The organism is Rhodococcus sp. C-2 (genome assembly GCF_027854095.1).
Taxonomy (GTDB): domain Bacteria; phylum Actinomycetota; class Actinomycetes; order Mycobacteriales; family Mycobacteriaceae; genus Rhodococcus_F; species Rhodococcus_F qingshengii.
The window spans coordinates 1-45563 of the sequence record NZ_JAQGFI010000026.1 but is presented as its reverse complement, the minus strand read 5'-3'; the positions used below and the strand labels follow the sequence as shown (position 1 = coordinate 45563).

The window sequence follows — 45563 nt, the reverse complement described above, 5'->3', positions numbered from 1 at the left end:
CAGGAATCCTCCAGAATCGAGCGAACTGGTCAGGTCCGCTACCGAATTAGACTCCCCAATTATATAGGTTGACCTGCACAAATAGGCGCTAGAATCGTTTCTCACGTCCCCGGCGCACCCTGTGCCGGGGACGTGAGAAACGATCATCACGCCCGACTGCCGGCACCACCGCGTACGAGGTACGAAAGGCCGCCAACGACGTGGAGTGCCAACTCTTCGCACTCGGGCTGCGGTCCGGACTGGGAAACACTTCGTATCGTCTGAACCCCCAGCGAGCCAGACAGAACCAGTGATCCCGCACAACGCCCCGAGACAATCACGGCCGTCTCCGCAACCGTCTAGGTGGCCGGCACCGCGGTGATGGCGTCCACACAAGTGACGAGCACGTCGATCAAGATCGGAAGGACAGGAAGGAAAAAGGATCTTTTCGCTTCTACAGAGCGGAGCGCAGCGGAGCATCCTCTTGGGGGACACCGCAGGTGGCCGGGCAGGCGGATGCAGTAGGTGATCCGACCGACCGGGTTGAGTGCCAGGCATTTACTCATTTGGAGCTGAAAGCGGCAAGCGGATCGTTTCCGCCTCCGCACTTAAAGACGATCAGCCTTGTTTCACCTAGTCATAAAGTGTGAATGCCCAGATTGCGAGCCTTCGCGCTACAGCCGACGTGACCGACGTCATGTTCTCGCAAATGTTCGGTTATCACGTTTTGCGCTACCGTCAGTTACATCAAGTTGGTTGCGGTCGATGCAGCCTTCGCGTCACAGGAGGTTTTCATGTCCCGTCCACGTATGGCTGTAGCTGCACTGTTGGTCCCGGTCGCGGCCGGTGCTGTGGCCCTCCTCGGGGCGGGTGCCGCTTCTGCCGCGACCCCGTATTCCGGCAACGGATTTGTCGGAGTCAATTTCGATCAGAACGAGACCCGATTCATCGCCGACACCAATGCCGGCAACCTCCTCGGCCCCATCCCGGATCGGGGTTGGCGCGTGAACCTCGGCCCTGGTTCCGTCTATCAGCCCACCGGGAACGTCGTCTACGCCACCGTCGACCAGATCGTCGACGAGGCAGCTTCACACGGAGGTCGTGTCTCCATCACGCTCAGCGACCCGGCGCTCTGGAATGGCACGTACGTGACCGGTTTTCAGCGCTGGTGACATAGGTCGATCTCGCATTTCCAGCGCCGGTGAGCACCTCGCTCACCGGCGCTTTTGCGTGTCATCGGTCCATCCTTCAACTCGCACTGTTGGTTTCTATATGTAAAAAAGTATGTACGTATCTTTTTGGTAGCGTTGGGGTGTGGCCGCCGACAGCATACGGATAACACCTGCGGTTCAAGCGGTGCTTGCGCTCCTTCTCCGACATCCGAAGAAGGAGATCTACGGATATCGGGTCATGGACGCGCTGGGTTATTCGAGTGGAAAGACTTATCGCATTCTCGCCCGGTTGACGGGTGCGAATTGGTTGGTCCGCCACGATCCCGGATTGGATAGCGTTTCGGGGAAGCCACGCGTGACGTACTCGATCGCTCCAGCGGCGCGCAGCACCATCAAGGCAGCGTTGGCGGACGCCCGCGAGCGTGAACGGCGAGGTAGCCGGTTCCGAGCACACGGCCCTCGGCTGCCACCTTCGATCGAGTAGCGATGTTCAGGTGGCCGGCACTTCGGCGATGGCGTCGGCCGTCACGAGCATGTCGATTTCGACGAGGTTGGTTCCGCCGGCATCGGTGACCCGCAGGGTTACCCCGGCCAACCATTGCCCATCGTGCATCCTTGCCCAGAATTTGAGAACGCCGTCGAGGTATCCGGACATGTAGAGCGCGGACGTTTTCACCCGCATGCTCACATGATCGGCGCGTGACGCTCCCCCGCGCCCGAGCGGGAGCGCGCGGCCGATGTCGACTTTCACTGCCCTCGGCTCGGCGAATGTCCTGATCACAGGGTGATCGGGCCAGCGTTCGGTCCAGTGGTCGGTATTGATCACTGCGCTGCCCTCAATGGCGGTACCCCGGCGGCGAGGGTGTCGTCGACGGTGGCGGGGACCGTCACATTCGAGCACACGCACTGGCGTCAACCGCGCAATAAGCGGGCAGCGTCTCCCTGGATAGTCCCTGTAGGTGCGATCGAGGGCATTTCCTGGCGTGAGGCCACCGCATCCAAGTCCGCCGAGATGAGATTGCTCCTTCGCGGACGCAAAGGGCATAACCGCGACGGCCGTGCTGACTTCAACTACATCACTGGCAAGGACAAGATCGGCGCGCTGGTCGCCGCACTCAATGCAGCCGTTCAAACTGCCGAACCGATTCTTGGCTTCGGCGACGATTTGACTCCGCAGCGGGCGCCGGCGCCGGCTGCGGTGTCGGTCAATGTGCCGGTGGATCCCACTGTTGGCCCACCTCCTCCGGAGAAGGCCACCTTCGGCGGGTTCAAGCTCGACGGCAAAATCCTGACGTACAAGGGACAGCGCTACAGAGTCGCTGGGATCCGAGCGTCCGTCGAGATCGGGGGCACCCAACAACGTACGACCCTCACGCGCATGGCGCTAGGTACAGCGATCAACCCGGGCGCCGGAACCATGATCGGTGCGATGGCCAAGAAACAATCGCACAACCTCTACCTGACGATCGAGTTCCCGAGCGGCACAGAGATCATGGTCGAGGTTCCCGGCAATGCCGAATTGCTGGCCCGCAGTTTCGCATCCGCGCTCAACTCAGCCAGTCGAGCGGCAGAGAGCTAGCGCTCCACCGCTTGTCCCAGCATGGGACAACATCAGACGTACCTCGAAGTGCTCACTTGGACCTGACGGCCGGGTACACCTAGTGCGAGCTGCGCAAGCTATCGATTTTCAGGAATGACAGCGAGTCGGGCCGGCCGCAGCCTCAACCGACCTCACGTCTACTCATCTTCGGCGCTCTGCTCGATTTCGTCGCACCATTGCTGGTACGCAGGACTGACCAGATACACCCTGACCGATGAGACGCCGATCTGGGCCGTAACCACCAGGCCCGGAAGGTCCCAGCGCAGGCCGCGGGTCGGTTCGATCCACCAATCCGTGGGCCGCTGCCCGAGCAGTTCGAACATCCGGTCCACGAGTGCATTGAAAACTTCATCCAGCTCAGGCTCCAAGTCGCTCTGACCGAGAACCACATCACTGGCACGGAAGGAGATCTCATCGATTGCTCGCGACAAGTCGGTTGTCGATATGTCCGCGACGCCCACCGACACATCGGGGCGATTGACTTCGAGATTGGTCACGGCTGCTGGCACCTGCTCATCGAGGCCGCTGAACTGCCAACCGACCTGACCGCAGAACGGCGGCAGGTCATTGACGGTCCACGTCCAGTCGAACTCAGCGGCCACGCGCACCGCCTGGGCAGCGCGTTCGATATCTGCTCGCATCTTTTACAGCTCTCTCGTAGTCAGAGTTGGTGATTCGGCAGTGGCCGTCAAGGCGGTCGTAGCCTCCCACATCACGACGAGGCCAAGTCCAACCACGACCGTCATCGCACGCATGTCATCACCCACGCACCATAAGCCGAGCAGCCACGCATGCCGTTCATTGCGTCGAATGGCCCAGACCCTCCCAGACCTCATCCACCACCAATAACCCCCTCACCGGTCTCGCCTGGCCCGCGAACACCGACAAGAAGGTTGACCAGTCGATGGTCGTCAACATCAGCATGCCGCAACCGGCCGTCACGGACGTCGACCCACGCGAGGCTGGCAAGGTGCTGACCTACGGTGCCGGCATCCGATAACCGACAACCCGCCAACCCTCACCTCGACGCCCCCACGATTGAGCCGTCGTCAACAACGATCAAGAAGGACGTAGCATCCGCACATGCACGTCGACATCGAAGGCGCCACCCGGATCGCCCGCCTCGCCGCAGCATTCGACTGGACCTGGGCCGTCGACGACCTGGAACCCTTCTGCGCACAGGCTGGATGGGAACTCGTTGAATTGGATCGAACCGGCGCCTCGATTCGGACCGGACTCCGCGTCGGTCAGCCCGAATCGATAATGTTCGGGCGGCAACACAGAATGAATTTGGATCTCGATCTTCGTCACGGACGTGGCAGATGACGCTACGCCCATGACAGTGGTGCGCCCGCTGCTGGACGAAGGGTTCACGAACCTCGATGTGGCATTTACCGCACTCCTGAGGACAGCCACGAGCGCCGAACCCGAACCAAAGGCAGCTCTCCGGTGGGACCTGCCGAAAGCGGTCATTTCACTGCACCTGGGTGTCAATGCGATCGACTTGCGTCTGACGAGTCCGGGGTATCAGGCATGGGTGGATGAGCCCGAACCGGAGGACGAGGACGAGGACTAGCGATCGAGGCCATCTCCTGACCAGGTTCAGTCGAATTCTGCTGCCAGGCGTGCAATTTCGGCAGCACGGTCAAAGTCGGTACGCATGGTCGGATCGTACTGTGAAGGTGGCACGGGGCCGCTCCTTGATGTCAGGGGGTTGGCGCGGGATCTACACCGCGCAAAACGGCTTGGCCCAAACGCTATCGTCATCGGCTATGGGCAGTGCCAACAAATGGCTCAGCGACGCTGAGATCGAACGATCCAAGGAACGCACACGCAACAATTCACAGCGAACACGAATACATCACTTCGTCCCACAGATGTATCTGCGACGGTGGGCCTCCGGACCCGAAAGCCCGCTAGTGCGGTTCACCGAAATCGCGACAGGACGCAGCGATCTCGACCTGCCGGACGCGATCGCAAACGACGAGTTCTTCTATCAGATCGTCGGTGACGACATCGACCCCGACGTGGAGCCGGACCTGTGGTTCGAAACGCACATGTCCAGGATTGAAGACGCCGCTGCGCGGTGGCTTCGATCGCTCGACAATCGCGCGGCTGGGAAAATCACCGATCCCAATCTGAGCGGGAATCTAGCCGTGTTCGTCGGCCTTCAAAGCCAGCGCACGCCCCGAGCACGTGCAGGAAACCTGGACATCAGCAGTGCTCGCGATCGGTTCAACGTCCGTGAAGCACTCGACCACCGCGCACTACTGCCTATCCTCTGCGCAGCAACAGGTATCGACTACACACCAGCACGGCACCACCAGATTATCGACGAAATCATGCTCCAACCTGAGTACACGGGGCCTAAAGCAGCTGCGATCGACACCGCCATCAAGGTTTGGAAGAAACACATCGCCCCGCTTCTGGCTCAGCGCACCTGGTGGCTCGTGACCTCCGAGCAACCGCTACTGACCTGCGACGAACCCGTCGTGCTCATCGGCTGGCCGGGGCAGCAACGCTATCCCGCCCCCGCTCTTGCCACTGCGGCACTAGTGATGTTCCCGATTGGCCCGCACCGACTCTTGCTTGCAACACCTGAAAGTCATCGTCTACGGCCACCTTTCACGCTCAGCCCGGAGGAGACCCGGGCAGTAAACCTCGAAATCGCCTCCAATGCACTCGAATTCACTTACGAGGAAACCTCCAGCGACATTTCCGCACATATGACACTGCCTCCCTTACCTCCGTTCGATCGATCGACCGCAACAAACTTTTGGGAGGCATTGCGCCCACCACCTGGTCGATGGGCAGGGCTCAACGCGCCCGAATGGCCACTCCAACGCTGGACAGCTTCCACGCCATGACCTGCGCCAAGTACAGCAGCGCGGCACTGAAAACTGGACACACCGTCAGCACATGCACACCCCGCAGGGACCTGTCATCGCCCCAGGACAGATGGCGCAAGCACGCCGGCACCGCGCATTGATCAAGACTGTTGAATCGCGACGGATAATGCACTCATGCTGGAGACGAATGTTCGAATTCCTCAGTGCGCCGCCGACGCACTCGACCAGGTGGTAGAACACCGCGGGCTCTCGCGTGATGCGACGGTTCGACAACTTCTGGCTGAGTACATCGAGGATCAACGACGACGATCCGGCGGAGACTATGACGACAGCGACAATCGGCTGACTCACATTGCAACGGTGATGCGCTATCCCACTCCAGCAGGTCGAGGCAAGCCGAAGTCCGGTGTACAGCTGCGGTTGCGGCTGCCCGAGAATGCTGCTGAAGAGGCGAAACAGCTCGCCTTCAGCGTGCCGGGACAGTCACGTGCCCGCGGCCATCGCGACTACCAAGCTCGCAGGCTCACCGATGCCGTGATGACTGCAATCGCACGGGTTCAACCATTTTCCGATACCAACCTCGAGGGGATCAAACCGCTGATCCGTCAACGCACTGCACGCGGCCTGTGGCGCCTGGTCGTTGCCTCGACCTTGTCCGGTTCAGAGTTTGAAATCCTCGAGAACGCCTACGCGGAGAAGCAGAAGCGCGACCAAGACCTCCGGAAGAGACGAGCAGTCGGGCCAGTGGGCCCGGCGAGCAGACTCGCGCACGAATTACAGGAAGGCGATCAGGCATGGCACGGCGTACGTAGACGCCTCGCCGCGAATTCCATTGCCCGCGCACTTTTGTCCGGACCGAAGACCGAACAGATGGACCGAATTCTCTATAACCAAGATGACCGGGACACCGAATGGCCAGACCTACTGATCGAACACCAGCGACTCCTTCGGGCGGACGGTGCAATCGATTCCGAGGGCCGTGGTGCCGGGCTGGTATGGCGGGCACGCCGAAAGCTCTATCTTGCTGATCTTCACACCTGGCTCGTCCACACCGAGGTCGCGCCGCCGCCAAGGCATTTGCACGCTTTGGTCATGGAGCCGCCCGGATGGACCCTCATCCTGCCGCCAACATGGCGGCCCTACACCCTCGCGTCCACGGAAACTCTCGACAACGTCTGGGCGGATCACCTCAGTTCCGGCCGGGTCCTCGACGTCACGTCCGGCAGCAACAGACTCCTCTGGCCCACAATCTTGACGCCGAGAGGTCGCCGGCCGGTACCTGGATTCGAGCTCATCACCAAGCAAGCCGGTCCGCTCAAACCTGAACTGCTCGTCGAGATGATTCTTCGTCACTTCCCCAGCCCGCAGGACACCGACTTGCTGTACGTCACGAAACCAATCCACTATCCCGGCGATGACAGCGTCCCCATCAACTTCGACCGACCGATACCCGTGCCGGCGCGGATAGCCCACAAACTCGGTCTCATCGACAGTGAAGAACGCGACCGGCTCATCAACGAAGCGATCGCAACCAACCAGCACCAGATGGAGAGGGTCATCGCTGCGGTCCGCACGAGTTCAGACGAGAGCTACAAGGCGTCGGCATTGCGGACCGCAATGGACGCCAAGGATCTGACTGCATTTTCCAAAATCGCTGCTAAAACAAAGCAGAAATTCGGCATCTCCAAGCCCTGTCACTTTGTAGAGGGAATATCGCTGGCCCGGCAGCTCGATGCCGGAGCTGATCCGGCGATGCTCACTTGGCTTGCGGGCTACCTCGTCAGCAATTCGAAGTGGTGTCTCGAAATGTCGATGGAGGCAACCTCGAAGCGCGCGTTCGGAAGGTTCCACGCTCTCACCGCACCCACAGGACCTGTTTTCTGACGCACGCCGCTGACCAGGAGCGATAGAACCTTTGTGACACCGAGCGTTTAAAGCAGGCCGCCTTGTAGCTCGAGGATAGAGGGGACAACCGTCGGGCTTGAAAGTCCCGCCGGCCAACACACCAAGGAGCGAACAGCGCAATGGCAAACATCCCGAACGCGTCAGATACCCGCGAATCTGGCGATCCTCGCACGCCCCGGGACCAGCTGAGAAAGGCCGTCGAGATAGTCGGGGCACTCGCCACGAGGTGCGGCGTCCACGAGCTGGTGAGCCAGGCCCTCTCATGGCTCTTCTCTTGAATCGCCCTCACCAAAGCCTGATTACTAGGCCTCAGACGGCCTCTGGAGTCCAGAGGGGACGCGTTTCGGCGCGCCCCTCTCCGGGCAGGGTTGTTTCAACTCGTCTCCAGTCGAATCAGAGACAGTTTCGATGATCGAAAAGGGTCGTTCGCTGCGCGGAAACAAGCGGGGCACGAGCAGATGCGTGTGGCGAAAACCGCCCGCTCGGGGACCGTGTTCGACAACCAGGCGAGCGGCTCCGCGATCCACCGGAATGTAACACCACCAACTCCGACCACAGATCACCATAGGAGCATTCGTACGTGTCGCAGAACCGTGTAGGCATTCTCAGGGATCCTGTCCGTGTCCACGAGCCGTTACGGCTCCTGAACGGGAATGTAACGGGCGAACTCGAATCACTAGTTATTCCACCGAGTCTCAACCCGAATCGAACAGCATCGCATGTAGACGACCGCGCGATACCTAGGCCACGTCACCACCCCCTTCGTCCCACGTCAGCAACTTCTGGCAGGCGATCAGCTCGGCCAGAAGAAGCGACAACCAGAAATCGACGAAAACCTTTAGCGGAGACCCACATTCGCAAGCTCGATGATGGCCTGTCTCCAATGAGTCAATGGCGGCGTCGGTGCGTCGGGAATTTTTCCCTGGTCGTCCCATCGACGGAGATCGACGGCGAGTCGGTGGTACGGGCGACAAATGAAGCGGTCGACCTCGTCGGGTGTCATCGGTCCGCCTTGCACCTCAAGACTGCGCACAGACGCTTCAGAGAGGCCATCGACATAGCCGCTGTCCGTGGCGACGAGATACCGCTTCGCCGGAACGTGGAGTGCGACGGGTTGGCCAATCTCTGCTCCGAACCAGCGAGTCAGAAGACGAGCGCCAACGACTTCGTGGCCGAGATCGTCCTCAAGGAAGTCGTTGTGACCAGCGTGCTCGTCCAAGATGAGATGACCGATGTCGTGGAGCAACGCAGCAATTTGAGCAGCGGAGTCGAATCCGGCCTGCTCAGCGAGATGCGCGCACTGCAGACCATGCTCAAGTTGAGTGACTGATTCGTCGTAGCGGCTTTGCCCTGCCAAAGTGAGATACTCGAATAGACGATCACAAAATGCTGACGCACCTATCTCTTGGAGCGAGAGCTCTTGCAGTTCCTGCGCGGTGATCGTCACGCTTGGCCTTCCTTGTTCGATGAACTGGCGGGTTTAGCGGTACCTGAGAAATGCCCGATGAGGCTCAACTGATCCGGTTGATCGGCAAGATCGTGTATACGTTTTGCGTAGTACGACTCTCGAAGCTGACCGTCGGATTCACCGTTGTAGGTGAGGTATATTGCGCGGCGGGTGGAGTCCGAAGTGTTCGCTCCGCTCCGGTGGGGGACGTAGCAGTGAAAGAACACCAAACTACCAGCGGAGACGGGCAGTGGCTCCCACGAAAGGTTTTCGGCTACCTCAGGTTCGACGCACCCGCGAGCATCGGTGGGCAATTGCGCGGCGTGCATTTTGCGCGCAATCTCCAAGCAGCCGTTGGCCAAAGTGGAGTCATCGACAGCGACCATGCACGCTATCGTGTTCGACACGTAGGGGTAGGCGGGGGCATCCTGATGAGCTGCGAAGCCGCTTCCGCCCGGCGCCTTGTAGTTGATCTTCTCCTTGTACAGAACTGCGGTCTCCCCCAAGAGGGAGCTAGCGATATCGGGGATGCGACCAACTGTCAGCAATGTTCGTAGTCCGTCGTGATAGGGCACGAAGTTTTCGGTTCGGCATCTACGTGTGCCGCCGTCCGCGATCGTTTCGTCGTACTGCAGCAACTGATTCGGTGTTCCCGGGCGGTGTTCGATATCGAACACCCACTGCTGCAACTCTTGGAGCTCGCGGGCGCTCAAGGCGTCCTCGACCACCAGTAGTCCATCGCGGTTCCAGTTGTCGAGATCAATTGTGCTGGTGGCATTGTCGCGCAAGGTCGTTCTACTTTCTCTGGTGGTCCATCGTGTGCTGCTGTGGGCCGGCACGGGAGAGGCACCGACCCACAGCAGCGGTCTGGTGTGTCGTGAATTCAGCTGATGAGGGGCCGCCCCATCGGCAGGGGAGAGCCGCCGGTTTCTTCCCACATCGCCGCGACATAGAAGTAGATTGCTACCGCTACGAATAGGAAGACAAGCCACCCTCCGAGCTGGGTGGCCGCGCTAGACGCCGTCAGTGTCCCAACAAGGAGGCAAACAAGAGCCAAGTCGACGATGGCGAGGAGGAATGGGAATGACCAGGGCAGGCGAATTACGAGCAGGGTGAGGATGGTGATGGTCACCAACCAGCTTCCGATCCACATCGCGCTGGTGGTGGTGACTTGATCGGGGTCGATGCCGAACCAATCGTTCCCGAGGCCGAGTGAGAGGATGGCGTAGCTCCCGTAGAAGCCGAAGAACACCGAGTACAGGGCCGCATTGACGTTCTGCCGAAGGGCTGCGGCCCAGATGGTTGCGAGGAGCAATCCGATCGAGGTCGCTGACATCACGATCGGAATTGCGGCCGACGCGGAATCAACGATGCCGGTGTTGGTGAAACCGAGACCCAACGCGCCGACGATGGTGAGCGGTAGTCCAATCAGACCCGGGTTGCCCTCGGGCAGCTGAGCGGTCTGGGTGACGGGTCGGGAGTCGGTGTGGTTCATGTGAGCGTCGACGGGTGTGTCAACGGTTGCGGTCACAGCATGTCCTTCGTTCGGATCGAACTCATCGGATGGTGGTGTCGATAAGGTCACGGTGGTGCTGTTCGGCCACGTCGGGATGGGCGCGCAGACGAACTTTGAGAATGTTTTCACCGTAGGTGCTGAGGATGGGGTTGGCGGGATCGTCACTGGCTCCGCCGCGTGCGCTATCAGCGAGGTCTGTAGGCAGGACGACGGGATCGAGCGTGGCATCGAGGCGGGGGTTGAAGAAGTAGATGGTGGAGAAGCGTTCGACGCCGGCCGGCGGGCTGACGACACGGTGCACGGTAGCCTTGTAGTAGCCATGGGTCGCGACCTGCAGCATCTCGCCGAGATTGACGACGAAGGACCCCGGCAGGCAAGGCACGTCCATGTAATGTCCGTCGGCGTGTTCTACCTGAAGACCGCCGACAGCATCTTGTAGAACGAAGGTGAGCAGTCCGAAATCTCGGTGTGTACCGACGCCCTGTGGCTGCTGCCCCGCAACTGGCGCCGGATAACGGACCGCTTTGATCGTTGCTTCAGGGTCGGGGGTGACCCAGTTCCGGAAGTGTTCTGCGTCGATGCCCAGTCCCTCGGCGAGGGCATCGAGAAGTATGCGGCCCAACCGGTCCATTTCGTCGGCCCATCTGGTCATGGTGGGCTCGAATTCCGGCACCGACTCGGGCCACTGATTCGGTCCCTGCAAGCATCGCCACGGATGATCGGCATCGTCTGCCACTGGTCGTTCCGGCCCCAGATCGACTTCCTCACGCACATCCGCTCGGCCACCGGTCACCTCGCCGCCGACGGGTGTGTAACCACGGAAATGCGGACTTTTCACCATGGCGATCTCACGCTTGACGGACTCAGGTCGAGAGAAGAAATCCCGGGAAACATTGCTGACGCGAGTGTTGAGGTCGTCATCTACACCGTGTCCGGTCAGATAGAGGAATCCGACGTGATGGCAGGCGTTGCGCAATGATTCAACGAACCTGCCCTTCGTTGCAGGATTGAGATACTCCGAGATGTCGAGGATCGGTACGGCAGGGCTTTCGTTGACGTATACGGAGCGCTGCTCTGGAGTGAGGGTCACTTCCACAGCCTTTCGCTGGCCAATTGCGCTCCGGCGGTCAAGGTCCGAAGCTTCGCCCAGGCGATTTCGGGATCGACTGCGACGAACGTCGCGAACGAGGCGAAGCCACAATCGCTACCGGGGATGACCCGATCGCGTCCCACGATGTCGGCGAATGCGACGATGCGGTTGGCAATCAATTTCGGGTGCTCGACGTAGACGCTCGAAGTGTCCAGTACGCCGGGGTAAAGGACCTTGTCCTCCGGGATGTTCGTCTCACGCCAGACGTCGATCTCGTGGCTGTGGCGGTGGTTGGCGGACTCAAACACCAGACCATTCGGGCGAAGCCGAAGGATCCGGCTGACGATCTTGTCGAGTTCGATGTCGTGGTGATGAGGGCCCTGGTAGTTGCCCCAGCACAGGTGCACTCGAACTTTCGCAGGGTCGATGTTCTCGACAGCGTGGTTGATGGCGTCGATGTGTACATCGAGTCGGTGAAGGTACTCGGCCTCGCTGAGATGGGCGTACTGGATGTGTCGCCCCATAGCGAGGTCCGGAGCATCGATCTGCAAGGTCAGGCCCGCATCGACGATGGCTTCGTATTCAACACGCATGGCTTCTGCATTCGCGAACAGGTAATCGTCGAGGGTGGGGTAATGCTTGTTCGGCAAGTAGAGGGCGATCACACCCGGGGATGCGGCGTTCATGAAGCGCTGCGTGACTTGCTGTCCGTCGACCGCGCGGGTGAAGTTGTCGAGATCCTCAGCGAGCAAGTCGTGACCCTCGTAACGGATTTCACCGACGCAAACCGGAGTCGATGTTTCGAGACCGTCGAGCGAGCTTGCGGCGAGATCTGGGTAGTCGACGAGATCCGCGATGGATAGCCCGCCGCCCTCGGGGACCTCTGCATCAACGTCGAATCCGCTCAGCCGCTCCTTTGCATAGGTTGCGTAACCGATCTTCGACATTTCACCGTCACTGATGATGTCGACGCCGACATCGAGCTGGCGCCGGACAACGGTGGCGACGGCCTCACGAATAGTTTCGGGCATGGCTGACGCGGTTGATGCGGTCAGCTCGCCGTTCTCGCGCTGACGAACCAACGATGACAGGTTTCCCGGGCGCGGGAGGCTCCCGGTGTGGGTGGTGAGTATTCGGCCATGGGACATGAAATCTCCAAATGTAGGAGCGAACAGGATGTTGCACGAACGAGATTGAAGGTCGGAAACCAACTGTGGGCAAACCGCCAATGACTCGTGTATGAAATTTTCATTCATATGAACATTTTTGGAAGAAATTTCCATCCAGTCGATGATGGAATAGTTTCATGAACGACACAATCGAGGGGACTGTCCGAGGGACTGTCCGATGGGCCGACGGAACGCCAATAAGCGGTGTCGCCGTCAGCAACGGGATCGAGTGGAACCGCACCGATGACGATGGAAGGTTCCGGCTGCACTCGTTGTCACGACCAGTGTGGATCCGCCGACCCTCCGGCGTCTTTTGTTCGCAGTGGTGGCAGCTGCCGACATCGCGCGAGCTGGACTTCACCTGTATAAGTGCCAAACAGGAGGTCTCGGCTGTCGCGCACCTCTCGGACACACACCTATCAGCGTCGGACGGAGGCGTAGAGGACGCAGTCGAACTTGCCAATCGATTCGGGGACGGAACAGACTGTGCGCAGGGTCTCGCAGTAGCACTCGACGCGGCTTACCACGCCGGCGCCCGACTTGCTTTCATCACGGGCGATCTCACCGATCACGGGACCGCTGCGGAGTTTGACGCATTCAAGGAGATCGCGGCGGCATCCCCGATTCCCGTGGAAGTGATCCCTGGGAACCACGACCATTACGGCCACCGCCACGACCCTCAGCCCATCGACGCGCCAATCGGGGACGGCTTCCTCGGTACTGCAACTACATGGCGCTACGAGCAGTCGATGGGGCCGCGATGGTGGTCTGCCGACATCGGGCCATTTCATATTCTGGCGCTCGATTGGTTCAGCTATGCGGCCGATATCGACCGCGGTGAGCAGGAAGCATTCGTCGTCGATGACCTTGCCGGGAGCGACCCACATAGACCCCTGATCGTCCTGAGTCACGACGTTCCGTCCGCCCGCATTCTAGATCGCATCGTGCACGCGGTGGATCCCACGGCATCAATCTCGATCCTCTCCGGACACTGGCATGTCGTCGTCGACCGGCAGGTCGGGCCACTTCGGTTCCTGAGCGCACCCCCTACCAGCTTCGGAGGTTTCGCATGGTCACCGCCGTCCTGGCATCTTCTGGATGTCGAACCTTCCGGGTATCTCCAACGCAACACCGAGGCAACCTGGCCTAGGCACCAAACGATATCTGTTCCGGACGCCGTGTGGCAGGCGCCGCAAGGTCATACCCAGCATGGCGGCAACCTGGTGGCGAGCGCTCGCGATCACGTCATGGTTCCCACTAGCTATGCTGGTCAGGCACACCTTTCAGCCGTCGATACGACGAGCGGGCAAACAGTCTGGAGAGCGCGACTCGACGGAGACGAGGTCACGTCGTTAACCTCGCACGGCGCGGACTCCGTTGTCGCAGTGACGTTCTCAGGTATGCTGAGCTGCCTCGATTCGAATACTGGCGAACTGCGTTGGACAAGATCACTTCCGCGAACTCGACACGCTCGCGTCCTCAATGCCCCGGTCGTCACCGAGGACGGCACTCTCGTCGTAGGCACACTCGACCACCTCACTGGACTGTCCATCGTCACGGGCACCGAACTGTGGTCGAGTCAGGAACTTGCGCCCGTAGACACGTTGATGACCTACGGGCGTGGGCTCACCTACGGGAACACCGTCGTCCTCCCGTTCAGCGGGCCCTACCGCGGGTTGACGGCAGTGGACAGCCGCGATGGAACATTGCTATGGAGTCAAACTTCGAAGTCCGCACCAACGAGTAGCCTGACCGCCGTGCAGGGAACTCGCCACGCCCTCCTACTGCGGGCCGAATCCGAAACTGTCGAATGCATCGAACTCGAGTCCGGATCCAGCGTGTGGCGCACCGTAGTCGGCGGCAGATTCACTACAGTTTCAGCTGTGCCGACCCAGGCCGGGGTCATCGTGGTCACCGGCGATGGCACCGTTCACGCGCTCGATACGAGAACAGGCAGAGAACTGACAAAGACGACGCAGCTCAGAAGTGGCCCCATAGACGGCTGGGGACCATACCGATCTACCGGCATCGGAATAGCGACAGATCCCGTCGCAGTCGGAGGTCAGGTCATTGCAACCACTGTCTCCGGGGATATCTGGGCAATCGATCCAGCGGGTGACCACAGTCGAGTCTCCTCCCTCGGCCGCCACGTCACCACCAGACCGGTTGTACTGCGCGGTGACCGTATAGCTGTCCTCACGACAGACGCCCAATTGAGCATCGTCGCCCTCCCCTCGGGCTGCGTCTCGTCTAACTCTGAGACAGAGGCGACCAGGTGACGACAACAAGCGCATCAACGGACGCCGGTCCCACGGCGTCCGATTTCGATAGTGTTCTCCGCGCACGACTTCCCACGTTGACACGAACCGCGCAGGCGATTGCTAACACTATTCTTGCCGATCCGCCTGCGGTCATCCACATGACCGTCACCGACCTTGCCGAAGCGAGCGAAACATCTCTAGCGAGTGTCGTTCGGTTCTGCAAGGACATGGGGTACAAGGGCTTTGCCGATCTGAAGATCAACCTCGCACGGCATGCGCTGCCCGCGCAGCAGGCCATCCACGAAGACGTCAACCCGACAGACTCGTCCGACTCTGTACTGCGGAAAATAGTTCGCAGCACGGCTGACGCCGTGCATACAGCTCTTGCTACCGTCGATTCGGGCAGCTTCGACGAAGCCGTCGAAGTCCTCGCGTCGACCAGGAGGTTGCTGATCGCCGGTGTCGGAACATCATGGCCGATCGTGCAGGACGCAGCCTACCGATTTCGTACCGCAGGACTGCTCACAGAAGCACCCATAGACAGTCACGGGCAGCATGTCAGCGCCAGCTTGCTCACGAACGAGGACACCTGTCTTGCCATCAGTCACACCGGTCAGACGAGAGAAACGATAATGACGCTGACCGCCGCCAAAGAAGCTGGGGCACATACGATCGCACTCACCAGCTTTTACCGATCACCGATCACTGCCCTTGCCGACATCAATTTGATCGCAGGCAGCAAAGAGACCAACTACCGCATCGAGGCGATGAGCAGCCGGATTGTCCACACAACCGTACTCGACGCCTTGTTCGTCGCAGTAAGCCTCCGCAATCCCGATGTGTCGACCACCGCTCAAACGAAGACATTGAAAGCGGTAGCCAGTCACAGGCTTTGAGTTAGAAAGTATCCACCCTTCACAGCTGCAAACAGCGGTTAGCCCATGTCCGGCCTAGTTTGAGTTATCGGAGGCAACATGGAGCACTTGTGCCACGCAACTACTGCAATTCGACAGAACGGTTCGAGATGCTTCAGAAGCACGAAGCAACCCAATCTTGATCTACGTGAAACCGAGGATCGGGTCCCCCGCTATCCGGATATCACGTATCTCCGTAAGTCGCGCCACGTATTGAGCGAGGCGTAACACCGAACTCCACGAACAGGTCCCCCGCTCGACCGCCTCCGAAAAGAAGCCACAGGCGGGCACGTTCGACGGCAGGCTAGACCTTGAAGATCGGGTCGTCAATCATAATCAACCTCCCCGTTCGAGGATCCTCGAACGGGGAGGTTGATTATGATGAACCGAGAGTGCGTGAAAAGCCGCGCCCACCTCGCACTGACGACTAGTGCAAACACGACCTCGTCCGTGGTTACGCTGCATCCTCAGCTGCCACTTGCATCAGCAATGGCTCGCCCCCGAGAACACCCGCAGTCGAGGATCGCCGCTAGCGGCGATCCTCGGCGTTGTGAAGCCGAGATACCTTCCCAAACCGACGAAGGAGACAACGGAGTCGGAGTCCAGTGTTCTCGATCGAGTGAGGGGCGTTTCGCCGGCGAGAAAATCAACGGCGAAACACCCTCTTCAGTCCCGAAACTTTTTCAGCCCGTCCGCCTTTAGCGCGCCGCTCAGGTGAACTCGGCTGCTATGGCATCGAACGCTCGGATCGTGGGAAACAGTTTGCTCGCGTCCTGGGGTAGTGGCCATGCGGACAGTTTCGCGGCGACGATCCCAGCGGTGCGGTTGACGTAAATCATCTGTCCGTGAATCCCCAGGCACAAAAGAACTTCCGATCCTTCGTACGGAAACCAACATTGATTCCGATACATTCCGCCGGGCATCCTGTTGTCTCCAGGACTGAGAGCGAAAGCCGATCGCGAATCCAACCCTCCTGCAAACGTATCGGAGATCCACGCAGCCGGGACCACTTGCTTTCCCGTCACTGCAATTCCACCGTTGAGGTAGAGCGAACCGAAGCGGATGAGATCCCGCAAGCATGCGCTGATTCCACCATCGAACATTCCGGTTCCCGCGGAGTCGATTCCGATGATTGCGTCGCTCTCGGCTCCGATTCGGCTCCACAGCGTGTCCGAAATCAGCTCGGGCATCCGAGTGCCTGTCGCCGCCTCGCAAATCCATCCGAGCACATCGGTCTCGCACGAACGGTACTCGAAGGGGCCACCATGATCCGCTTTCCGCTGAAGGGTACTCAAGAAGTCGTACATGGTGCGAGGGACATCCGGACTGCTGCGGGGTGCCCAGTCGATGGCTTGTTCGATCAATCGAACTTCGGAAGCGGGATCGAGGTAGTCTTCGGAGAAGGCGATCCCTGAGCGCATGTCCAGCAGGTGCCGCACGGTGGCACCTGCGTATCCGGACGAGGCCAGCGCGGGCACATATGCGCACACAGGGGCGTCGATGTCGAGTAATCCTGCCCCATTCAGAATGCCCACCACTGCACCGACAATCGACTTGCTGACCGACATCAGCAGATGTGATGTCTCTGTGGTCATGCCACCGAAGTATTGTTCGGTCAGCAGTGTCCCGTTGTGGGCGACGGCCCAGCCGTCGGTGTCCGTGGAACCGATGACATCGCCTACCGTGAAGGGCTGTTCGTAGTCGATGGGCGGTATGGCTATTCCACTCAATGGTGTTGCTACCGCCGGAAAGAGAGACGGCGGTTCGTTACCCCTCGAAATTGTTGCAGTCGAGAGGACGTCTGCTGTGTTCTGAAAGGTCCAGCGAAGGAATTTCGCGGTCTGCCAGTTTTCCAGTGTGATTTCTGCCCTGACATTCTCTATGCCTTGCTCGATCATTCGGTAACCTCGATTGGAATGCCCTTGTATTCAGCACGAATGGAATCGATGAGGTGCTTGGCTCTGATGGTCAATGAGGTTCCTCCATCGAGCGTCTCTTTTTGCAAGCGTCCCTTGGTGACGAGAATACCCAGATCTGCTCCTGCCCAACGGTAGTCGCCGGGACTGTAGATTCGAAGGAAGAATGCTTCAGATTCGTTCTGGAGTTGGTGCCAATCGAGTGCCGCACGCCTGAACACAAGCGCGCCGTTGGTATCGAGATAGTACTGGCCGGTCCGTGGGGTGCTCTCCAGCAATTCGGCGACTGGTGAGGTTTCTTTGATCACCATCTGACTCCAGAGGTCCACTGAAGCCAGTGATTCCCAGCGTGTGTTGATCTCGTCGACGTCAATGTCGAAGTCGACGTCCATGTATTCGAGTAGATGAAAGACGAATAGAGGCACATCGGCGTAGGCGCCGGCGGTGACGTTAGTGATTGCGGAAGCGCCGCTGATTCGCGGGTTGATCTCACCAAGGTAGACATCCTCGGTATCGGTATCGACGAGAACATCGACCTCGAAGAACCCTCGATATCCTTCCTCGCGCAGTCGATCCCCCAATCGCTGAATGAGCAAATTTGCCTTGCCACGGAGTTCTGCACTCAGCACCTCTGGGTGCATCTCGTTGCCGCACCATCCCCCGCGATACGGGGTAAGTTCGGGAAATCCGGTCAGTTCTGTCAGGTAGGGGCCGACGACGGTTCCGCATCGGGTGAGGACCGCCTCGACCGCAACGGGCCGATTGTTGATTCGCCGCATGACCTTGACTTCCTGGTCGATTATGTCGCTTGCATGGCGATCCCAGTCTTCCTTTTTGGAAATGAAGAAAGTCGTTTTTCCCGAGTCTCCGTATGGAGTTTGAAGCACCAGATCAGGTCCGAGACCCGCCTCGTCTGCTTGCTGTGTGAGACTGTCCCAATCGTCGACTCGGGTGAGGATATTGGGAACGCTGTCGACGCCTGCGTCGTTCGCGAGTTGCGTCGTCACGATCTTCGAATCAAGCCGTTCCCGCAGGTGCGCCGGCGGCAAGATGAGGTCGTATCCCAGTTCAGAGCAGATCTGTTCGGTCTCCTCGTTGAAGAACACCATAGCCACCTTGGGCTTGACACCTGAGGTGAGTCCACGGCTCATGTAAGCGCGAACTTCGGGGTTTCGTAGGAGCCAATTGTTGATCTCCTCGCCGTCCTTGAATTCTTGGTACGGCTTGTGCATTGGCGAGAAGACCCGTGGGTGTGCCCCGTCCCAGGCATCGTAGTACGTGATGTAGGAGAATCCCCGAACCCATCGATCCAGGCCGAGGAGATTGAAAGGCGTTGCACCGATGAAATAGATGGGCACATCGTTCGTGCGGAAGAAATGCCGCACCTCGGAGATGTTTCGCAACACTGTGCGACTCGACATAGCTTGCGGCGGCGCGAAGGCGGCATCCGTTCCTACGCTCACCTCGGGTGCATGCGCAGATGTGATTTGCTTCGACCGACTCTTCCGTGTTTGGGGATTCTTTGATCGCGGATGGTTGATATGCCCCATGGAGATACCTTTCATAATGCTGGGTGCTGAAGAGGAGTGTCCGCTGCACTACTGAAAGAATTCGCCTGTGAGAGGCAAGAATTTGAGGTAGTACGCGAGTGTTGATCGCGAGAACCTGCCGACGAGACAGTGCCGGCGATAAACCGGTACCGGGTGATGGCGACGGGCAGTTGCACTGATCGGCGATCAGAATACGTACGAATTGGTACTTCTGATCCGTGAAATGCGAAGAACTGTAACTGAAGTCACGGACAGGTGAGTATGACCGTCCATGTGCAGGGCGAGTATGACGTGACGCCACTGCAGGGATGACCCACCACGGTCAGCGTTCCTTCTTCGTCGACAACCCCACTGGAGGTATCTCCGTAGTTGTCGATCCGGCCGCCTGCGGTCCGGACAGAGAAGCTCATTGTCTGCGGCGCAAGTGAAGCATCAACTGACACAGGAACAACCACTTTCATCGAAGGTGTGGGTCTCACTCATCGTGAAGGTTCTCGTTCGATTTCGACCGTGCCGGATTGTCCATCCCTAGTTGCCACGGTACGCCAGTTCGCGCATGCCATCCCTGCTTGATCGAGCAAGAAAGTTGATCGGACACGCGTTTTGTGCGATCGCCTATCTTGCGTGAGGATTCCTGCGGCAAATTGACACCGACACCGACATCGAATTCTGGTTGGATCGAACTATTCCGCTAGCGCAATAGCATCGACTCCCTCAGTCCCGCGCTGACACCTCATGTGGCCGACGTCGGCCCAGAACAGGAGACCTCAATGGCGAACTCTAAAGACGTCGACGATCAGCTCGTTCTGCAAGATTTTGCAACATTGTCACAGTTCGGTGCCACGGCCGGCGGCGGAGTCGATCGCCAGGCGGCCTCTGTTGCAGATGGCCAGCAGCGGCGATGGTTCTCCGACTGGTTGCAGGATAGGGGTTTTCGCGTCGAATTCGATCGCGTTGGCAATCAGTTCGGTTTGCTCGAATTGGTACCGGGTGCACCGTATGTTCTGACGGGCTCCCATCTGGATTCTCAACCGCTCGGCGGCAGATACGACGGCGCGTACGGCGTGCTTGCCTCCGCACATGCGGCACACCGTGTCGCGAAGCGATGGGCTGAGAGTGGCGAGACTCCCAAATACAATCTTGCGGTGGTGAATTGGTTCAACGAGGAAGGTTGCCGATTCAAGCCGAGCATGATGGGAAGCTCGGTATACACGGGAAAGATGGAGCTCGAAGCGGCCTTGTCCAGCTTCGACCGCGCGGGAATCACAGTCCGCGATGCTCTCAACGACATCGAATGTGTGGGAAGTTTCGACGGGCCCTCTGCCGCAGCCTATGCCGAGATCCACATCGAGCAGGGAAGATCGCTGGAGAACGACGGCATCACCATCGGTTTGGTCGACTCCACGTGGGCAGCGCACAAGTACCAACTCGTCGTCCATGGTGCGCAGTCGCACACTGGTTCGACGATCATGGCCGATCGGCATGATGCACTGTTGGGAGCCTCGATGCTGGTGTTGGCGGCGCGCGAGCTTGCAGACGATTTCGCCAGCGCTCCGCTGCACACCTCGGTCAGTCAGATGAATATCGAGCCGAATTCGCCTGTTGTCGTGGCGCGGGAAGTGGGGTTGCACCTCGACTTGCGGTCACCGAATCAGGAAACACTCGATCTTGCTGACCAGCGGCTTTCCGCCCGTTTCGAAGAGATAGAGAAGCGGGCGCAAGTGAAGATCGAAAAGGTCACTGCACATTCGTGGGGGGTCGCGAACTTCCATCCCGACGGGGTGAAGTTGTCGATGAATCTCGCAGATTCGTTGGGACTCTCGCATCGGGAGATCATGACCGTCGCCGGGCATGATTCGGTCAACATGAAAGATGTCGTCCCTACAGTGATGCTGTTCGTTCCGAGTGTCGATGGCATCTCCCACAACGAGGGTGAGTTCACCCAAGACAGCGATGTGTGCGCCGGCGTCGATCTTCTTACCGAGACCCTCGATCGACTCGCTCACGGTGCACTCACCGACATCGACTAGGCCCGATGACAGCATACTCAGGTCAGTTCGGCGAGCGCGACGGTGGCGAGAGCGGCATCGAGAGGCTTGGTCATATCCAGACCAGTGAGCTCCTCGATGCGCTTGAGCCGATTCAATATCGTGTTTCGGTGGCAATACAGGGCCGCGGCCGTTTCGATCAGACCACCTGTTCGCAGGTACACCATCATCGTTTCGATCAGGCGGTCGCGTTCCGATTCCTTGCAAGATCTAATAGGGACGAGAACGAATTGCTGTAGGTCGCAGCCAATTTCACTGAGTTTGCGCTTCGCGAGCTGAGGCCAAGCGTCTTTCAGGTCGACAATGGAGTCCCCTGAGATACCAAGTTGGTCAGCGATCTCGGTTGCAGCGAGTGCTGCGAGTGGAATGTCTGCGATCTCGCGGGCGATCGGGGCTACGGCGACCGGCAGGGATGCGAGGAGGCGTCGCTCCTGTGCGGTCAGAGCCTGCGTGGCACCGCGCTCGATCTGCCAGAAGCCGATCATGTGACGGCCGAGTTCGTGTAAGAACATCCGGCGACCGCCGGCAGCGGCCCGGTCAGCGTTACGCCGAAGGTCTGCTCCGGCCAAGCGGGGTACCGCGACGACGCGAAAGTAGGCATCACGCGGCACCCCGAGCGCTTGCGCGATCTGAACGAAGTTGACCTCGAATTGTCCGACCGCCTCGAAGAGCAAGCTGATGTACTGCCGCTGCAGGTCCTGTCGTTCGCGAGCGAGTTCTGCCTGTTCCGCGAGATAGCTGGTCTGCGCGAGCCTGGCAAAAGTGTCTACGACGTTCCACACTCGTTCGGCGTGCGCCGCAATGACTGCAAAGTCATCTTTATCAGCACGTTCGAGCAAAGTCGACCACAGCACAGGAAAGTCCAACCTGACCGCATCCACCAGGTTCTCGAGCGGAATTCCTTGTCTTGCCCTTCTCCGTCCGAGGTTGCCGGCGATTGATTCGATCTTGGTTATCGCCTCAACGTCGATCAGAGCGTCGAGCATGAACGCGAACGTCTGCCTGCTGGTCTCGCGAAGGTCCCCGACATCGACGATTCGAGCATAGAGCGGATCACGCAGAACCCGAACGACGAACCGGTCAGTCAGAATCTCAAGTTCGTCATAGCGTTCCGATACCAGCGTGCGCCACCGCTGGATCATCTCGTCGTCATTCATGCTCACTCCTCGGTGTGCGTTCGCACAGTATGGCACCGGATTCCGGTTGTGACGTGCTATTGGACCAGGTCCATCAAACGACGAGAATTTTGCACAGCAGCCTTTCGATCCTCTCAATGTCGCGAGGATCACCCGCACAGTCAAACCATCAACGCAGCAATACATTCCGAACACGACGTTCGGTTTCTGCGGTCGTTCCGTCGCCACCCGCTTGCGACAGTGAGGAGCAAGTCGTGAGGATATCGGTACTGCAGGCGACAGCACGAATCGGAGACATCGGCGGCAATCTGTCGCGGTTGGAAGCGGCGGCCTGGGAGGCCGAGGACAAGGACTCGCAAGTTCTCGTCACGCCCGAGTTGTTCACGTGTGGATACGATCCCGCAGCTGTTCACGATATCGACGGTGCAGCCGCGCTGTCCTCCGTTCGTTCTATCGCTCGTGACACCCAGATCGCAATTGTCGTCTCCACCGTCGAACACGAGGGCGCCCAGCGCTACATCGTGGCCCACCTGGTCTCCGCGGCGGGCGACGTCCTCACCTCGTACAGAAAAACTCACCTCTTCGGCAGTGAGGTCGACTACTTCACGCCGGGACAGTCTCTGCCACAGACGGTCTCGTTCGAAGGTGTCACCGTTGCCCTGGGAATCTGCTACGACGTCGAGTATCCGGAGTTCGTGCGAACCGTCACCGACAGCGGTGTGCAACTACTTCTGGTCCCGACTGCCGTTCCGGTCCGCTCCGCATCCTCGGCAGACACCTTCGACACCACCCTCATTCCGCGCAGAATCGTCCCCGCGCGTGCCTTGGAAAACACCATCACCATCGCATACGCAAATCACGCCGGAAGAGACTTCGCGGGCTACAGCTGCATTGCTTTGCCGGATGGTGAAGTCGTCGCAGCCGGTCCCGACCTGGCGGAAGTCATCGTCGCAGAAATCTCCGCGCCGCTATTCGACGGCGCACGTCGTTCCAACCCGTATCTGGTCTCGCGTCGGCGAGATCTGTACTGACGCCATAACTCAACAGATCTCGCACTACCGCCGGCTCTCGTTTCGGGGCCGGGGGGCGGTGCAGCCTACCCCACTTCCGGAAGACAAGGAACCCCTCGTGCACGAAGCGCCCACTCACACCATGCTCATCCCCGACTTCCCCTTTCCGTACGATGATTTCGTACGACACACCGACGGTATCGGCTCCGTTCCCGCCGATACGTTCGGCACCGAGGTCGCGATCGTGGGTGGCGGTATGGCCGGCCTGATCGCAGCCTACGAACTGATGAAGATGGGCCTGCGGCCCGTCATCTACGAATCTGCTGAACTCGGAGGCCGCATGCGCGGCAAAAGATTCGGCTCAGACGGACCCGTCGCCGACCTCGGAGGCATGCGCTTCCCGCTCTCGAGTCAGACGTTCTTTCACTACGTGGACATGCTCGGGTTGGACACAAGCCCATTCCCGAACCCGTTGACACCGGCGAGCTCGAGTACCGTCGTCGAACTGGCCGGCAAGGCCCACTACGCACAAACCACCGGAGATCTGCCGCAGTTCTTCCAGGACATGGCACAAGCTTGGAGCGATTGTCTGGAAGAACGCGCACATTTCGGAGAGATGCAGGCCGCGATCGCAGATCGTGATTTCGAGAAGATCAAGAAAATCTGGAACGATCTCGTGCCGCGGTTCGATGGGACTTCCTTCTACGGATATCTTGAGTCTTCGAAAGCGTTCTCGGAGTTGCCTTTCGAGTATCGCGAAGCGTTCGGCCAGGTAGGGTTCGGCACCGGAGGATGGGACACCAACTATCCCGACTCGATCCTCGAGCTCCTGCGCGTCGTCTACGTCGACGCCGACGACCATCAGCAGCGCATCCTCGGCGGCGCGGACCAGGTGCCGTACGGTCTGTGGCGCTACGTACCTGAGGGCATCGCCCACTGGCCGGAAGGAACCAGCCTCGCGTCACTGCACGGGGGCTCACCGCGCGGTGCGGTCGCCGCGATCGCCAGGAATGCGGACGGAAACCGAATCGACATCACTGACAAGTGGGGCAATACCTCGTCCTACGCCGCGGTGATATCGACCTGCCAGTCATGGCTCCTGTCAGCTCGAATTGACTGCCAAGAAGACCTTTTCAGCCACAAATTGTGGATGGCCATGGAACGCAGTCACTACATGCAAGCGTCGAAAACCTTCGTCATGGTGGACCGGCCTTTCTGGAAGGACGTCGATCCCACCACCGGACGCGACGTCATGAGCACCACGCTCACCGATCGCATCACCCGTGGCACGTACCTGATCGACGACGGACCGGACAAGCCCGCAGCGATCTGCCTGTCCTACACCTGGAACGACGACGCCCTCAAATGGATGCCGCTCGATCCGAACGAACGTGTCCGCATGATGCTGCACTCGCTCGGCCAGATTTATCCAGGAGTCGACATCGCAGCACACATTGTCGGGGAACCCATCACCGTCTCCTGGGAAGCCGACCCGAACTTCATGGGCGCCTTCAGCGACAACCTGCCCGGGCACTACCGCTACCAGGAGCGCTTGTACACGCACTTCATGCAATCGGAGTTCCCGCCGGAACACCGTGGCATATTCCTTGCCGGCGACGACATTTCATGGACTGGCGGGTGGGTCGAAGGCGCAGTCACCACAGGTCTCAACGCCGTCTGGGGTGTCATGCACCAGCTAGGCGGTAGATCCCCGGAAACCAACCCCGGCCCCGGGGATTTGTTCGACGAACTCAAACCCATCCGCCTGGCATAGAGGAAACAGCCATGAGTAGTAATCCCTCTTCACACGAACCCCATTCCGTCGTTCAAGACGACAACGCAGCCAGAGCCCTCCTCGAAGGTGACGGCGACTACAAGAAGGACCTCAAAACCCGCCAGATTCGGATGATCGCGATCGGAGGCGCAATCGGAACCGGGTTATTTCTCGGCGCAGGTGGACGACTCGCCACCGCCGGCCCGGCACTCGTCTTCATCTACGCCGTCACAGGCTTCTTCGCCTTCCTCATGCTCCGCGCTATGGGCGAATTGGTTCTCTACCGACCGACGTCCGGTTCTTTCGTTTCCTATGCCCGCGAGTTCTACGGCGAAAAGATGGCATTCGTCGCCGGCTGGATGTACTGGATGCTCTGGGCCATTACATCGATCGTCGATGTCACCGCCGCCGCAATCTATGTGCACTACTGGCATTTCTTCACCTCCGTACCCCAGTGGGTGCTAGCTCTGGCGGCCCTCGCGATCGTTCTCTTCGTGAATCTGTTGTCGGTCAAGGTCTTCGGTGAGCTCGAATTCTGGTTCGCGATCATCAAAGTCTTCGCACTCGTGTCCTTCCTCGTCGTTGGCGGAATCATTCTCGCGTTCCGATTCCCCGTCGACGGAGGGTCTACCGGATTCTCACTCATCACAGACAACGGAGGCTGGCTCCCCAACGGAGCACTTCCGCTGGTCGTCGTGATCGTTGGTGTCACCTTCGCGTACTCGGGCATCGAACTGGTCGGCATCGCCGCGGGCGAGACGAAAAACCCCGAGAAAGTCATGCCGCGAGCCATCAACAGCGTGATCGCGCGCATCGTCATCTTCTACGTCGGCGCCGTCCTGTTGCTAGTGCTCCTGCTTCCGTACACCGCCTACAGCGCGTCCGAGAGTCCTTTCGTCACCTTCTTCACCCGACTCGGCATACCAGGCGCCGGCAATGTCATGAACTTCGTCGTCCTGACCGCTGCACTGTCCAGCCTCAACGCCGGCCTCTACTCGACCGGGCGGGTCCTCCGGTCAATGGCGATGGGCGGCAAAGCGCCACGCTTCACCGCCAAAATAAGCAAATCGGGCGTCCCTACCGGTGGCATTCTCCTCACCGCATGCATCACCCTGATCGGAGTCGGACTGAACTACGTTGTCCCCGAGCACGCCTTCGAGATCGCAATCAACGTGTCCTCTCTGGGCACCCTGACAACGTGGGCAGTGATCGTGCTCTGTCAGCTTTCACTACACCGGCGAGCACTCCGAGGAGAGCTGACTCGCCCCTCCTTCCGGATGCCCGGATCTCCTTATACCTCTTGGGCAACACTGGGTTTCGTCTTCTGCGTACTTGTTCTCATGGGTCTCGACTATCCCGTGGGCACCTACACTGTCGCCAGTATCCCGTTGGTCGCCCTTCTGCTCGCACTTGGCTGGTTCGCGGTGCGTAAGAACATTGTTGTCCTCCACACACCTGAACCCGTGCCCGTCGACAAACACCCGTAATCCACCCCTTGCACCACTAGCCAGTAGAGGAATGCCACATGACCGCTTACCGCACAATCGTGGTAGGTACCGACGGCTCGGAGTCGTCTCTTCGCGCAGTGGAAAAAGCAGCCGCATTGGCTGCCGACGAATCAGCGGCGCTGAACATCGTCGTCGCATACCATCCCGAGTCAGCCCAGGCACTTCTCTCGCTGGACGACCAACCACGAAGTGATCATGACGCCGACGCGGCATCAAAAGTCCTACGATCCGCGAGCTCGCACGCGAATGCGCTCGGAATCGCCCAGGTCGAAACCCGGCTCGTTGCTGGTAACCCTGTCGAGGTCCTGTTAGCGCTCGTTCTGGAAGTTGACGCAGACATGCTCGTAGTGGGCAATCGCGGCCTCAACTCACTCAGCGGCCGACTGCTCGGGTCAGTCCCCGCAGACTTGGCGCGCCGCGCACCGTGCGATGTCCTGATCGTGCACACCGTGCACTAATTCTGTTCCTGGTTGCGCATTCGGTCGGATCCACGATGACAGTCCGAGCGCGTAGCCGGAGCATTTCTGCGCCGCGCACGGTGGTGGCGGCAACGCGCTGACATATATTCCGCCACCACCGTCCAAGCGAACCATGTTCCGAACAAACAGCCGAACCATGTTCCGAACAAACAGCCGAACCATGTTCCGAACAAACGGCATTGGCTAGAGCTACTCACTCATCGATGGAGATAGGGACGAGAAATTGGCTTCCGACCGCACTACAACACCCCGCAATCGAATACCACTCGAACACGCCAGGTCATGGCTACTTACTGCAGCCACATCAACAGAACAATTCACCATCGCACATCACTGCACGAGTGACGCGGTCATCTACGACCTCGAAGACGGGATCCTCCCAGACCTGCGGGGCGGTGCACGACACGCATTGCGCTCGTGGCTCTCCCCAACACATCGAGGATGGGTACGCATCAATCCTGCCGGAAGCCCAGACTGGCGGGACGACTTGGACGCGCTCAGAAACCAACCCGGAGTCGAGGGTGTCGTCCTCGCCAAATGCGAATCAGCACAACACATCGAAGAAACCGCAACCCGTCTACCTGCCTCAACACCGATCATCGCGTTGATCGAATCAGCCTTGGGTATCGAACGCGGATTCGATATCGCGTCAACTCCGCACACCCAGCGACTCGCGTTCGGAATAGGCGACTTTCGACTCGACACCGCAACATCCACCGAACCCGCAGCTCTTGCCTACGCACGAGGCCGCATGGTCGTAGCCAGTCGAGCAGCCGGGATCGCCGGACCAATCGATGGCCCAACGGTCTCGAAACATGACAACCAACTCGAAATCGACCTCGGCGTTACGCGGTCGATGGGATTTACCGGCAAGCTCTGCATGCGCCCTGAGGACACCGCCCGAGTGAATACGGCATTGAGTCCCACCAACGACGATGTCCAATGGGCGGGAGACACAATCGACAGGTTGGGAATCGACGGGCACAACATCCGACATGGGAGCGACCGCCCCGCTCTAGCCCGTGCACATCGGATACACCAGATCGCAACGGTCTTTTCGAACCTCTGAGCGGCCGTGAACTCTGAAACCCCCGACTGCTCTCCGTTGTCCAGTTCCGATCATGATCTAGTCGCACATCCCCTGTCGCCTCTGAACGATCTATGGGAATGGCAGTTGAGGGCCTCCTGCCGCCAAGCCGATCCCAATCTCTTCTTCTCACCGGAGGGCGAAAGTCAATCTGCTCGAGACGATCGGGAAGCAACCGCCAAACAACTCTGTGCCGACTGTCCTGTGATCTCCGAATGCCGCTTCCACGCAGACACAGCCACCGAACGATTCGGAATCTGGGGAGGCACCACCGAAACCGACCGCAAGCGCACCAACATCCGAACCAACACAGCGTCATCAACCTCACACGAGATCGAACTGCGACGTCCACGCAAACGACTCACCATTTCTAGCACTCACTTGCCTCCCGGAAAACGTCCAGCATTTCGAGCGACTGAGCGGGGAAGAAATGAGTCTCCAGCAGCGCAATACTGAATTCGGTCCTTCGTGTCTTCTTCGCTGGCGATGCGGGCAGTGCACACCTCAAGCGTTTCCGAAACCCTCAGGGTGCTGCGTAACTTGCTTTTCGAGGTAAGGCAACTCGGTGGTCGATGAGCCGTCGACGTCGAGGATGTCGAACACAAAAGCTGAGGTCACTGCCTCTTTGCGAAGCTGCGCGATGGTCCGCAGGACGTGCATCCGGCGCTGCAAAAAGAGAGAAGGACGGCACACCGCCTGGGCCGAGTGCGACGATCCCGCCGTCAAGGACGGTTTCGCGGTGATCAAGCACAGCACTGAGTGCGTCGACGATCTCGGGGAACGAAGCGACGATGACGTTTCCGTTTCGCGACCACAGCGCCGGAGCCTTGGAATCTGTTGTGGCTATGTCTCTTTGGCCATCCCATTTCGATTCGAAGGCCCAGCGCTCCCCTGTCGGGGGCTGCCCGAGCGTGGCGAGCATCGGCGGCACTGGCTTTCCGGCGGTGGCGCTCATACCGTCCACTGTGCGCTGGTTTGTACTGGTTTCGGCCGGTTTTCGGAGGTTGAGACAATAGTGAAATGAGCGAGAATGCAGAAACGGATGAGACTCAGGGGTGGAGCCCGGCCCCGGACGAGGGCCAGGCCGGCACGGTGATGACGAAGGACGGTCAGTGGGCGTACCGCTACAAGGACGGTGCGGAGCTGATCATGATGAAGATGCCGGAGCGTCCAGCCTCCACGTAGGCCTGTGGAGTGGGCCCGCACCGGACCCCTTTGCCTTGCACAGGCTGGGTAGCGGGCCGCCGTTGTCTTGGACCCGGCTCTGGTGACCACCTCGGTTTCGGCGAGGCGGCGAGCCTGCGGTAGATCAACACCATTTGTCTCAGCGGGTTAGCCAGTCGCTACCGCTCTCCCATAGCGGGACTTATGTCTCCACTCTGCGTGCGATCGTTCTGATTTCGCGCGGTTTGCGGGAGAGACCGCTCGACATTTACTGAGCCCTCCGATCATCAGCCGTACTTTCACGTAGCTCCATACGCAGGCACCGAGTCAGCCGATCTTCTCGTCCCGGCCGCTCAGGGTCTATCCCGTGATTGTTGTCAAGCAGATACGCGTTGGGCTCGACGACTCGGCAGGCCGGACACAGCCATCCGCTCAGTACTGCGCCCTTCTGTATCCCGCCTGCACAATCCCACGGTGCAGTCCACATCGCCGGGATCATGCGCTCTGTCCACTCGCGAACAGCAACAACATCGCCCAGTTCAATGTCGAAAAGCGTGAGCTGCGAGTCGTTCATCGCATTTCCTGGATCAACTCTGCTCCAGGCCCGAGCACTTCGTCTTCGTCAGTCGCATCCTTAGCCCCTCGAAGGGCAACCATGAGGCCGGCAACGCCCAACAGGCATGTCATCGAGGCTCCTGCCATGAACAGAAGATCACCCACGCGAGGGACCGATTTCGCTTGCTGGCCGGATCCACGAAATCCACGCCTCATGCTCGTCTGCGTGCAGCGGAACAGAACCCGGATCATCTGGGTGAGCGTCCGCCCACGCTGATTGTTCTGACACAAGATCCGCCACCGTCGCCCACGTTTCCGAGGTACAAGGCGGGTTCACAACAGCCGCTTTGGCGAGCGCTCGGCGGGTAGCTCCACTGAGCCGGAGGAGCTCTGTGCCGCAAATCCCTCGATCCCAGATGTACCGAGCGAGTTTGATGGAATCGGCATATTTCGCGGCCTCCGCGTACGAGGTATGGGTGAAGTCCACGTGGGTGGTCACGGCTGCACCCGCGGGTAGCGACGGCGCCGCTCCGAGGCGGTCAGCCCACCCCAGACACCGAAACGCTCGTCGTTCGCCAATGCGAATGCCAAGCAGTCGACACGAACCTCGCATCCTGCGCAGACCCGTTTCGCCGGCCGGACAGCTTCTCCGGGTTCCGGAAAGAATGCTTCGGGATCAGTACGTTGGCACACAGCTCGCTCCTGCCAATCGACATTCCCAGCGATATCGCCTGGGTGAATCTCGGTGATGGTCATCGAAACCACATCTCCTCTACACATCGGCCTCTCGGATTGATGGGCGAACGGTAGCGAGGGACCTGGACTGCGTGAACCGGAGCGGCCGGCCGGCCGCCCTTTTCGACTTTCACATCGTGGACGCGAAGCGGCGTCCTACCAGATCAGTACACTTCTGTGTACTGCAAAACGACCGGTAGATTTCTAAGAGTTCGCTCCCGGACATGCGATCCTCTGACGCCGGCAACCCTTGTCCGGCGGCCTACAACCGACCGATGGGATACACGTGCCGACTCCAACTTCTTCCGCGCCTGGCCCAGTCATGACACGGCTCGCAACAGCGTTGTTCAGGAATGCACAAAGCGCCGGCCGAAACTTCAGGGATGGAGAACGTCACAACATCCGCCAGGGTGAAGAAGGAACTACCGAGCGGATCTTGTTGAACCTCGCGAAGACCATTCCCGAACTCCATGTCGGAGCCTTCAACCGTAGAGAGGAATCCCGCTACGGGGCGGACTGGGAATGGTGGATCTCGGACGGGTCGAGTAAATGGTTTCACCTTGTCATCCAGGCCAAGAAGCTTCAAACGCCTCCGGCGCATCCGGCCGGGAAGTACAAGATCAAGCACGAAATTCGATCTTCCGGCATGCAGCAGATCGACCTACTCGACCTCTACGCCCGAAAGAGCGGAGCGCAGAGTCTTTATGCGCTCTACAACCCCGCAGCTCGCGGCGTCCGGTACAGCGATCACAGATGCTGCCTCGGTCCCTCCGGTGACCGAATCACTGCTGTCAGCGCAGATGTATTTCTCAACCGGTTCCCACGTACCAAGGGTCTAATCGATGATGTCCCCCTAGCCGCGATCCGTGAGTACACGCTCCCCTGGTCGTGCCTGGCAAACGACCGTGTCGCCACACACGCCGTGCCACCGCCACCAGGGCCTTCCCCGCTGAGGCCTTCCCCGCTGACGTTCATGCAATTTGCTCAGTGGACAGTTATGCAAGATGACAACAGCAACTCGCTTGGCACGTTCGATTCGACCAGCCCGGCATATTCATTGCTCGTCAACTCCGCGACAATGAAAGCCCTTGCACAAAGCCAGGACTGGTTCACGCGGAACTACCGCCACTACCTCGACGACTGGAAGCGGGTAGAGAGACCGGGGTTGCCCGAAGAATGGAAGGACGCGCAGAAGATTGCCATATCTCGGCGCGAATCTTCCGACGAGCTTTTCGCGCAACAGCGAATCAGGATCTTCGACCGCGCTGAACTCCCCGCCTACGTGTCTGCCATCCTCAGCAACGAACCGATCCCCGAGGACGTCCGGCACCCCTTCTCAGACCGCGGTGCTGCTCCCAAACAGGTCCTCACACTCGTCGCACCACCCCCACCAGACCAGCCGACCGAGCCCTCGCCCGTCGAGTGGCAAAATTCGACGCATACGACCTGGTACCCGCATCGAGTAACAGGCCCCCCAATCCCGCAGTCGAACCGTTACCGGGGAAGGTGAAGTTCGCGCATGCGCGTCCGGTGCATGTAGGGCGGACGAACACCTGCCAGCCCGAACCCCGATGTGACCGGCGCATCTCGCGAGGCCACACATGGGGCCGGTGTCGTGCGTCCCAGCGTGCCGTCGGCGTGCTCGTGCGAGTACTTCCAGGGATCCTCACCTGCACGGTTCTCGAACTCCCACCGCAGAACGCGACCCTCACCGTGTGCGCGCTTCTTCCCGATCACATCGAGACCGGACAATATTGCCGCGACGGCCGTCAGGTCACCCACGCCGCGCCAGGTGACAGTGCGAGAGTTGGTGATCATCAACGGCATGTACCTCGCCCGGTAGCGGCCCTGCCGATCCGAGATCACTGCCGGCACGCTCGACGCGAGTTCCTCGAGCCCTCGGTGATCAGTTCTGCTCGCCCAGTGCCGCACCACCGGATCTCCGGCCGGGTCTTCGGGGAACGAACACGTCGCGCACCAATGCCAGTCCGCACCCGCCAGAGTGCAACGCGCAAGAGGCAATTCGAGATCCGGCGGGGCCTTCTCCGGCGAGAGCGCCGGCACGTATTCGCCGCGGTCGAGGGCGCCTGCTTTGTGGTCGGCCCACAGCTCCGCAGCGAGGATGCCGTCCAACGCGATCCCCCAGGGGCTCGCATGTGCCAACCCGGACGAGAGATGGGCCCTGACCAGGAAGGGAGCGAAGGCAGTGCCTGCGTTCACGTCAGCCACCCCAGTGCCTCGATCACGTCTTCTCGTAGCGGTTCCAGTTCCGCTCGCCAGTCCGCCACCTGCGGTCCCGGGCCGGTCAACACGGTCAGCTCCGACTCGGCGCGGACTCGGCCGTGCCCGATCGCGCTACGCCCACCCAGGAAGCCGTCTCGTGCGAATCGTTCCCACACGTCATTGAAGAAGGCGATGTCGCGGTCGGTTGCCCGGTCCAGCCTCAGGAATGTTTCGAAATGTGTTCCTGCGGGCAGCGTCTCGACCTCGAAGCGCATCAACATCGACGTCTGATGCGCCGAAGTTCCCGAACCGGGCACGGTGTCGGCATCGAAGGGCGCAGGGAAGGACTTGGTGCCGGCGTCGTCGAAGCGGCTGTAACTTTCCAGGGACATGAGCTCGAATTGCGACATCAGCACTCCCGGGTAGGGCCTGCTCATGATCGATTCTGTTTCCTTCACTCGGGGAACGACTTTGCCGACTTTCAGGCATCCGTCGATCGGCGGCGCACCGCCTCCGTTGCCTCCGAACAGACTGATCGGCGGGACCAACTCGCGCAGGCGCTGACGCCGGCGGCCGGTCAGTGAGTCGCCGGCGACTTTGCTCAGGTTGCCGCCGTTGCGCAGTGCGTGCGCCGCGGAGAGAGGTATCTGTCCTTCGTAACCGATCACATCGCGGAACAACTCCTCGGCGGTGCGTCGCAATGCTCCCCGCAGCGAGTTCCCCGACACGACCGGTACCAGCACTTTCCTCCCGTCGGGCTGCAGGATCGGTTCGCGTCGAAACAGTGTCGTCGTCGTTTCTGACTCCTCGCCCTTCTGCGAGATCGACGACAGGGCAGTCAGTTCGACATCCCATCTCACGGTCGAACGCATCAGCTGACCTTCCTCGCGGCGCGGGCAGCGGCAACTGATTCGGCCACGATGCGGGTGCGCAGGACATACGCCGTGGGACGCTCCCGCAGCAGCGTCAAAACCGGCTCCGAGTCGGCCCGCAGAAGAGCTGCCAACTCCAGCCGCTCATCGGTAGTTCGCGGCTCGGATTCGAGCGAGCGTGAGACCACTGACCACCAACGATCGAGGTCGGCTCCTCCGACATACGTCGCGACGCGGACTCGGTTCGGCAAATGCTGCGTCCAGTACGTCGCCCGGCGTCGGCCCACCCACGAATCCCAGTCCACGCCGTAGTGCAACAGCAACAGCAGCCGCTCGGCCACACTCTCCACACCCTGCAGTTGTGGGAGGCCTGCGGGGGCGGCAGCGAGCCAGCGGTCTGTCGGCGTCGTCATGCGTGCGCCTTACTACGAGACGGTTTCGTGGCCAACAGCGCCAACGCCCACCATCGGTCGACGTGGCGGTACGGGGACAGGTGATCCCAGTCCTCGAAGATCGCCGGCCACCGACGCGCCGGCACTGTGCGAAGCACTGCATACGGGGCTGCACTCTCGCCGAGCATGCGTTCACCGAAGCCATGAGAGCGCAGCCGGCGCATCGCGGCAGCTGCTGCGACATCGCGATCCGACCACGGCAAGCAGGTGTCTTCGACGGCAACGGCACCCCACCGGGCGTGCGCCAGGATGTGTTTGCGGGCCGGGCGACGCAACGGCACCACCAGCGCGATCTCCGACGTCAACGGGGCCGACAAGGTCCGGGCGAGGCGCGGCTGCGTCAGTTCGGTCATCGCCGGCGCGTTGGTGATCAGATGCATTCGGGTTCGCAGCTCCGAGGTCTGATACGCCCACCGGCACGGTGCGCAGAGCCCCTTCTCGGTCGGAGCCTTCCACGAGTCGAATGCGGTGAAGGTTCGCGAGATCGCCGAACGCGCGGGCTCGATCGGTGTGTCGGCCTTCGCGCAGCGCGCACACCGCCCCAGCTGCACAGAACCCTTCTCAGATGAACGATTCGTCGATGCACTCGTCGATGCGAACGCCGCCTCTACGACCTCTACGCACGAGGTCACCTCCTGTAGTTTTTCGTTCATCACGCTCCTCCTCCTGTGCAGGTGCCCCGAATCGGATCGGCTTCGAGGCCTTACATACACAGGAAGATCCGCCCGAAGGGCCGCGTGTGACAACAACGCCAGAAATACCCATCGAACACCAGGAAGCGGCAGAGATATGAGTGGCACCCCTCGCGCGGACGGACTAGATCTGACCACACTGCGCGCACTGCGGCGCCCACGTCCCAACCTGACCGCGATCAAAGAACGCATCGAGGAACACCTCGACAATCACGACGGATATCTCGCCTTCTCCGGCGGCAAAGATTCACTCGTCGCCCTGCACTTGACCACAGCGGTCGAGCCGAACATTCCTGTCGTCTTCTTCGATTCAGGGCTCGAATACCCACAGACCTACGAGTACATCGCCGACCTCGCCGACGCATGGAACCTCAATCTCGAAGTGCACCGAGCCGACCCACCCCTGTTGACCGCCCTCGCGGACTCCGGCGAATGGGATCACCACCTGCCCACACGAGCAACAACGCGAGCGCTCCGCGACATTCTCATCGGAGCACCCTCACGCGCGGCACATCAGACTCACGGACCGGGAGAGATATGGGGTGTACGTGCTGACGAATCAGCGAAAGGAACCGGACGCTGGTCGATGTACTACAACGCTCTCAGCAGCCGAGTCACCGAAGAATGCACCGACTGCTGCACCACAGCAGCGCAGCAGCGCCAAACACATGGCGGTGCCCTCGACCGAGCCGACGGCACACACGTTTTCGGGCCGGTCTGGAACTGGAGCAGCGAAGACATCTGGACACACATCGCCGCGCACGACCTTCCCGTCAACCCCGTCTACGACAAGCTCCGCCGCCTCGGCACCCCCGAGCAACACCTACGGATCTCACACATCCTCGACGGAGCGTTCCTCGAACGCGGCCGCATCACCAGACTCAGACGCGGATGGCCGGCACTCTTCGAAGAACTCGCCCGAGTCCTCCCCCGCATCCGCGAATTCGTCTGACCTCGAAACCACATACGCTCGAAAAGAGCTACGCTTTCGGCGTTATTGAACTGCGCGCAAACAGTTTTCACCTTCGCGAGGGAAACTCCACGGTCCCTTCGGCGGGTACGTTGGAAGCGATCTGAATCCCAGTCGTCGCCAAGGTCGCGAAAACCAACGCCTGCGCCGCAAAAACATTCGCGCGATCCACGTCCTTGTCGACCTCGTTCGCGTGAACCGATTCTTCGACGTAGTACAAAGCCTTGTTAACCCACGTAGTCGCGTTCTGAACTTTTGCCATGAGATTGAGCTCCTAAAGGGTGGGTTCATGTTGACCCGCTCAACCTTTCACACATGTACAGCCGTCCGCGACCCCAGTTTGCAACTAGGCGTTGCCCTCTCACTACGGCGACAAAAACAGCAGCAGGTCGCCACTTCGACCAATCTCGTGGGGAATCTTCCCTCACAAGATCAGGACCGCCGATGGTGCTGCGGTCTAGGTCGGTGTGGCGACCTGTTGCTCGTCGCACATGCGAGATTAGCCGAGGGCTACGACACATCGATCAGAAAGGGGGGCGCCGGCAGACTGTTTCCACTGCTCTTGCGGCGCAGCGTCGAGTCCCGATGTAGACGGACCGGGGTGCACGTGGTCTGCGTTTTAGGCCGAGCTGTCGTGCGCGGAATTCTGTTCGGACGTCTGGGGTGCATTCGCGGCGGCCGTGTTTTCTGCCGGCGACGTCGAGGATCGCTTACTCGACGCTGCGGCCTTCTTCTTTTTCGGTGCGCTGTATCCCATAGCGGCGAGTTCCTTGACGGTCCACCCTCCCGCGATCGCGCGTTCATGGGCGAGGCGGATCGTGTCCTCTGCCTCAACCCGTGCCGCGTCGATGGCAGCAAGCTCAGCTTCCGCCTCGCCGATCGCACCGACGAGAGCGACTCTCGTTGCAATCGCCTCCTGCGCCAACGATTCTGCGGCCTTGCGTGCTGTCTCCAGCGCCTTCTTGTGGCTTGACGGCGTGGTCGCGGTCATGGCAGTGATATCTCCTTCACTCGAGGTTGTGCTCGCATCAATCTCAGCGATGCTCTGTTGAGGTTCTCCGCTGTCGTTACGCAAATCGTAGTGGCCTGCGGCTGTGCTGTCGGGTGCGCCGTCCGTCACTGTCATCCCCTCCCACTGTGAGTGAGCGCAGACGCCGCTGCAGGCCCCCACTGAATCAATAGCGTCGTCAGCGCCGCCGGGATCAGGGCGGCGGCCCCGACACCACTGAGCGTCGAAACACTGCGACCTGGCCGCTCGGCCCCGCAGTTACTCACAGTGGAAGATAGGTCCGTCATCAGAGGAACCTGGCCGGGATCATGTCCGAACGGACTGCGCTGATCTGCACCAATTGACCGGTCTGAGGTGCCTCGATCATCTTGCCCTCGCCGAGATAGATCGCGACATGATTGGCGCCGTCAGCCTGCCAATTCCCGAACAGCAGGTCACCCGGCTGTGCCTGGCTCATCGGAATCTGGTGTCCGGCGCGGAACTGCTCCTGCGACGTCCGAGGCAGCACCTTGGTTCCGCCGCTTCCGATGAAGTACGCGAAACGACTCAGTCCGGAGCAGTCGTACCCGGCGATCGGGCCGCCCGTTCCATCACCCATCGACGGACCGGTCAACAAACCGCCGCCCCACTGGTAGGGAAGTCCGAGTGCCCGCATCGCAGCTTCGATGACAGCGCGAGCGAACTCGACATTGCGAGGCAGGCTGGGATCGAACTTCAAATCCGGCACCGCCGACGGTGCGAACAGGCCTGTGAGCGAGGGTATCCCGGCAGCGTTAGATGGTTGTGCGCTGAACACGGAGGGCAGAAGCGCAGGCCCTCCGGCAGGTGTCGTGTCATTCGCCGATGCGTCTTCGACAGCGGATCCGTCCGGCGCCGAGCCGGCCGGCGGAACCGAGTCCGGTCCAGGAGCAGGAAGGGCGACGTCGGGGACCAGAGCCTGTGCCTGCGGCGGGAGGATCTCTTGTATCTGCGCCGCAGCGTCTTTCAGTTCCGGGGGTAACGCACTTTCCGCCTCGGCCTGCCACGCAGGAGGAATCTGCTCCTGCAGCTGCGTCAGGGCGGTTGTTGCCTGGTCCAGGTACGGCTGCGGATCTGGAATGAACTGGGATACAGCCGGTGCCTGTTCCTCGACTACCGAGGTGATGGTGTCGGTGATGACTGGCTCTACGCCAGCTCCCTGCGCTGCCGATGCGCCGGCTACTGCGACGCCGACGATGAGTGATGCGATGTCCATGATGTCTTCCTTTGCCGGATGTTGGTGCGGCCGAGGGGGAACAACTGTCTCGATGACCGCGGGGACTTTCAGTGCGATCCGGACAGTAGAGACGGACCTGGACAGCTCAGGTGCCTGCAAGCAATCGACGCACAAAAGGCCAGGTCAACGTCCCTCCCTGGCGAGCGCTCCGACGGCTCTTTTTCTTTCACCCGAGTAACTCGTACCCGAGCCGGAGGTCATCGTCGGAGACAACGATGAGGTCATCGTCGTGTGTGCGCACCAGCCATTGCCCACACGAGAGCGGTATCCAGCGCCCTTCGGAATAGACGGCAGCGAATGCGCCGGCGTCGACGAATCGCGCGTAAGTGAGGGGTCCGAGTTGCTCCCACACATCAGGGTCATCGGCGAGAGACACCAAACGGTATGCACCAATCGCCTTGTCGGGAGTCGAGAGATCCGTCCACGCGAATTCCGTGAGTTCGTCGAGCGTGGTGTTACCGGGAATCGCATGAATAGAGTGAGACACAGGAGCCTTCACCCCATCAACGGCACCTAGTGGCCGAATTTCAGTGATGCTCATGGAGTCCCTCCCTCGGATTCTCGAGGCCACGTCTGCGCCCTCACTGCAGCGCAATTCGAGCAGTAGTCCTCGTCGACGAAATGTGTCCACCCTGGCTCGATCGCGGATCTCACGACACTGCACGATGACAAGTAGTTCGCCGGAACTTCTCGAGTAGTTCCACACGCATCACAGTTCACGGTGATCGACATCGTCAATTGTCAACTCCCGGATTCACCAGAGCTCCGCCAGTTGCCCCCACTGTCATGGTCTCTGGCTCCGGAGCAATGATCGTGACAGGAACTGCGCCACGGATCCGCTCCTCAAATCTCAGGCAGAGCCGCGCGTACACCACCAACCCTGTTTCCGAGTTCGTCATAGTGCCACTGATCCACCGTTCGTCGATCCCGTCGATGATCTGTCTCAACGTCGGCCGACGTTCCCATTCTGCTTCGCGGGCGTACCGGTTAATCGCCGCGGCAATACGTTTAGGTTCGACGCCATGTCCGTAGATGCACACCGGTATCGCTGGATGAAAGTCGGGTGGAACGAGGAACCACTCTCTGAAAAGCCCGCGCAGCCTGCCCAGTGGGGTACTGGTGATTCGCACTCCGTAGTAGTGCTCACTGAAATTCTCGGGGCCGACTGGACTGAGGACATGCGTGCCCAGTTTCGCTCGACTCGTAGCGTGTCTTCCATGCTTAGCGATTTTCTCGACCACTTTCCCTCACTTCCGTTCTCTCACTTGCGTCGAAGCGGCCGGCGCAGTCTTCGAGATCTGCAATCGTCTGCCACGCGTGCTCCCAATCCCCACCTTCGTGAGGGTCCAGTACTTCCACGGCGTTTCGTAGGGCTAGTGCAGCGACACTGAACGCTGACACTGCGGTACGGGCAACCGGCGAGTTGACGAGATCCCTGTACGGGATGTCCTGCCGCAGACGGCACCGGCGGCACAGGCGTCCGTCGATATCCGAGTCCAGCCCATCGTGGTACCAGTCCGGCGTGACGCACCGGCAGTGCGTCTTCACTTCTTCTATAACGGCTGGCAGGGAGTTCGGGCAGGGTTTGTTGGTTCCGCCGCCGCCGGCCGGGTAGCGCTCGTGAATCGTGTTGTGAGACCCATTCAGTCCGAAGCAGATCGGGCACCGTGTTACCGCCTTCGCATTCGTCTCCTCTTCCGCAGGTTCGGCAGGGGCGGAACCATCTGAACCGCCGACATTTTCGGCGGTTGCCGTACCGATATCGGGACGCGCCTTGGCGGGTTCGGTTTCCAGGAACCGGGCGATCAGACTGTGGGCGGCTTCTCGGCTGGCGATGTTGCCGTACTGCAGCGCGCAATTCGACACCTGTCGTAACTCGTCCGCCTCTTCAGTGGTGATGCGCCGGTGACCGTTGAGCTGTAGCCAGTAGAAGACAGCTTTCCCTGCTGCCAGGAAGAACTCGTCGGGCTCTGAGCCGTAGGGGACACCTTCACTGGCTTCGATCGCGACTCTTCCGATGTCGATCGCGAGTTCGTCTGCGGCTGTGAGGTTATCGGCGTCGAAACCTGTTGCCGGTTCCGCTGCGGGGGTGAGGGATCCGTTGCCGTGCTGGTGCGCGGTGGCGGCGGGTCGGGTGGCAGTCATCTGTGGTGTCCCCTTTCGATGTGGGCCTTGTTCGTTCGCCTCACGTCAGCGGCAGCTGTCACCTTGTGGGTATGTCGATGCAGCGACGTCGAGGAGTTCGACACGGACGCGGTTGTGGTGCTGTGAAGGATCGCGAGCGCGGCACGGATATCGCGGGCTGCGGCGGCGAGGTGGGTAGTGATGTCCTGATTGTCGGCTTCGGCGGCGAGGAACAGTTCCAGCTCTTCGGGGTACGTTCTCGGGCCGGTGTAGAGCCCTCGGAGTTCTTCGCGTGCATCGGCTATCCCGGCGAGGGCATCGTCGAGGGCCGCGAGCATCGCTCGGAGCCGCCGTTCGGCCGGGTCGGGAAAAACTTCTGCGGGACGGTATGTCTGAGTCATGAGCGGGAAACTCCTGTCGTGTCATGTCCCGTTTCGAAGACGGGTTCGTATGTGTCAGGAGGCGGAATAGGCCCCGGGGTATGCCGATCGGTGGGTGGGAGGACCGCGACGACGCGGGTCTCTACGCATTTCGACGGCCGGCGGCTCACATGGATGTCTCCGGCGATCAGCTCGCGCATCCGATCTGCGATGTCGCCGTCGTCTTCGTAACCGCTGCAGAAGATTCTGTCGTCCGGGCCGCGCACACCGCGCTCGGTGTCGAGGATCGTGTAGTACGGGACCCTGCGGAGGTTGAAGGGGCTGGTAAGGATCGCGAACCTGCCATCGCCGGATGTGGCTCGCACTCTCCACCATCGCCGGGACTCCGCGAATTGGACGCGGTGCCCCATTTTGAGCGCGGTTGCAGCGACCGCGGGTGATGAGGGGGGCGCGATTCGGTCGCCAACACTCGATTCGTTGCTCACGACTGCGCCTCAGAAGGCTTGGTGGGTAGGACTTCAGGGGCAAGGGCGGCGAGTGTGGCGTGGATCTGTGCGGCGCGTTGGAGGGTGCCGCGTACGCCTGCGGGGTACGCAAATCCACGGGCGTCAAACGGGTCGGGTTGCAACGCAAGGATGGACACGCGCTCGGCGAGCGCGGCGTGCTCACTGCAGGTAAGGGATTTGAAGCGGCCCGGCGCCGGGATATCCCGTAGGGCGGATTCGAGGTGCAGCCAGGGTTCTTGGTTCGAAACCGCGCCGTCCTGTGTGTCTGTGCTGTCGATGTTTGTCATGGCTGAATTCCTTTTTTCCGAGAGGTTGGGATCGTTTCGTGACGGAGATTTCGAGATTGAAGCCGAACAACATCGAGAGTCCGTAAAGATCGAATGCAGGACACCCGTTTCACCTTTGGTTTCAGTCGATAGGACCGGGGACGAGGGTCAACATCTCGACCAAGCGGCCGGAGAACAGGAGGTAGCCCATGACCCCCAGTGAAACAAGGACGAGAAACGCACGGAGGAGGCGAATCGGTTCTCCTCTGTCGCTGGCGTCACTGATGCCGTTGACCATGACCGTGCCTACCGTGATTACTGCGAAGAACCCAAGAATGGGGAGCCAGGCTCCGGTCGCAACGCCTCCCCAGATTGCGGCTCCCGCGGTGAGACCTATTGTCGCGATTACCCCGATGAGGCGGGTTCGCCTCCTCCTTGCAAGAATTTCGTTCCACAACAGGTTTTCGTCCTCAGAATCTATGGAGCTCATCTTCTTCCCCTCATTTCTGTGCGCAGGCAGTGCGCGCCGCGTCTGCATCGGCGGCAGTGATCATCAGGTGATATTTCGCGGCCACGGTGAGATATCTGATGGCGTAGTCACATTGGAATGCAGTGTTGGGTGGAAGCCAGGTGTCGAGGCCTTGATCGGACTTCGATTGGTTTGCTTTGCCTTGGGAGGCAAGTAAGTTGACGTCCGTGTCGTTGGCGAAGTTCACCCTTTGCTGCGGAGTCCAATTCGCTGCCCCCGCGTCCCAGGCTCTCGAAAGTGCCACGACATGTAATCCGTAGCTAGTAGGTAGTGCCGTTGACATCATCCTGGGCTTCCTTCCACGGATTCGGGATATGTGGGCGACGGTGTTATCTGCAGGCAGCGAGGTACGCCGATGACACCGCCGACACGCGCCGTTCGGGTGCCTCGAATTAGGCAGCGCCGGGCGTAGCTTCGACTTCAGACGAACGGGAGCGGGCTGATGGCTACAGCGCAACGTGTCACTCTCAACGACGGTACAACGACCTGGACGGTGATCGACAGATCGTTCGGTCTCGTTGAGCCGGTCGAGGCCTACCTCGAGTACGGGCGGCAAATCGACTTCCGGCCGAACACCACCCGCGCCTACGCACAGAGCCTGGCCCAGTGGTGGTCGTTCCTGGAAGTGACCGGCACGTCGTGGGATGCGGTGAAGCTGCACGACTTCGGCGACTTCATCTCGGCCCTGCGCTACGGCGAGCAGGACTCGCCGATCCGCGAACTCCGCCCCCGACCGACGCTCAGCGACAGCACGGTGAATCTCCGCATGCGCGCAGTGATGAGTTTCTACCGCTACCAAGCCGACAGCGGAACAGACGCTGCGCCGTTCCTGTGGAAGCAAGCCCACGTCCGATCCGGCCGCTACCTCTCGTTCCTCGAGCACGTGGCCAGGCGAGCGCCACAGAAGCGCGCCGCCATCCGAATCCGCGCCGCCCGCAAGGCCATCCCGGTTCTGGCGCCGACCACGATCGACGCCCTCCAAGGCGCCGAGGCCACCTACGACCCAACACTCGAGGAGTGGAGAGGTGACCTGCGATATCGGTTCCTGTGGGCAGTCCTGGCGGAATCGGGCATGCGGATCGGCGAAGCCCTCTCGTTGGAGCACCGCGACTGGAACACCGGGATCGGCGGCAAGAGCGCCCGGGTCGCGATCGTGAGCAGGCCACACCCGTACGGCCTGTCCGCCAAGTCCGGGGAACGCGAGGTCCACATCGGGTCGCGGCTCGACCGGCTCTACGCCGACTACGTGTGGTGGCTGTGCGACCGAGGCGCCGATGTCGCCCTCGATGATTGGGACAGCAGCTACATCTTCTGCAACGTGATGCGGAACCCGCTGTTCGCGCCCCTGCGTACCGAGTCGGTCTATGCGCACCTGCGCTCGATGAAGCATCACGACACCGCCCTCCCGAACCTGATGACACCGCACTGGTTTCGGCACACCCACGCCACCGCGCTGTTGCTGGCGGGGAGTCCCGTCCACACCGTCAGCCGCCGCCTCGGACACGCGAGCGTGCAGACCACGATGAACATCTACGGCCACGTCACCGAGGACGCCGAGCTGGCCTCGGTAGCGAATTGGCGCGAATACGTCGCCGGATGGGAGTACCCGAATGTCTAGCCCAGCAACCGATCCCGCCATCACGTCATGGTCGCGCAGCCCCAAGAGACTGCACCAGATCGACCCGGGGTTGGCACTAGCGGACATGTTCGACCTCACCATCGCCCGCAGGCTCTGGGACTCTCTGCCCGAAGAATGCCGCAGCGATCACTTCGACAAGAAGACGATGCCGGCGCACTACCGACCGGCGATCCGCGAAGTCAACGTCGGCGGGAGCTGGACCTCCTGCTACCTGAACTTCCGCGGTTTGCCGGAGCCGATGACCTGGGAGATCGCCTGGATCATCCACCGGCGCATCGAGCTGGGTCACTTCGTCCGCGTCATCGAGACGAATGCCGCCTTCATCCTGCTGCGCGCCGCGATGAATCACGACGACGAGTGCCGGTCGGCGCAATCGCTGCTGCACCGTTCGCCTGACGAGTGGGTGCGATCCGCACGGAAAGCACAGATGCGCGGTGCGAAGATCGGCGAATCTGCGTTCAAAGGCGGCACCTACCGCCTCGGGCACATGGCCGCCGTGCTCGGGTACGCCTATCACCGCGGCCCGTGGTGGGAGCTGAACGTCTGGAATCCCAGCCTCGACCCGAGGGTGCCCCAACGCGACCACGAACCGCAAGGTCGCACGACAATGCACTTCACCAACCTGACCAGCCTGTGGTTGCGTGAAGGAGCGAAGTACTGGCTTTCGGCGGGCCTGACCACGGAGCGGTACTCGTGGAGCACGGTCAAATCGCGCCTGGACGCCCTGAAATGGCTGCAACGCTACATCGACACCACCGCCGATCAGGGCCCGTGCCTGACAACGGACCCACACCGCCTGCGGGACTTCATCCGCGGCTTCTGCGACCTGCTCCTCGCACACCGCATCGAGTCCGGGGTACGCGCGGGCAAGGCGCTGGCGACGAACCCACGCCGCCAGATCATGACCGCGATCGAGCAGTTCTACCAGTTCATGTATGACCACCGGGATGAAGCCGCCACCGAACTCGGCATCAGCGCCTGGGCCACTCTGCGACCCGAGCACTGCGTGCTGTTCCGCCCCGAGGACAAGCCCCGCTTGGCCAACGTCAAGGCACACGACATGGTCCTCGAAGAGGATGTCATGCAGCAGATCGCCGAGGGCAGCGGCCTGCTCGCACAGCCTGTGAAGGAGGGCGGGCTCGGCGACCTGCAAGCCTTCCACATCCTGATGCTTCTGCTGCGCACCGGACGTCGCGCCAACGAGGTGCTGATGATGGACTTCGACCCGCTCGAACCGATCCTGCACAATCGCACATACGGTGATCCTGACAGCGCGGGCTTCGTCGCCCGGATGCGGTATCAACAGACGAAGATCGAATCGAACGTCGCACCCACGATCCCCGTGGACGAGGAGATCGTCACGATCATCCGAGCCCAGCAAAAGCACGCCCGAGACATGATGGCGCACTTCGGAAACTCTGACGTAACGCCGAAATACCTGTTCCTCTGCGCGAGCCGAAACCGACTGGGCGACAAGCCTTACCCGCTTCCGACAATGCATCTGCGGTTCAGCAGGCTCACCAGACTGCTCAACATCAGAGACTCCGTCGGCCGTCAGGTCGCGGTCTCCAAGACACACCGCTTCCGGCACACCGCCGCGACCAACCTGATCAACGCTGGAGTGCCGCTTCACGTCGTGATGCGCTACTTCGGTCATGTCTCCCCGGACATGACCTTGCACTACGCCGTGACCTCTGCGCAGACTATGGAGGAGGAATTCCTCCGATACAAGAAAGTCACCCGCGACGGCCGCACCGCCTCGATCGACAGCTCCGACCTCTA

At 60.5% G+C, this 45563-nt stretch carries 47 protein-coding genes; 21 read left to right on the top strand and 26 right to left on the bottom strand.

The window, feature by feature from the left end:
- The first annotated feature begins 773 nt into the window (after positions 1-773).
- Both PCS43_RS32565 and PCS43_RS32560 read left to right on the top strand, forming a co-directional pair.
- Positions 774-1151, top strand: coding sequence for a hypothetical protein (locus PCS43_RS32565; protein ID WP_070160699.1), 378 nt, complete (start codon positions 774-776; stop codon positions 1149-1151).
- Positions 1152-1293: 142 nt separating this feature from the next.
- On the top strand, positions 1294-1635 hold the full coding sequence (locus PCS43_RS32560; RefSeq protein ID WP_270923238.1) for a helix-turn-helix transcriptional regulator: 342 nt from the start codon (positions 1294-1296) through the stop codon (positions 1633-1635).
- Positions 1636-1641: 6 nt separating this feature from the next.
- Here the strand turns inward: PCS43_RS32560 and PCS43_RS32555 are convergent, their stop codons facing one another.
- A complete protein-coding gene (locus tag PCS43_RS32555; RefSeq protein WP_270923237.1) occupies positions 1642-1977 on the bottom strand; it encodes a hypothetical protein in 336 nt (111 codons plus the stop codon).
- On the opposite strand from PCS43_RS32555, the gene PCS43_RS32550 reads away from it, so the two are divergent.
- Positions 1960-2730 carry a DUF4429 domain-containing protein gene (locus tag PCS43_RS32550; RefSeq protein WP_270923236.1) on the top strand — a complete coding sequence of 257 codons (771 nt, stop codon included), beginning with the start codon at positions 1960-1962 and terminating at the stop codon, positions 2728-2730. The two genes, PCS43_RS32555 and PCS43_RS32550, sit on opposite strands and share 18 nt — an antisense overlap.
- Positions 2731-2888: 158 nt before the next feature.
- On the opposite strand, the gene PCS43_RS32545 is transcribed toward PCS43_RS32550, so the two are convergent.
- A complete protein-coding gene (locus tag PCS43_RS32545) occupies positions 2889-3392 on the bottom strand; it encodes a DUF6301 family protein (RefSeq protein ID WP_047270429.1) in 504 nt (167 codons plus the stop codon).
- A gap of 442 nt (positions 3393-3834) precedes the next feature.
- On the opposite strand from PCS43_RS32545, the gene PCS43_RS32540 reads away from it, so the two are divergent.
- From PCS43_RS32540 to PCS43_RS32525, 4 genes are all read left to right on the top strand, one after another.
- Positions 3835-4077, top strand: a complete 243-nt coding sequence (locus PCS43_RS32540; protein WP_270923235.1) for a DUF6301 family protein — start codon at positions 3835-3837, stop codon at positions 4075-4077.
- A gap of 10 nt (positions 4078-4087) precedes the next feature.
- Positions 4088-4327, top strand: coding sequence for a DUF6301 family protein (locus tag PCS43_RS32535; protein ID WP_270923234.1), 240 nt, complete (start codon positions 4088-4090; stop codon positions 4325-4327).
- Between the two features lie 196 nt (positions 4328-4523).
- Positions 4524-5618 (top strand): DUF4238 domain-containing protein, encoded by a 1095-nt coding sequence (locus PCS43_RS32530; RefSeq protein ID WP_270923233.1) that lies wholly within the window; start codon positions 4524-4526, stop codon positions 5616-5618.
- A gap of 156 nt (positions 5619-5774) precedes the next feature.
- Positions 5775-7484, top strand: coding sequence for a hypothetical protein (locus PCS43_RS32525; RefSeq protein WP_270923232.1), 1710 nt, complete (start codon positions 5775-5777; stop codon positions 7482-7484).
- Between the two features lie 859 nt (positions 7485-8343).
- Here the strand turns inward: PCS43_RS32525 and PCS43_RS32520 are convergent.
- From PCS43_RS32520 to PCS43_RS32500, 5 genes are all read right to left on the bottom strand, one after another.
- Positions 8344-8952, bottom strand: coding sequence for an HD domain-containing protein (locus PCS43_RS32520; RefSeq protein WP_270923231.1), 609 nt, complete (start codon positions 8950-8952; stop codon positions 8344-8346).
- Positions 8949-9740, bottom strand: coding sequence for a phytanoyl-CoA dioxygenase family protein (locus PCS43_RS32515; RefSeq protein ID WP_052959900.1), 792 nt, complete (start codon positions 9738-9740; stop codon positions 8949-8951). Before PCS43_RS32515 ends, PCS43_RS32520 begins: the two co-directional genes overlap by 4 nt.
- Positions 9741-9835: 95 nt before the next feature.
- Positions 9836-10483, bottom strand: coding sequence for a GPR1/FUN34/YaaH family transporter (locus PCS43_RS32510; protein WP_052959898.1), 648 nt, complete (start codon positions 10481-10483; stop codon positions 9836-9838).
- A 25-nt stretch (positions 10484-10508) separates the two neighbouring features.
- Positions 10509-11558 (bottom strand): isopenicillin N synthase family dioxygenase, encoded by a 1050-nt coding sequence (locus PCS43_RS32505; protein ID WP_270923230.1) that lies wholly within the window; start codon positions 11556-11558, stop codon positions 10509-10511.
- Positions 11555-12706 carry a cobalamin-independent methionine synthase II family protein gene (locus PCS43_RS32500; protein WP_047269999.1) on the bottom strand — a complete coding sequence of 384 codons (1152 nt, stop codon included), beginning with the start codon at positions 12704-12706 and terminating at the stop codon, positions 11555-11557. Before PCS43_RS32500 ends, PCS43_RS32505 begins: the two co-directional genes overlap by 4 nt.
- Positions 12707-12864: 158 nt before the next feature.
- Here PCS43_RS32500 and PCS43_RS32495 point away from each other — a divergent pair, with 158 nt between their 5' ends.
- Both PCS43_RS32495 and PCS43_RS32490 read left to right on the top strand, forming a co-directional pair.
- On the top strand, positions 12865-15006 hold the full coding sequence (locus tag PCS43_RS32495) for an outer membrane protein assembly factor BamB family protein (RefSeq protein WP_047269993.1): 2142 nt from the start codon (positions 12865-12867) through the stop codon (positions 15004-15006).
- Positions 15003-15884 (top strand): MurR/RpiR family transcriptional regulator, encoded by an 882-nt coding sequence (locus PCS43_RS32490; protein ID WP_270923229.1) that lies wholly within the window; start codon positions 15003-15005, stop codon positions 15882-15884. The genes PCS43_RS32495 and PCS43_RS32490 overlap by 4 nt, the downstream gene beginning before the upstream one ends.
- A gap of 728 nt (positions 15885-16612) precedes the next feature.
- On the opposite strand, the gene PCS43_RS32485 is transcribed toward PCS43_RS32490, so the two are convergent.
- Together PCS43_RS32485 and PCS43_RS32480 are read right to left on the bottom strand one after the other, a co-directional pair.
- The gene (locus tag PCS43_RS32485; protein ID WP_064112238.1) at positions 16613-17800 is read right to left on the bottom strand and encodes a serine hydrolase domain-containing protein; all 1188 of its coding nucleotides are present in this window, start codon (positions 17798-17800) and stop codon (positions 16613-16615) included.
- Positions 17797-19281: a biotin carboxylase gene (locus PCS43_RS32480; RefSeq protein ID WP_270923228.1), complete on the bottom strand. Its 1485-nt coding sequence runs from the start codon at positions 19279-19281 to the stop codon at positions 17797-17799. Before PCS43_RS32480 ends, PCS43_RS32485 begins: the two co-directional genes overlap by 4 nt.
- Before the next feature lie 857 nt (positions 19282-20138).
- Here PCS43_RS32480 and PCS43_RS32475 point away from each other — a divergent pair.
- Positions 20139-21398, top strand: coding sequence for a M20 family metallo-hydrolase (locus tag PCS43_RS32475; protein ID WP_047269997.1), 1260 nt, complete (start codon positions 20139-20141; stop codon positions 21396-21398).
- Between the two features lie 17 nt (positions 21399-21415).
- Here PCS43_RS32475 and PCS43_RS32470 read toward each other — a convergent pair whose 3' ends face one another.
- Complete coding sequence (locus PCS43_RS32470; RefSeq protein ID WP_270923227.1) at positions 21416-22573, bottom strand: PucR family transcriptional regulator; 1158 nt, start codon at positions 22571-22573, stop codon at positions 21416-21418.
- Positions 22574-22806: 233 nt separating this feature from the next.
- On the opposite strand from PCS43_RS32470, the gene PCS43_RS32465 reads away from it, so the two are divergent.
- The 6 genes from PCS43_RS32465 (at position 22807) to PCS43_RS32440 (ending at position 28866) form a co-directional block, all read left to right on the top strand.
- Complete coding sequence (locus PCS43_RS32465) at positions 22807-23583, top strand: nitrilase-related carbon-nitrogen hydrolase (protein ID WP_270923226.1); 777 nt, start codon at positions 22807-22809, stop codon at positions 23581-23583.
- Between the two features lie 121 nt (positions 23584-23704).
- Complete coding sequence (locus tag PCS43_RS32460; protein WP_080961122.1) at positions 23705-25336, top strand: flavin monoamine oxidase family protein; 1632 nt, start codon at positions 23705-23707, stop codon at positions 25334-25336.
- Between the two features lie 11 nt (positions 25337-25347).
- A complete protein-coding gene (locus PCS43_RS32455; RefSeq protein WP_270923225.1) occupies positions 25348-26823 on the top strand; it encodes an amino acid permease in 1476 nt (491 codons plus the stop codon).
- Between the two features lie 38 nt (positions 26824-26861).
- Positions 26862-27302 carry a universal stress protein gene (locus PCS43_RS32450; RefSeq protein ID WP_270923224.1) on the top strand — a complete coding sequence of 147 codons (441 nt, stop codon included), beginning with the start codon at positions 26862-26864 and terminating at the stop codon, positions 27300-27302.
- A 244-nt stretch (positions 27303-27546) separates the two neighbouring features.
- A complete protein-coding gene (locus PCS43_RS32445) occupies positions 27547-28392 on the top strand; it encodes an HpcH/HpaI aldolase/citrate lyase family protein (protein WP_047269986.1) in 846 nt (281 codons plus the stop codon).
- Positions 28393-28398: 6 nt separating this feature from the next.
- The gene (locus tag PCS43_RS32440; RefSeq protein ID WP_230691654.1) at positions 28399-28866 is read left to right on the top strand and encodes a WhiB family transcriptional regulator; all 468 of its coding nucleotides are present in this window, start codon (positions 28399-28401) and stop codon (positions 28864-28866) included.
- Positions 28867-28933: 67 nt separating this feature from the next.
- Here the strand turns inward: PCS43_RS32440 and PCS43_RS32435 are convergent, their stop codons facing one another.
- A complete protein-coding gene (locus PCS43_RS32435; RefSeq protein WP_270923223.1) occupies positions 28934-29365 on the bottom strand; it encodes an ATP-dependent DNA ligase in 432 nt (143 codons plus the stop codon).
- A 65-nt stretch (positions 29366-29430) separates the two neighbouring features.
- Here PCS43_RS32435 and PCS43_RS32430 point away from each other — a divergent pair, with 65 nt between their 5' ends.
- Positions 29431-29595: a hypothetical protein gene (locus PCS43_RS32430; protein ID WP_179090810.1), complete on the top strand. Its 165-nt coding sequence runs from the start codon at positions 29431-29433 to the stop codon at positions 29593-29595.
- 1029 nt (positions 29596-30624) lie between these two features.
- Here PCS43_RS32430 and PCS43_RS32425 read toward each other — a convergent pair.
- Entirely contained in the window at positions 30625-30885 is a 261-nt protein-coding gene (locus tag PCS43_RS32425) for a WhiB family transcriptional regulator (RefSeq protein ID WP_003944665.1), read from the bottom strand.
- Between the two features lie 301 nt (positions 30886-31186).
- On the opposite strand from PCS43_RS32425, the gene PCS43_RS32420 reads away from it, so the two are divergent.
- A complete protein-coding gene (locus tag PCS43_RS32420; RefSeq protein ID WP_270923222.1) occupies positions 31187-32374 on the top strand; it encodes a DUF6615 family protein in 1188 nt (395 codons plus the stop codon).
- Here PCS43_RS32420 and PCS43_RS32415 read toward each other — a convergent pair.
- Genes PCS43_RS32415 through PCS43_RS32400 form a run of 4 tightly spaced genes read right to left on the bottom strand, consistent with a single transcriptional unit; the run spans position 32359 to position 35064 of the window.
- On the bottom strand, positions 32359-33093 hold the full coding sequence (locus PCS43_RS32415; protein ID WP_058037375.1) for a hypothetical protein: 735 nt from the start codon (positions 33091-33093) through the stop codon (positions 32359-32361). The two genes, PCS43_RS32420 and PCS43_RS32415, sit on opposite strands and share 16 nt — an antisense overlap.
- Positions 33081-33959: an RAMP superfamily CRISPR-associated protein gene (locus tag PCS43_RS32410; protein WP_270923221.1), complete on the bottom strand. Its 879-nt coding sequence runs from the start codon at positions 33957-33959 to the stop codon at positions 33081-33083. The genes PCS43_RS32415 and PCS43_RS32410 overlap by 13 nt, the downstream gene beginning before the upstream one ends.
- Positions 33959-34372, bottom strand: a complete 414-nt coding sequence (locus PCS43_RS32405; protein ID WP_228233138.1) for a hypothetical protein — start codon at positions 34370-34372, stop codon at positions 33959-33961. The genes PCS43_RS32410 and PCS43_RS32405 overlap by 1 nt, the downstream gene beginning before the upstream one ends.
- A complete protein-coding gene (locus tag PCS43_RS32400) occupies positions 34369-35064 on the bottom strand; it encodes a hypothetical protein (protein ID WP_270923220.1) in 696 nt (231 codons plus the stop codon). The genes PCS43_RS32405 and PCS43_RS32400 overlap by 4 nt, the downstream gene beginning before the upstream one ends.
- A gap of 136 nt (positions 35065-35200) precedes the next feature.
- On the opposite strand from PCS43_RS32400, the gene PCS43_RS32395 reads away from it, so the two are divergent.
- Positions 35201-36055 carry a phosphoadenosine phosphosulfate reductase family protein gene (locus tag PCS43_RS32395; protein WP_270923219.1) on the top strand — a complete coding sequence of 285 codons (855 nt, stop codon included), beginning with the start codon at positions 35201-35203 and terminating at the stop codon, positions 36053-36055.
- Positions 36056-36122: 67 nt separating this feature from the next.
- Here the strand turns inward: PCS43_RS32395 and PCS43_RS32390 are convergent, their stop codons facing one another.
- The 10 genes from PCS43_RS32390 to PCS43_RS32345 form a co-directional block, all read right to left on the bottom strand.
- Positions 36123-36335 carry a hypothetical protein gene (locus PCS43_RS32390; protein WP_270923218.1) on the bottom strand — a complete coding sequence of 71 codons (213 nt, stop codon included), beginning with the start codon at positions 36333-36335 and terminating at the stop codon, positions 36123-36125.
- 357 nt (positions 36336-36692) lie between these two features.
- The gene (locus PCS43_RS32385; RefSeq protein WP_228233130.1) at positions 36693-37064 is read right to left on the bottom strand and encodes a hypothetical protein; all 372 of its coding nucleotides are present in this window, start codon (positions 37062-37064) and stop codon (positions 36693-36695) included.
- Between the two features lie 304 nt (positions 37065-37368).
- On the bottom strand, positions 37369-38316 hold the full coding sequence (locus tag PCS43_RS32380) for a C40 family peptidase (RefSeq protein WP_228233129.1): 948 nt from the start codon (positions 38314-38316) through the stop codon (positions 37369-37371).
- 187 nt (positions 38317-38503) lie between these two features.
- Positions 38504-38824: a hypothetical protein gene (locus tag PCS43_RS32375; protein ID WP_270923217.1), complete on the bottom strand. Its 321-nt coding sequence runs from the start codon at positions 38822-38824 to the stop codon at positions 38504-38506.
- 734 nt (positions 38825-39558) lie between these two features.
- Positions 39559-40482 carry a hypothetical protein gene (locus PCS43_RS32370; RefSeq protein WP_270923216.1) on the bottom strand — a complete coding sequence of 308 codons (924 nt, stop codon included), beginning with the start codon at positions 40480-40482 and terminating at the stop codon, positions 39559-39561.
- Positions 40479-40862 carry a hypothetical protein gene (locus tag PCS43_RS32365; protein ID WP_228233123.1) on the bottom strand — a complete coding sequence of 128 codons (384 nt, stop codon included), beginning with the start codon at positions 40860-40862 and terminating at the stop codon, positions 40479-40481. The genes PCS43_RS32370 and PCS43_RS32365 overlap by 4 nt, the downstream gene beginning before the upstream one ends.
- Positions 40859-41206, bottom strand: coding sequence for a hypothetical protein (locus PCS43_RS32360; RefSeq protein ID WP_270923215.1), 348 nt, complete (start codon positions 41204-41206; stop codon positions 40859-40861). The genes PCS43_RS32365 and PCS43_RS32360 overlap by 4 nt, the downstream gene beginning before the upstream one ends.
- 116 nt (positions 41207-41322) lie before the next feature.
- Entirely contained in the window at positions 41323-41634 is a 312-nt protein-coding gene (locus tag PCS43_RS32355) for a hypothetical protein (protein WP_270923214.1), read from the bottom strand.
- A 121-nt stretch (positions 41635-41755) separates the two neighbouring features.
- Positions 41756-42103, bottom strand: coding sequence for a hypothetical protein (locus tag PCS43_RS32350; RefSeq protein WP_270923213.1), 348 nt, complete (start codon positions 42101-42103; stop codon positions 41756-41758).
- A 10-nt stretch (positions 42104-42113) separates the two neighbouring features.
- A complete protein-coding gene (locus PCS43_RS32345; protein WP_270923212.1) occupies positions 42114-42386 on the bottom strand; it encodes a GmrSD restriction endonuclease domain-containing protein in 273 nt (90 codons plus the stop codon).
- 198 nt (positions 42387-42584) lie between these two features.
- Here PCS43_RS32345 and PCS43_RS32340 point away from each other — a divergent pair, with 198 nt between their 5' ends.
- Complete coding sequence (locus tag PCS43_RS32340) at positions 42585-43760, top strand: tyrosine-type recombinase/integrase (protein WP_058037612.1); 1176 nt, start codon at positions 42585-42587, stop codon at positions 43758-43760.
- Positions 43753-45563, top strand: a 1811-nt coding sequence (locus tag PCS43_RS32335) for a tyrosine-type recombinase/integrase (RefSeq protein ID WP_270923211.1), incomplete at its 3' end; no start/stop codon positions are given. The genes PCS43_RS32340 and PCS43_RS32335, both read left to right, overlap by 8 nt.

Excerpts from the sequence above, each read along its gene's own strand:
- PCS43_RS32565 (WP_070160699.1), top strand. The coding sequence starts at position 774 with ATGTCCCGTCCACGTATGGCTGTAGCTGCACTGTTGGTCCCGGTCGCG.
- PCS43_RS32545 (WP_047270429.1), bottom strand. The coding sequence starts at position 3,392 with ATGCGAGCAGATATCGAACGCGCTGCCCAGGCGGTGCGCGTGGCCGCT.
- PCS43_RS32380 (WP_228233129.1), bottom strand. The coding sequence starts at position 38,316 with ATGGACATCGCATCACTCATCGTCGGCGTCGCAGTAGCCGGCGCATCG.
- PCS43_RS32390 (WP_270923218.1), bottom strand. The coding sequence starts at position 36,335 with ATGGCAAAAGTTCAGAACGCGACTACGTGGGTTAACAAGGCTTTGTAC.
- PCS43_RS32540 (WP_270923235.1), top strand. The coding sequence starts at position 3,835 with ATGCACGTCGACATCGAAGGCGCCACCCGGATCGCCCGCCTCGCCGCA.
- PCS43_RS32350 (WP_270923213.1), bottom strand. The coding sequence starts at position 42,103 with ATGAGCTCCATAGATTCTGAGGACGAAAACCTGTTGTGGAACGAAATT.
- PCS43_RS32420 (WP_270923222.1), top strand. The coding sequence starts at position 31,187 with ATGACACGGCTCGCAACAGCGTTGTTCAGGAATGCACAAAGCGCCGGC.
- PCS43_RS32395 (WP_270923219.1), top strand. The coding sequence starts at position 35,201 with ATGAGTGGCACCCCTCGCGCGGACGGACTAGATCTGACCACACTGCGC.
- PCS43_RS32400 (WP_270923220.1), bottom strand. The coding sequence starts at position 35,064 with ATGAACGAAAAACTACAGGAGGTGACCTCGTGCGTAGAGGTCGTAGAG.
- PCS43_RS32410 (WP_270923221.1), bottom strand. The coding sequence starts at position 33,959 with ATGCGTTCGACCGTGAGATGGGATGTCGAACTGACTGCCCTGTCGTCG.
- PCS43_RS32485 (WP_064112238.1), bottom strand. The coding sequence starts at position 17,800 with ATGATCGAGCAAGGCATAGAGAATGTCAGGGCAGAAATCACACTGGAA.
- PCS43_RS32455 (WP_270923225.1), top strand. The coding sequence starts at position 25,348 with ATGAGTAGTAATCCCTCTTCACACGAACCCCATTCCGTCGTTCAAGAC.
- PCS43_RS32425 (WP_003944665.1), bottom strand. The coding sequence starts at position 30,885 with ATGACCATCACCGAGATTCACCCAGGCGATATCGCTGGGAATGTCGAT.
- PCS43_RS32475 (WP_047269997.1), top strand. The coding sequence starts at position 20,139 with ATGGCGAACTCTAAAGACGTCGACGATCAGCTCGTTCTGCAAGATTTT.
- PCS43_RS32500 (WP_047269999.1), bottom strand. The coding sequence starts at position 12,706 with ATGTCCCATGGCCGAATACTCACCACCCACACCGGGAGCCTCCCGCGC.
- PCS43_RS32525 (WP_270923232.1), top strand. The coding sequence starts at position 5,775 with ATGCTGGAGACGAATGTTCGAATTCCTCAGTGCGCCGCCGACGCACTC.
- PCS43_RS32495 (WP_047269993.1), top strand. The coding sequence starts at position 12,865 with ATGAACGACACAATCGAGGGGACTGTCCGAGGGACTGTCCGATGGGCC.
- PCS43_RS32405 (WP_228233138.1), bottom strand. The coding sequence starts at position 34,372 with ATGACGACGCCGACAGACCGCTGGCTCGCTGCCGCCCCCGCAGGCCTC.
- PCS43_RS32535 (WP_270923234.1), top strand. The coding sequence starts at position 4,088 with ATGACAGTGGTGCGCCCGCTGCTGGACGAAGGGTTCACGAACCTCGAT.
- PCS43_RS32530 (WP_270923233.1), top strand. The coding sequence starts at position 4,524 with ATGGGCAGTGCCAACAAATGGCTCAGCGACGCTGAGATCGAACGATCC.
- PCS43_RS32450 (WP_270923224.1), top strand. The coding sequence starts at position 26,862 with ATGACCGCTTACCGCACAATCGTGGTAGGTACCGACGGCTCGGAGTCG.
- PCS43_RS32385 (WP_228233130.1), bottom strand. The coding sequence starts at position 37,064 with ATGACCGCGACCACGCCGTCAAGCCACAAGAAGGCGCTGGAGACAGCA.
- PCS43_RS32370 (WP_270923216.1), bottom strand. The coding sequence starts at position 40,482 with ATGACTGCCACCCGACCCGCCGCCACCGCGCACCAGCACGGCAACGGA.
- PCS43_RS32365 (WP_228233123.1), bottom strand. The coding sequence starts at position 40,862 with ATGACTCAGACATACCGTCCCGCAGAAGTTTTTCCCGACCCGGCCGAA.
- PCS43_RS32340 (WP_058037612.1), top strand. The coding sequence starts at position 42,585 with ATGGCTACAGCGCAACGTGTCACTCTCAACGACGGTACAACGACCTGG.
- PCS43_RS32430 (WP_179090810.1), top strand. The coding sequence starts at position 29,431 with ATGAGCGAGAATGCAGAAACGGATGAGACTCAGGGGTGGAGCCCGGCC.
- PCS43_RS32460 (WP_080961122.1), top strand. The coding sequence starts at position 23,705 with ATGCTCATCCCCGACTTCCCCTTTCCGTACGATGATTTCGTACGACAC.
- PCS43_RS32470 (WP_270923227.1), bottom strand. The coding sequence starts at position 22,573 with ATGAATGACGACGAGATGATCCAGCGGTGGCGCACGCTGGTATCGGAA.
- PCS43_RS32355 (WP_270923214.1), bottom strand. The coding sequence starts at position 41,634 with ATGACAAACATCGACAGCACAGACACACAGGACGGCGCGGTTTCGAAC.
- PCS43_RS32435 (WP_270923223.1), bottom strand. The coding sequence starts at position 29,365 with ATGAGCGCCACCGCCGGAAAGCCAGTGCCGCCGATGCTCGCCACGCTC.